This is a genomic window from Novosphingopyxis baekryungensis DSM 16222, from assembly GCF_000420305.1.
GTDB classification, from domain to species: Bacteria; Pseudomonadota; Alphaproteobacteria; order Sphingomonadales; family Sphingomonadaceae; genus Novosphingopyxis; species Novosphingopyxis baekryungensis.
The window spans coordinates 389960-447630 of sequence record NZ_ATUR01000004.1; the positions used below are offsets into that span (position 1 = coordinate 389960).

General features: G+C 63.7%; 49 protein-coding genes and 1 pseudogene (1 of these 50 cut by a window edge). 18 read left to right on the forward strand and 32 right to left on the reverse strand.

Translation table 11 applies throughout. The features are described 5' to 3' along the window. The 6 genes from G410_RS16175 to G410_RS0108845 form a co-directional block, all read right to left on the reverse strand. Positions 1 to 721, reverse strand: the 5' portion of a protein-coding gene (locus tag G410_RS16175; RefSeq protein ID WP_022673291.1) for a hypothetical protein. 17 nt of this gene lie to the left of the window's left edge; 721 of the gene's 738 nt are visible here — the first part of the coding sequence; the start codon lies at positions 719 to 721; the stop codon falls past the left edge of the window. Further along, on the reverse strand, positions 718 to 1611 hold the full coding sequence (gene folD, locus G410_RS0108825) for a bifunctional methylenetetrahydrofolate dehydrogenase/methenyltetrahydrofolate cyclohydrolase FolD (RefSeq protein WP_022673292.1): 894 nt from the start codon (positions 1609 to 1611) through the stop codon (positions 718 to 720). Before folD ends, G410_RS16175 begins: the two co-directional genes overlap by 4 nt. Positions 1612 to 1616: 5 nt before the next feature. Further along, positions 1617 to 1922, reverse strand: coding sequence for a YggT family protein (locus G410_RS0108830; RefSeq protein ID WP_022673293.1), 306 nt, complete (start codon positions 1920 to 1922; stop codon positions 1617 to 1619). Positions 1923 to 2036: 114 nt separating this feature from the next. Beyond that, positions 2037 to 2609, reverse strand: coding sequence for a hypothetical protein (locus G410_RS16180; protein ID WP_156851905.1), 573 nt, complete (start codon positions 2607 to 2609; stop codon positions 2037 to 2039). Between the two features lie 90 nt (positions 2610 to 2699). Next, positions 2700 to 3596: an acetylglutamate kinase gene (gene argB / locus G410_RS0108840; RefSeq protein ID WP_022673295.1), complete on the reverse strand. Its 897-nt coding sequence runs from the start codon at positions 3594 to 3596 to the stop codon at positions 2700 to 2702. Further along, positions 3593 to 4264, reverse strand: a complete 672-nt coding sequence (locus G410_RS0108845) for a queuosine precursor transporter (RefSeq protein WP_022673296.1) — start codon at positions 4262 to 4264, stop codon at positions 3593 to 3595. The genes argB and G410_RS0108845 overlap by 4 nt, the downstream gene beginning before the upstream one ends. A gap of 110 nt (positions 4265 to 4374) precedes the next feature. Between G410_RS0108845 and G410_RS0108850 the strand changes: the two genes are divergently transcribed. Continuing rightward, the gene (locus tag G410_RS0108850; RefSeq protein ID WP_022673297.1) at positions 4375 to 5682 is read left to right on the forward strand and encodes a NupC/NupG family nucleoside CNT transporter; all 1308 of its coding nucleotides are present in this window, start codon (positions 4375 to 4377) and stop codon (positions 5680 to 5682) included. A 23-nt stretch (positions 5683 to 5705) separates the two neighbouring features. Here the strand turns inward: G410_RS0108850 and G410_RS0108855 are convergent, their stop codons facing one another. The 4 genes from G410_RS0108855 to mutS are packed head-to-tail and all read right to left on the reverse strand — an operon-like array spanning position 5706 to position 10455. Further along, positions 5706 to 6323, reverse strand: a complete 618-nt coding sequence (locus tag G410_RS0108855) for a molybdenum ABC transporter ATP-binding protein (RefSeq protein ID WP_022673298.1) — start codon at positions 6321 to 6323, stop codon at positions 5706 to 5708. Further along, positions 6313 to 7011: a molybdate ABC transporter permease subunit gene (gene modB, locus G410_RS0108860; protein ID WP_022673299.1), complete on the reverse strand. Its 699-nt coding sequence runs from the start codon at positions 7009 to 7011 to the stop codon at positions 6313 to 6315. Before modB ends, G410_RS0108855 begins: the two co-directional genes overlap by 11 nt. A gap of 13 nt (positions 7012 to 7024) precedes the next feature. Continuing rightward, the gene (gene modA, locus G410_RS0108865; protein ID WP_022673300.1) at positions 7025 to 7801 is read right to left on the reverse strand and encodes a molybdate ABC transporter substrate-binding protein; all 777 of its coding nucleotides are present in this window, start codon (positions 7799 to 7801) and stop codon (positions 7025 to 7027) included. Beyond that, positions 7798 to 10455, reverse strand: a complete 2658-nt coding sequence (mutS, locus tag G410_RS0108870) for a DNA mismatch repair protein MutS (RefSeq protein WP_245559322.1) — start codon at positions 10453 to 10455, stop codon at positions 7798 to 7800. The genes modA and mutS overlap by 4 nt, the downstream gene beginning before the upstream one ends. 108 nt (positions 10456 to 10563) lie before the next feature. Here mutS and G410_RS0108875 point away from each other — a divergent pair, with 108 nt between their 5' ends. Both G410_RS0108875 and G410_RS0108880 read left to right on the forward strand, forming a co-directional pair. Then, a complete protein-coding gene (locus G410_RS0108875; RefSeq protein ID WP_022673302.1) occupies positions 10564 to 12828 on the forward strand; it encodes an NADP-dependent malic enzyme in 2265 nt (754 codons plus the stop codon). Positions 12829 to 13131: 303 nt separating this feature from the next. Continuing rightward, the gene (locus G410_RS0108880; RefSeq protein ID WP_022673303.1) at positions 13132 to 14145 is read left to right on the forward strand and encodes a hypothetical protein; all 1014 of its coding nucleotides are present in this window, start codon (positions 13132 to 13134) and stop codon (positions 14143 to 14145) included. A gap of 82 nt (positions 14146 to 14227) precedes the next feature. Here G410_RS0108880 and G410_RS0108885 read toward each other — a convergent pair whose 3' ends face one another. Then, positions 14228 to 14725: an outer membrane protein assembly factor BamE gene (locus G410_RS0108885; RefSeq protein ID WP_022673304.1), complete on the reverse strand. Its 498-nt coding sequence runs from the start codon at positions 14723 to 14725 to the stop codon at positions 14228 to 14230. A gap of 156 nt (positions 14726 to 14881) precedes the next feature. Here G410_RS0108885 and G410_RS0108890 point away from each other — a divergent pair, with 156 nt between their 5' ends. Then, a complete protein-coding gene (locus tag G410_RS0108890) occupies positions 14882 to 15403 on the forward strand; it encodes a ubiquinol-cytochrome C chaperone family protein (protein ID WP_022673305.1) in 522 nt (173 codons plus the stop codon). Continuing rightward, positions 15400 to 15981: a YceD family protein gene (locus tag G410_RS0108895; RefSeq protein WP_022673306.1), complete on the forward strand. Its 582-nt coding sequence runs from the start codon at positions 15400 to 15402 to the stop codon at positions 15979 to 15981. Before G410_RS0108890 ends, G410_RS0108895 begins: the two co-directional genes overlap by 4 nt. 10 nt (positions 15982 to 15991) lie before the next feature. Here G410_RS0108895 and G410_RS16185 read toward each other — a convergent pair whose 3' ends face one another. From G410_RS16185 to G410_RS0108925, 6 genes are all read right to left on the reverse strand, one after another. Then, positions 15992 to 17560 carry a dihydrolipoyl dehydrogenase family protein gene (locus tag G410_RS16185; RefSeq protein WP_022673307.1) on the reverse strand — a complete coding sequence of 523 codons (1569 nt, stop codon included), beginning with the start codon at positions 17558 to 17560 and terminating at the stop codon, positions 15992 to 15994. 40 nt (positions 17561 to 17600) lie between these two features. Further along, complete coding sequence (locus G410_RS0108905; protein ID WP_028971271.1) at positions 17601 to 18809, reverse strand: MFS transporter; 1209 nt, start codon at positions 18807 to 18809, stop codon at positions 17601 to 17603. A gap of 219 nt (positions 18810 to 19028) precedes the next feature. Next, positions 19029 to 19583, reverse strand: a complete 555-nt coding sequence (ssb, locus tag G410_RS0108910; protein WP_022673309.1) for a single-stranded DNA-binding protein — start codon at positions 19581 to 19583, stop codon at positions 19029 to 19031. Positions 19584 to 19728: 145 nt separating this feature from the next. Further along, positions 19729 to 21594, reverse strand: coding sequence for a ferrous iron transporter B (gene feoB / locus G410_RS0108915; RefSeq protein ID WP_022673310.1), 1866 nt, complete (start codon positions 21592 to 21594; stop codon positions 19729 to 19731). Beyond that, a complete protein-coding gene (locus G410_RS0108920) occupies positions 21591 to 21947 on the reverse strand; it encodes a FeoA family protein (protein ID WP_342662464.1) in 357 nt (118 codons plus the stop codon). The genes feoB and G410_RS0108920 overlap by 4 nt, the downstream gene beginning before the upstream one ends. Before the next feature lie 94 nt (positions 21948 to 22041). Beyond that, positions 22042 to 23178 (reverse strand): alkene reductase, encoded by a 1137-nt coding sequence (locus G410_RS0108925; RefSeq protein ID WP_022673312.1) that lies wholly within the window; start codon positions 23176 to 23178, stop codon positions 22042 to 22044. 128 nt (positions 23179 to 23306) lie between these two features. Here G410_RS0108925 and G410_RS0108930 point away from each other — a divergent pair, with 128 nt between their 5' ends. The 4 genes from G410_RS0108930 (at position 23307) to G410_RS0108945 (ending at position 27528) form a co-directional block, all read left to right on the forward strand. Beyond that, positions 23307 to 24014, forward strand: a complete 708-nt coding sequence (locus G410_RS0108930; RefSeq protein WP_156851924.1) for a COQ9 family protein — start codon at positions 23307 to 23309, stop codon at positions 24012 to 24014. A 77-nt stretch (positions 24015 to 24091) separates the two neighbouring features. Continuing rightward, positions 24092 to 24760, forward strand: a complete 669-nt coding sequence (locus G410_RS0108935; RefSeq protein ID WP_051137247.1) for a haloacid dehalogenase type II — start codon at positions 24092 to 24094, stop codon at positions 24758 to 24760. 46 nt (positions 24761 to 24806) lie between these two features. Next, a complete protein-coding gene (locus G410_RS0108940) occupies positions 24807 to 25937 on the forward strand; it encodes a CaiB/BaiF CoA transferase family protein (protein ID WP_022673315.1) in 1131 nt (376 codons plus the stop codon). 10 nt (positions 25938 to 25947) lie between these two features. Continuing rightward, on the forward strand, positions 25948 to 27528 hold the full coding sequence (locus G410_RS0108945; RefSeq protein ID WP_022673316.1) for an acyl-CoA synthetase: 1581 nt from the start codon (positions 25948 to 25950) through the stop codon (positions 27526 to 27528). Here G410_RS0108945 and fahA read toward each other — a convergent pair. Beyond that, positions 27513 to 28820 (reverse strand): fumarylacetoacetase, encoded by a 1308-nt coding sequence (gene fahA / locus G410_RS0108950; RefSeq protein WP_022673317.1) that lies wholly within the window; start codon positions 28818 to 28820, stop codon positions 27513 to 27515. The genes G410_RS0108945 and fahA overlap by 16 nt on opposite strands. Then, the gene (gene hmgA, locus G410_RS0108955; RefSeq protein ID WP_022673318.1) at positions 28820 to 30151 is read right to left on the reverse strand and encodes a homogentisate 1,2-dioxygenase; all 1332 of its coding nucleotides are present in this window, start codon (positions 30149 to 30151) and stop codon (positions 28820 to 28822) included. Before hmgA ends, fahA begins: the two co-directional genes overlap by 1 nt. Positions 30152 to 30442: 291 nt before the next feature. On the opposite strand from hmgA, the gene G410_RS0108960 reads away from it, so the two are divergent. Genes G410_RS0108960 through G410_RS0108970 form a run of 3 tightly spaced genes read left to right on the forward strand, consistent with a single transcriptional unit; the run spans position 30443 to position 34607 of the window. After that, on the forward strand, positions 30443 to 32521 hold the full coding sequence (locus G410_RS0108960) for an HAD-IIB family hydrolase (protein ID WP_022673319.1): 2079 nt from the start codon (positions 30443 to 30445) through the stop codon (positions 32519 to 32521). Then, positions 32518 to 33666: a glycosyltransferase gene (locus G410_RS16190; RefSeq protein WP_022673320.1), complete on the forward strand. Its 1149-nt coding sequence runs from the start codon at positions 32518 to 32520 to the stop codon at positions 33664 to 33666. Before G410_RS0108960 ends, G410_RS16190 begins: the two co-directional genes overlap by 4 nt. Continuing rightward, positions 33663 to 34607, forward strand: coding sequence for a glycosyltransferase family 2 protein (locus G410_RS0108970; RefSeq protein ID WP_022673321.1), 945 nt, complete (start codon positions 33663 to 33665; stop codon positions 34605 to 34607). Before G410_RS16190 ends, G410_RS0108970 begins: the two co-directional genes overlap by 4 nt. Here G410_RS0108970 and G410_RS16195 read toward each other — a convergent pair. Beyond that, on the reverse strand, positions 34508 to 35635 hold the full coding sequence (locus G410_RS16195; protein WP_022673322.1) for a glycosyltransferase: 1128 nt from the start codon (positions 35633 to 35635) through the stop codon (positions 34508 to 34510). The genes G410_RS0108970 and G410_RS16195 overlap by 100 nt on opposite strands. Before the next feature lie 203 nt (positions 35636 to 35838). Here G410_RS16195 and G410_RS16200 point away from each other — a divergent pair, with 203 nt between their 5' ends. The 4 genes from G410_RS16200 (at position 35839) to G410_RS0108995 (ending at position 40022) form a co-directional block, all read left to right on the forward strand. Next, positions 35839 to 36624, forward strand: coding sequence for a Crp/Fnr family transcriptional regulator (locus G410_RS16200; protein ID WP_022673323.1), 786 nt, complete (start codon positions 35839 to 35841; stop codon positions 36622 to 36624). Further along, on the forward strand, positions 36621 to 37397 hold the full coding sequence (locus G410_RS0108985; RefSeq protein ID WP_022673324.1) for a sulfotransferase family protein: 777 nt from the start codon (positions 36621 to 36623) through the stop codon (positions 37395 to 37397). The genes G410_RS16200 and G410_RS0108985 overlap by 4 nt, the downstream gene beginning before the upstream one ends. A gap of 352 nt (positions 37398 to 37749) precedes the next feature. Further along, complete coding sequence (locus tag G410_RS0108990; RefSeq protein WP_162604084.1) at positions 37750 to 38445, forward strand: hypothetical protein; 696 nt, start codon at positions 37750 to 37752, stop codon at positions 38443 to 38445. Next, positions 38445 to 40022, forward strand: a complete 1578-nt coding sequence (locus G410_RS0108995; protein ID WP_022673326.1) for a YadA-like family protein — start codon at positions 38445 to 38447, stop codon at positions 40020 to 40022. The genes G410_RS0108990 and G410_RS0108995 overlap by 1 nt, the downstream gene beginning before the upstream one ends. Before the next feature lie 555 nt (positions 40023 to 40577). On the opposite strand, the gene G410_RS18460 is transcribed toward G410_RS0108995, so the two are convergent. Continuing rightward, a complete protein-coding gene (locus G410_RS18460) occupies positions 40578 to 40808 on the reverse strand; it encodes a helix-turn-helix transcriptional regulator (protein WP_425411247.1) in 231 nt (76 codons plus the stop codon). Between the two features lie 24 nt (positions 40809 to 40832). Then, positions 40833 to 42254 (reverse strand): PAS domain S-box protein, encoded by a 1422-nt coding sequence (locus G410_RS18425; RefSeq protein ID WP_156851908.1) that lies wholly within the window; start codon positions 42252 to 42254, stop codon positions 40833 to 40835. Between the two features lie 490 nt (positions 42255 to 42744). Between G410_RS18425 and G410_RS17705 the strand changes: the two are divergent. After that, a pseudogene (locus tag G410_RS17705) lies at positions 42745 to 43495 on the forward strand (IS5 family transposase). Between the two features lie 46 nt (positions 43496 to 43541). On the opposite strand, the gene G410_RS16215 reads toward G410_RS17705, so the two are convergent. The 10 genes from G410_RS16215 to G410_RS0109060 form a co-directional block, all read right to left on the reverse strand. Further along, entirely contained in the window at positions 43542 to 44768 is a 1227-nt protein-coding gene (locus G410_RS16215; protein ID WP_022673328.1) for an alginate lyase family protein, read from the reverse strand. After that, positions 44755 to 45774 carry a sugar kinase gene (locus G410_RS0109020; protein WP_022673329.1) on the reverse strand — a complete coding sequence of 340 codons (1020 nt, stop codon included), beginning with the start codon at positions 45772 to 45774 and terminating at the stop codon, positions 44755 to 44757. Before G410_RS0109020 ends, G410_RS16215 begins: the two co-directional genes overlap by 14 nt. Further along, on the reverse strand, positions 45774 to 46547 hold the full coding sequence (gene kduD / locus G410_RS0109025; protein ID WP_022673330.1) for a 2-dehydro-3-deoxy-D-gluconate 5-dehydrogenase KduD: 774 nt from the start codon (positions 46545 to 46547) through the stop codon (positions 45774 to 45776). Before kduD ends, G410_RS0109020 begins: the two co-directional genes overlap by 1 nt. Positions 46548 to 46568: 21 nt before the next feature. After that, on the reverse strand, positions 46569 to 47201 hold the full coding sequence (locus tag G410_RS0109030) for an RpiB/LacA/LacB family sugar-phosphate isomerase (RefSeq protein ID WP_022673331.1): 633 nt from the start codon (positions 47199 to 47201) through the stop codon (positions 46569 to 46571). Positions 47202 to 47326: 125 nt separating this feature from the next. Beyond that, positions 47327 to 48346, reverse strand: coding sequence for a LacI family DNA-binding transcriptional regulator (locus G410_RS0109035; RefSeq protein WP_022673332.1), 1020 nt, complete (start codon positions 48344 to 48346; stop codon positions 47327 to 47329). Between the two features lie 50 nt (positions 48347 to 48396). Beyond that, the gene (locus G410_RS0109040) at positions 48397 to 49674 is read right to left on the reverse strand and encodes a TRAP transporter large permease (RefSeq protein WP_022673333.1); all 1278 of its coding nucleotides are present in this window, start codon (positions 49672 to 49674) and stop codon (positions 48397 to 48399) included. After that, positions 49674 to 50177: a TRAP transporter small permease gene (locus G410_RS0109045; protein ID WP_022673334.1), complete on the reverse strand. Its 504-nt coding sequence runs from the start codon at positions 50175 to 50177 to the stop codon at positions 49674 to 49676. The genes G410_RS0109040 and G410_RS0109045 overlap by 1 nt, the downstream gene beginning before the upstream one ends. A gap of 2 nt (positions 50178 to 50179) precedes the next feature. Further along, positions 50180 to 51082, reverse strand: coding sequence for a TRAP transporter substrate-binding protein (locus tag G410_RS0109050; RefSeq protein ID WP_084489107.1), 903 nt, complete (start codon positions 51080 to 51082; stop codon positions 50180 to 50182). A 104-nt stretch (positions 51083 to 51186) separates the two neighbouring features. Then, positions 51187 to 51975 (reverse strand): 2-keto-4-pentenoate hydratase, encoded by a 789-nt coding sequence (locus G410_RS16220; RefSeq protein WP_022673336.1) that lies wholly within the window; start codon positions 51973 to 51975, stop codon positions 51187 to 51189. Positions 51976 to 51977: 2 nt separating this feature from the next. Continuing rightward, positions 51978 to 54824, reverse strand: a complete 2847-nt coding sequence (locus tag G410_RS0109060; protein WP_162604085.1) for a TonB-dependent receptor — start codon at positions 54822 to 54824, stop codon at positions 51978 to 51980. A 179-nt stretch (positions 54825 to 55003) separates the two neighbouring features. Between G410_RS0109060 and G410_RS0109065 the strand changes: the two genes are divergently transcribed. Further along, a complete protein-coding gene (locus G410_RS0109065; protein ID WP_028971279.1) occupies positions 55004 to 56650 on the forward strand; it encodes a right-handed parallel beta-helix repeat-containing protein in 1647 nt (548 codons plus the stop codon). Positions 56651 to 57671 lie beyond the last annotated feature (1021 nt).

A 57671-nucleotide genomic window follows, 5' to 3' on the forward strand; every position in this document is an offset into this window, starting at 1 on the left:
CGGCTTGCGGAGGGGAAAGGCGATCGTCGAGCACGCGGTCATAGTCCTGCCCGTTCCAAAGGTCGACCGTCAGGGACCGGGTGCCGTCAGCCTTTGTCTGCGCTTCCCAGATCAGGGTGCGATCGTCCGCAAGGCCCTGCGCATAGCCCTGCCGGCGGGCGTTGGCTCCGGTGACGGTGGGCACGCCCTGGCGACATTCGGCAACCTTGGTGCGCACGAAAGCCGGCTCAGCCAGCGGGGTGGCCAGCGGGGCGCTTTCGAACGCGGTCCATTCCCATTGGCCATTGCGCGTGTAGGGGCGATACCAGATCCGGGTGTAGCGGCCAAAGCTGCCGTCCGTTTGTTGCCAGGCGCCCGTCACGCTTCCGCTGCGACCGTCGCAGGACATCAGCACCGCATGGGGCTGCCAGCGCATGCCGGGCGCCATTTGGGGTCTTGCAGCCAGCCAGGGCTTGGCATCGACCAGAGCCGGCACGAACATCACGGCATCATCGGCGCCATAGCGTTCCAGGGCGGTCCAGAGGCCGTTTTTCTGTGCGGACTGGCCGAGCGCAATTTCTTCGGCCACCAGCGCGCTGGGGCTGGCGGTGCGCTCCAATGTTTCGCCGTCGAAGCCGCGCAGCACGCGCTGGCCATCGGGCGCGCGTTCTCGGCGTGGGCCAGGCCCCTGCGCGCATGCCGAGAGCATCAGCATGCCAAGCAGGACCGCGGCGCGGATCACAGCCCTTCGGGGTCCGGCATGCCGGCGCGGCGATGGGCGGCCACCAGGGTATTGCGCAGCAGGCATGCAATCGTCATGGGCCCGACGCCGCCCGGCACCGGCGTGATGGCACCAACATGGGCCAGCGCTTCGGCCGTGGCGACATCGCCGACCAGACGCGTCTTGCCCTCTTGCGCGCCCGCAACGCGGTTGATGCCGACATCGATCACCGTCGCCCCCGGCTTCAGCCAGTCCCCGCGCACCATCTCCGCCCGGCCGACACCGGCGACGACGATATCGGCGCGGCGCACGACCGCTTCCAGATCCCGGGTCCGGCTATGCGCCATGGTAACGGTGCAGCTTTCCTGCAGCAGTAGCTGCGCCATCGGCTTGCCGACGATATTGGACCGGCCGATCACCACGGCGTCCAGCCCGGCAAGATCGCCCAGATGGTCTTTCAGCAACATCAGGCAGCCAAGCGGGGTGCAGGGGACCAGGGCCTCTTCACCCACCGCCAGCCGTCCGGCATTGACGACGTGGAAGCCATCCACATCCTTGGCCGGATCGATCGCAGCGATCACCGCCTTGTCATCGATATGGTCTGGCAAAGGCAGCTGCACCAGAATGCCGTCGACAGCGTCATCGGCGTTCAGTTGCGCGACGATGGCCATCAGGTCGCCCTGCGACACGTCGTCCTGCAGGCGATGCTCGAAGCTCTCCATGCCCGCCTCACGCGTCGCCTTGCCCTTGGAGCGGACATAGACCGCGCTCGCCGGATCCTCGCCCACAAGCACGACCGCCAGACCAGGCGCGCGTCCCTGCGCCTGATGGAACGCGGGAACATACGTGCCGACCCGCTCCCGCAGCTGCGCGGCGAAGGCCTTGCCGTCGATCAGTTTGCCGGTTGTCAAAGCGGTCAGGCCCCGGCCAGGCCGTTGGCAATGCCCGCCAATATGATCATCAGCACACGCAGGCCGAAGATCAGCACGATGGGGGAAAAGTCGATCATCCCCGTATCCGGCATGATCTTGCGGATCGGCCGCAGCACCGGATCGAGGATCGCGTTCAACGACTGGTAGATGGCGGATACGAACTGGTTCGACATGCTGACCACGTTGAACGAAATCAGCAGGCTGAGCACGAACTGCACGATGACGACGGTGATCAGGACACTCGACAGCAGCTCGAGGATCTGAATCAGGATTCCCAGAAAAGCTTGCATGACAACTCCGATGGATTTGGCCCGCCTCTAGTCGCTGCAAGCGTGGGCATCAACTGCTTTATACGAATAATACAGCGGGCGGGCTGTCCTGTCGATATGGCCCCTGCCCGTGCGCTATTCCAGATCGGCGGAATAGATATGCCAGCGCAGCTGCTCGGCGCTCGCTCCGGGCACGTCGTTCACACGCTTCAGCACAACATCGCCGCGCAACATATCCGTGCCGCCGTCTTCCCTTGTGCCGGTGATGGTCGTGGGCGCGGTGTAATAAAGCGATCCGGCGGCGCCCTCCATCGTTCCGCCAGGCACGGCCACGGAAATACGCGTATAGCGATCGGACCGATCGGAAAGCTGCCGCGCCGTCACGCTCTGCCGTGCCTGATCGCCATATTGCGCATAGGCCTTATCGAACTGTTTGCGTTCCAGCGCATGCGCCCAGGCGATCAGAACCTGTCGCGCGCCTTTTTCTCCCTTTTGCGCGTCCGGCGCCAACGGCGCGGCTTGCAGATCGCCCATATCGGCGGTTGGGCTGGCCTGCGGGGTCTGTTGTGCCACTGGCGTGGTCGGCATGCTGGCCGTCGCTTCGGCCGCGCTCAGCGTCTGGCCGTCAGCCTGGTTCGCGGCAGAGTGGCCGGGACTGGTCCCGCAGGCCGCCAGAAACAGTGGGATGGTCAAAAGCCATGCGCGCATGATCCGGTTCATCCATATCGACAGGGAAAACCGTAAACCCGCCACCGCGCGCAGCGTTCCTCACGGGGATGCTTCGGCTTGCCGATGCAGCTAATCGTTCCGGCGCACCAGTGTGCCGGCGCCGCGCCGCGTGAACATTTCGATCAGCATGGCATGGGGTACGCGCCCATCCAGAATGACGGCGGCATCGACACCGCCCTCCACCGCTTTCACGCAGGTTTCCAGCTTGGGGATCATGCCGCCGGAGATCACGCCCTGATCCGTCAGCGCGGCGATGCGCGTGGGATCCAGATCGGTCAGCAGCTGCTTGTCGGCATCCAGCACGCCGGCGACATCGGTGAGCAGAAACAACCGCGCCGCGCCCAGCGCGCCCGCAATGGCCCCGGCCATGGTATCGGCATTGATGTTGTAACTATGGCCGTCTTCGCCAGCGCCGATCGGAGCGATCACCGGGATCATGCCCGATCCCGTCAGCGTATCGACAATCGTTCGGTCGATGCGGCTCGGTTCTCCGACGAAACCCAGATCGATCACCCGTTCGATATTGCTGTCCGGATCACGGGTGGTGCGTTCCAGCTTGCGCGCCGTGACGAGATGCGCGTCCTTGCCGGACAGGCCCACGGCGCTGCCGCCCGCGGCGTTGATCCAGCCGACCAGCTGCTTGTTGATCGCACCGGAGAGCACCATTTCCGCGATTTCCGCCGTGGCGGCGTCGGTTACGCGCAGGCCATCGACAAACTCGCTCTCCACGCCGGTTCGCTTCAGCATGGCGCCAATCTGCGGCCCGCCGCCATGCACCACCACCGGATTGATGCCGACGGCTTTCAGCAGCACGACGTCCTCGGCAAAGGCGCGCGCCAGATCGGCATCGCCCATCGCATGGCCGCCATATTTCACCACGAAGGTACGGCCGGCATATTGCTGCAGATAGGGCAGCGCCTCGGCCAGGGTCTCGGCCTTTTGCAGCATGGCAGGGTCCAGCGTCATGCCCCGGTCGCCCCGTCGAGCCGCCGCCCGAGCTTGACCGCGCCCACGATCAGGAACGGCACGACCACCAGCGACAGCACCACCTTGGCCAGCATCTGCCCGACCAGCAGCTGCCAGATCGGGAACACGCCGATAAAGGCGATGCTGATGAACAGCAGCGTGTCGATCACCTGGCTGAGCGCGCTGGCCACTGCGCCACGAAAGGCCAGAAGGCGTCCACCCCTCGCGCCGCGCAGACGGCTGAAGATGGTCACGTTGAGAAATTGCGAGACGCCATAGGCGATGATGCCCGCCACCATCAGCCGCGGGCTCTGGCCCAGGATCAGCTGAAAGCCCGCCAGCCGCGCCGGGTCCATATCGTCGGCCGCGGGCAGGCCCAGCACCAGCAGGATCAGCAGCATCGACCCCACGAGCGGCGCAAATCCGATCAACACCAGACGATTGGCCATGGCGCGCCCATGAAGCTCGGCCACCGCGCTGGACAGGACGACCAACAGCAGAAAACCGAAGATCCCGGCTTCCACGGCAAGCGGCCCGAGCGCGACCTGCTTGTTGCCCAGCACCCCGCTCAGCACGGTCATGCCGCCGTAAAACAGGGCGAAGACGAACAGCGACAGCGGCATTGTGCGCGGCTGGCCGGAGACGGAGGCGGGACCGGGTGTTTCCATCTGCGCACTGCTAGCGGCAGAAGGCCAGCGCCTGCAAGCCGGTCCTTGCGTTTCGCGCCTCGAACGGCAAAGACCGGTTCCACGCGACGGGCGTGAAAAGGGGCAAACGCATGCGCATTCTATACAGCCTGCTGGGCATCGGGCTGATCCTGCTGATCGCGTTCTTGCTTTCCACCAACCGCCGCGCCATCCGCCTTCGTGTGGTGGGGGCCGCCTTTGCGCTGCAGGCTGGCTTTGCCGCGCTGGTGCTTTATGTGCCGTGGGGCAATAATGTGCTGCAATTTCTGGCGCGCGGCGTGTCCAACCTGCTGGGCTATGCCGAGGCGGGCACCGCTTTCCTGTTCGGGCCGCTGGCCGGGCCGGACTATGCCAGCTTCGCCATCTCCGCACTGCCCGTGATCATCTTCTTCGCCTCGCTGATCTCGGTGCTCTATTATCTGAAGGTGATGCAGTTCCTGATCCGCTGGATCGGCGGCGCGCTGGAACGGGTGACCGGCATCAGCAAGGTGGAGAGCCTGTGCGCTGCGGCCAACATCTTTGTCGGCCAATCCGAATCGCCGCTGGTGATCCGCCCCTATCTCGCCAATCTCAGCCCCCAGCAGCTGTTCACCGTGATGACGGTGGGCATGGCCGGCGTGGCGGGCACGATCCTGGCCGCCTATGCCGCCATGGGCATCCGGATCGACTTTCTGCTGGCCGCCGCCTTCATGAGCGCGCCGGGCGGCATTCTGATGGCCAAGATGATGATGCCGGATGAGGCCAAGCCCAGCCATCGGCCCATGGACCTGGACGATCCCCATCGCGACGCCAACCCGATGTCCGACGCAACCGACCTTCCGCGCGCTTCCGCTGTAACGGCGCCGCAGGAAGTGGAAGCGGCGGAGATCGAGGAGGAACGCGCCGAGAATATCATCATGGCCGCCAGCCAGGGCGCGCAGACGGGCGTGAAACTGGCGGTGGCGGTTGGCGCCATGGTGCTGGCGTTCGTGGCGCTGGTGGCGCTGGCCAATGGCATATTGGGCGGCATCGGTGGCTGGTTCGGCCTCGACGATCTTACCTTTCAGCGGGTTGTGGGCTATGCCTTTGCCCCCATCATGTTCCTGATCGGCGTGCCATGGGACGAGGCCCTTCGCGCGGGCGGTCTGTTCGGCGAGAAGATCGTGCTCAATGAATTTGTGGCGTTTATCAGCCTGGGCCGTGCCAATGGTCTGTCGGAGGCCACCGTGGCCATCGTCACCTTTGCGCTGTGCGGCTTTGCCAATTTCAGCTCGATCGCCATTCAAATGGCGGTGACCGGAAGTCTTGCCCCCAATCAGCGCCCGATGATCGCGCGGCTTGGCGTGAAGGCGCTGGTGGCCGGATCACTCAGCAATCTGATGAGCGCGGCGCTGGCAGGCCTGTTCCTTACCATCGCCTGACACCGCCCCTGGCACACCGCCGGTCAGCCGATCGGCACCACATGATCGGCCAGCCGCTCCACCTCATCGCGGTCGTGGCTGACATAGAGAATAGGCAGTTTGAGATCATCCCGCACCCGCGCGATCACGGTCAGGATTTCTTCCCTGCGCGGCCTGTCCAGCGATGCCAGCGGTTCGTCCATCAGCAGGAAGCGCGGTGCGGATAACAGTGCACGGCCGATCGCCACGCGCTGCGCTTCACCGCCGGACAGGCTGCGCGGCCAGCGGTCCAGCAGATGACCGATGCCGAGAAATTCCACCGTTCGGTCAAAACTGATCCAGCGCCGGTCCTCTTCGGTCAGCCGCTCGCCATAGCGCAGATTCTGCGCGACGCGGCGATGGGGAAACAACCGTGCATCCTGAAAGACATAGCCGGCATGCCGCTGCTCCGGCGGGAGAGCGATAGTGCCATCGAACAGAATCTGGCCGGCCACGACGACATGCCCGCGCTCGGGCCGCAGCAGACCGGCCACCATGTTGAGCACGCTGCTCTTGCCCGCGCCGGAAGGGCCGAACAGCGCGGTCAGACCTGGCCCGGTGGCGAAGCGCGCGGAGACGCGTTGCGCCCCCAGCTGCCGCGTCAGGTCTATGTCAAAGGACATGCGCCGTGCCTTCCGCGCCGCTGTGGCGCCGGGCGAGCCATTCCGAGGCGACCAGCGCACCGATGGACAGGATGATAGCGATGATCGCCAACCGCGTCACCGCCGTCTCGCTGCCGGGCACCTGCAGTTCGGAATAAATGGCGAGCGGCAGGGTGCGGGTCTCCCCGGGAATGTTCGATACAAAGGTGATCGTTGCGCCAAATTCACCGATCGATCGGGCGAAACCCAGGATCGTGGCCGCCAGAATACCGGGCAGGCACAGCGGCAGGCTGATCGTGCGAAAGGCGTGCCAGGGCGATGCACCCAGCGTGCGCGCCGCGCCCTCCAACCGGCGGTCGATCGCCTCGATCGACAGGCGGATCGCCCGCACCATGAGCGGCAGGGCCATCACGGCAGCCGCGATCGCCGCGCCCGTCCAGCGGAAAATCACACTCACCCCGAACCAGCTTTGCAGCCACTGACCGATCGGCCCGCTCTGCCCGAAGGCGATCAGCAGCAGCCAGCCGATCACCACCGGCGGCAGCACCAGCGGCAGATGCACCAGCGCGTCGAGCAGCATCCGCCCGGGGAAGCGCCCGCGCGCCAGGACCCAGGCCAGGGCGAACGCCACCGGCAGGGTCAGGAGGATCGCCACCAGACTGATCTTGAGCGACAGCCCGATGATCGCCCATTCGGCTGCACTCAGCATGGACGGGGGACTATCAAGGCGCGGTGAACCCGTAGCGGCGGAAAATGACCTGACCTTGCGGGCCGCGCAGGAACTCTTCGAACGCGCGGGCTTCCGGCTTGGTCGAGGCAGCAAGCCGGGCGACGGGATAGACAATCGCGGGGTGGCTGGCCGCAGGGAAGGTTGCGACCACACGCACCTTGGCCGATGCGGCGGCATCGGTGGCATAAACCAGTCCCGCCACCGCCTCGCCGCGCTCCACGAAGGCCAGCGCGGCCCGCACATTTTCCGCACGCACCGCCTTTTGCTGGACGGCTTCCCACTGGTTCAGGCTGCCAAGCGCGGCCTTCGCATATTTGCCCGCCGGCACCGAATCCGGATCGGCCATGGCAATCCGCCCTTCGCCGATCACTGGCGACAGGTCCTCACCCGGGCTCCACCGCAACGTGCTGTCCCGTGGCGCAATCAGCACCAGCGTATTGCCGAGCAGGTTGGTGCGGGTATCGGCATCGATCAGCCCGCGCTGGGCGACATGGTCCATCCAGTCCCCGTCCGCCGAAATAAACAGATCCGCCGGCGCGCCGCTGTCGATCTGCCGGGCCAATGCGGAACTGGCAGCAAAGGACAGGACGGGCCGCGCATGGCCGGTGGCGGCAAAGGCATCCGCCGCCGCCTCCAGCGACTCCTGCAGACTGGACGCAGCGAGCACGATGGGTGCCCCCGCTGCTGTGTCCGGAGATGGCGTGCAGCCGCCAAGGGATGCGAGCAGAAGCACGAGGAGGCCCAGCATGACGGTCGCGCTGCGGATCATTCACCGGCCTCCCGCTTCAGTTCATAAAGACGTTCCAGCGCCTCGCGCGGGCTGAGCGCGTCGACATCCAGGTCGCGCAGGCTCTCGCGCAACATATCGCATTGCTCTTCCTCCGCTTCGACCGCGGCAGCGAATAACGGCAGCTCCCCAAGCCCAGCGGCGAGGCCACCGGTTTCGGCGCGGCCCTTTTCCAGCTTGCCGAGCACCGCCTTGGCCCGCGCCAGCACCGGCGGCGGCAGGCCGGCCAGTTTGGCGACGGCCAGACCATAGCTGCGATCGGCCGGCCCCTGCCCCAGCTCGTGCAGCAGCACCAGTTCGCCCTTCCATTCGCGCGCGCGGACATGACGCAGGCTGAGCGCATCCAGCGTATCGGCCAGCCGGGTCAGTTCATGATAATGGGTCGCGAACAGGCAGCGGCAACGGTTGGTCTCGTGGATCGCCTCGACCACCGACCATGCCAGCGCCAGCCCGTCATAGGTGGAGGTGCCGCGCCCGACCTCGTCCAGAATGACGAAGCTCCGCTCGGTCGCCTGGCTCAGGATCGCGGCGGTCTCAACCATCTCGACCATGAAGGTGGACCGCCCGCGCGCCAGATTGTCCGACGCGCCGACCCGGCTGAATAGTCGATCCACAATGCCAAGCCGCGCGGACGATGCCGGCACGAAACTTCCCGCCTGCGCCAGCAGGACGATGAGGGCGTTCTGCCGCAGAAAGGTGGACTTGCCGCCCATATTGGGGCCGGAAACGAGCCACAGGCGTTCGTCCGGATGAAGCGCGCAGTCATTGGAGACAAAGGGATCGCCGCTCGCTTTGAGGGCACTTTCCACAACCGGATGCCGGCCCCCGATAACGTCGAAACAGGGCGCATCGGCAAAGGCCGGGCGGCACCAGCCACTTTCCGCCGCACGCTCGGCCAGCGCTGCCGCTACGTCCAGCCGGGCCAGCGCATCGGCCGCCATGGCAATCCGCTCCCGCCGGGCCACGGTTTCCTCGATCAGCGTTTCCAGATGCGCGGCCTCGGCCACCTGCGCGCGGGCACCGGCTTCCACGATCCGCCCGGCCTGTTCATGCAATGCGGTGGAATTGAACCGGACGGCCCCGGCCAGAGTCTGCCGATGGGTGAAACCGCTATCCTCGGCCATCAGCCGGTCGCCATGTTTGGCCGGCACCTCGACAAAATATCCGAGCACATTGTTGTGCTTTATCTTCAGCGCCGCAATCCCCGTCTGCTCGCGATAGCCCGCTTCCAGCGCGGCGATCGCACGGCGGCCACCGCTGGCGGTTTCACGCAGATCATCCAGCCCCGCATCGAAGCCCTGCGCAATATAGCCGCCCTGCGCGGTTTCCGTTGGCGGGGACGGCACCAGCGCACGGGCCAGCAGATCGGCCAGATCGCCATGGCCGCCCAGCGCCGGGATCAGCGTATCGAGCAGCGCGGGGCGGTCCCCGGTCTGCTCCAGCCGGGCTTTGAGCAGATGCGCGCCGTTCAGCCCGTCGCGGATCTGACCAAGGTCACGCGGGCTGCCCCGCCCGGCCGTCACCCGGCCAAGCGCCCGGGCAATATCGGGCAGGGCGCGCAAGGCGTCCCGAAGCGCCTGGCGGATGGACGGCGTCTCATGTGCCCAGGCGACCAGCCCGAGCCGTGCCTCGATATCCGTGCGGCTGGTCAGCGGCGCCGAGAGGTCACGCGCCAGCAGCCTAGCGCCCGCGCCGGTCACCGTCCGGTCGACATCGGCGAGAAGGCTGCCCTTGCGGCCACCGCCCTGCGCCGCCGTGATCTCCAGACTTTCGCGTGTGGCCTGATCCAGACCCAGATGGTCGCCATCCGCGCGGCCTTGCGGCGGCGAAAGATAGGGGAGGGCCTGCCCTTGGGCGCTGTGCGTGAGATAGGCCATCAGGCCCCCGGCCGCGGCCAGTTCCGCGCGGCCGAAATCGCCCAGACCATCCAGCGTTGCCACACCGTATAGCGCCTGCAGGCGCTTGGCCCCGGCCTCGCTGTCGAACGCCCGTGCCTCCTGCGCGGCCGCGCCATGCGGAGCGGCCTCGAACCTGTCGGACACGACGATCTCGCTCGGGCGCAGCCGTGCCAGCTGCGTGTCCAGCGCGGCACGCTCGCAGGCCATCAGCTCGAACCGTCCGCTGGAGATATCCGCCGCCGCAATCCCGATCCGGCCGCCGACATCGGCCAGGGCCACCAGCATATTGTCCGCCCGCGCATCCAGCAGGCTGTCCTCGGTCAATGTGCCTGCAGTGACGAACCGCACGATCTCCCGCGCCACCAGCGCCTTGGACCCGCGGCCTTCCGCCTTGGCGCGTTTCTTGGCCTGCTCGGGTGTCTCGGTTTGCTCGGCAATGGCCACACGGTGCCCGGCCTTGATCAACCGCGCCAGATAGGCATCCGCGCTGTGCACCGGCACGCCGCACATGGGGATAGGCTCACCCTCGCTCGCGCCGCGCGTGGTGAGCGCAATATCCAGTGTCTCGGCGGCGGCTTTGGCATCGTCGAAGAACAGTTCGAAAAAGTCGCCCATGCGGTAGAACAGCAGGCAGTCCACCGCCTGCGCCTTGAGCGCATGATATTGTTCCATCATCGGGGTCGGTCCGGCCATGGCACGCGCGATAGCCGAGCCGAGGCGTGATCGCCAGTGAGCCATTGCGCGGTCTTGCACATGCATGTCTGACGGCGGTTTATCGTCCGTGACCCGTTGTGCCGCTTCGCCCTAGCGTCTAGGCCTCACCCTATCACCCGGCGGAGGTATAGAATGAGCGACAGCGTAATCCAGTTTTCCGATCGCGAGGCGCTGAACTTCCATAGCCAGGGGCGGCCGGGCAAGATCGAGATCATTGCGTCCAAGCCGGTCGGCACGCAGCGCGACCTCAGCTTGGCTTATTCCCCCGGCGTTGCCGTACCGGTGCGCGCCATCGCGGAGGATCCGGGCAGAGCCTATGAACTAACGGCCAAGGGCAATCTGGTCGCGGTCATCTCCAACGGCACCGCCATTCTGGGCCTGGGCAATCTGGGGGCGCTGGCCGCCAAGCCGGTGATGGAAGGCAAGGCGGTCCTGTTCAAACGGTTCGCCGATGTCGACTCGATCGATATCGAGCTGAAGACCGAAAATGCGGAGCGGTTCATCGAGGCCGTGGAGCTAATGGAGCCGAGCTTCGGCGGCATCAATCTGGAGGATATCGCCGCGCCGGAATGCTTCATCATCGAGCAGACCCTTCGGGAGCGGATGAACATCCCCGTCTTCCATGACGATCAGCATGGCACCGCCATCATCGCCGCCGCCGGGCTGATCAACGCATGCGAACTGACAGGCAAGAAGCTGGCCGAGATCAAGATGGTGGTCAACGGCGCGGGCGCCGCCGCCATCGCCTGCACCGAGCTGATCAAGGCGATGGGCGTGCCGCATGAGAATGTGATCATGTGCGATCGGCAGGGGCCGATCTATCAGGGCCGCACCGAGAGCATGGACCAGTGGAAATCCGCCCATGCCGTACGCACCGAGGCGCGCAGCCTGGCCGAGGCGCTGGTCGGCGCGGACGTCTTTCTGGGCCTTTCCGCCGCCGGAGCGCTGAAGCCCGAAATGATGGAAGGCATGTCGAACGAGCCGATCATCTTCGCCATGGCCAATCCCGATCCCGAGATTCTGCCCGAACTGGCGCGGCAGGTGCGCCCCAATGCGATCATCGCCACCGGTCGTTCGGACTATCCCAATCAGGTCAACAATGTCCTGGGCTTCCCGTTCATCTTCCGCGGCGCGCTGGACGTGCGCGCGACCACGATCAATGAAGAGATGAAGATCGCCGCGGCCCATGCCATTGCCGCACTGGCGCGCGAGCGCGTGCCGGAAGAGGTGGCCGATGCCTATGGCGGCACCGCGCACAAGTTCGGCCGCGAATATATCATTCCCGCCCCATTCGATCCGCGCCTGATGGAAGTGGTCGCCTCTGCCGTGGCGCAGGCCGCCATAGACAGCGGCGTCGCGCAAAAACCCATCGACGACATGGACGCCTATCGGCGTTCGCTCCGGGCGCGCCTCAACCCCACCATCTCGGTGCTGACGCAGGTCTATGAGCGCGCCAAGGAACAGCCCAAGCGCGTGATCTTTGCCGAGGCCGAGGAAGAGGTGGTGCTGCGCGCCGCCATCCAGTTCCGCGATGGCGGCTATGGCGTGCCGGTGCTCGTCGGGCGCGACAAGGCGGTGGTCGACATGCTGCACAAGATGGGCGTGGACAATCCCGGCAGCTTCGAGATCCACAACAGCGTCTCCAGCCCGCATGTCGGCGCGATGGTCGAGATGCTGTACGACCGTCTGCAGCGGCGCGGCTATCTGCGTCGGGACGTGCAGCGCATGGTCAATCGTGATCGCAACATCTTCGGTTCGGCCCTGCTCAAGCTGGGCCAGGCCGATGCCATGATCACCGGCATCACCCGCACCTTCAGCCAGTCGATGCGCGAGATCCGCCGCGTCCTCGATCCCGCGCCCGATCATCACCCCTTCGGCATCCATGTGATGGTGGGCAAGAGCCACACCGTGTTCATTGCCGATACCACCGTGAACGAGCGGCCCGGCCCCGAAGTGCTGGCGCATATCGCGGACCGCACCGCCACCGTGGCGCGGCGCATGGGGCAAGAGCCCCGCGTGGCCTTTCTCAGCTATTCCACCTTCGGCAATCCGGAGGGCCGCTGGCTCGACAATATCCGTGCGGCCATCGCCATGCTGGACGAGCGCGGCGCCGAATATGAATATGAAGGCGAGATGCCGCCGGACGTTGCCCTGAACGAGGAGCTGATGAAGAATTATCCCTTCATGCGCCTGTCCGCGCCGGCCAATGTGCTCGTCATGCCCGGCCTGCAATCGGCAAACCTCAGCGCCAAGATCCTGCGCGAATTGGGCGGGGACCGGACCATCGGCCCGATGCTGCTGGGTATCGAAAAGCCGGTGCAGATCGCCCCGATGAGCTCCACGGCATCCGAACTGGTGACCTTCGCCGTCCTCGCAGCCGCCGGCACGGTGGAATAGCGCCGCCCGAAACGCCCCCGTCCACAGCAGCCCCGCGCACGATCTTGCTGCAAGGGATGTAAAATGGACGAGGGGCGGATGGCGGAGAACGCAGGCTGGCGCCTGCTGCCTCAAGGCGGCGGTGCTGTCCTGCGAAGCCGGCAAGCGCAGGCCAGCTCCACAATCGCGGTCAAGCGCGACCATGGTCCGCATGCCAGCATGTCTGCCCGTTCATCTGATGGACGAGCCGGGCGCATTGACTTATAGAATGATGCGACGCTTTTTGGAGTCTCGCACCGGAGGCGTTCCAACTGGAGGTGTTGCATGTCTTCGCACGCTATTGGTCTTCCGTCCAAATCCGTGCTCGCTACGGTTATCTCGCTTATTACCGTCCTTCTGGCCGGTCTTGCGGTGCGTACACCGCTCGCCGCTGCGTTCCCTCTTGCCGCATCGCTCCTTTTTCTGTGGGTCGTGGCCGACAGCATGATGCTCGGCATGATGGCCCGCACCGAAGGCCTGCCTTCGCGGCGCGCGGTTGTCGCGGTGCTGGCTGCGGCCAGTATCACCGTCTCGCTCGGCGCACCCACGGCAATTCGCGAGACCCTGTGGTCCATGCCCCTCCTCGCGCTGGCCATGACCGCATTGGTATCCGCACATATTGGCTGCGGTGCGCTGCGCATGCGCCGCGCCCTGAAGACGCCGGAAAAGACGACGAAAGAGCGCTGGTTTGCCGCCCTGTCCTCAGTGCTCCCGCCCATGTTGATCCGGCTGGCCATCGCCGAGCTGACGATCCTGCATATGGCGCTGCTGCGCTGGGGCGGCCCGGCGGATGTACCGGCCCATGCCCGCGCCTTTTCCTATCACAAGCATCTGACGCCGATGTGCAGCGCCTTACTGGTGCTGTCGGGCATCGAAATCATGGTCTATCACCTGCTGATCGGCCATTGGAGCCGCGTCGGCGCGATCGTCCTATTCGTGCTGAGCGATGTCGGCTTCATCTATATGATCGGTATCATCAAATCCTTCCGCTACCGGCCCGTGCTGTTCACGCCGGATGGGGTGCAGCTGCGCACAGGACTGCTGATAGATCGCTTCATCCCGTTCGACAGCATCGCGGCGGTGGAAACCGGTTTTTCAGGCGAGCGGGTACGCGATCCCGGGACGCTCAACGCGGCGCTGATGGCCTGGCCGAACATCATCCTGCGGCTGAACGTGCCGCTGGAGCACCGCTCCATCCTGCGCAAGCGCGCGCCCACCACCTCGGTCGCCTTTCGGCTGGACGAGCCGGGGCCGTTCCTGCGCCTGTTGCACTGGCGGCTGGGGCATCCGCTTCGCTGACAACGCGAGAGCGGCGCGGCGGAACGCGGCCACAAGGTAAAGCAAGCGCGCCAGGATGCCGGCGCGCCTGCCGGGCGTAGCGTCAGCCGCCCGGGTTGGTCGGATCGTTGCTGGGCCCCGCGCCGCCTGGCACGCCCGGCGCACCGACCGTGCCGATATTGCCAAACAGCTCCTCGAAGAAGCTGCGCTCACGCCCGCGGGTCGGCGTCTTGTCGCTGACCGGATTGATATCCGCCACCTGCTCCAGCCCCATGCGATCGACCTCGGACACATTTCCGGCCTGATCGAAGGTTATGTGCAGGATGGTCTGCTCGGTCGGCGTCGGCTCGGCAAAGGCCAGCTGGCGCGTGTTGCGCGAGACATAATACCATTGCTCGTCACCGAACTGGCTCTTGAACGTGGGATCGCCCAGGGTGCCCAGCACGCTGGCCTTGTTGTCCACGCCGGCGGAGACCGAGCTGGCCAGCACCGGATCCATGATATAGCCGCGATGGGCCTGCAGCTGCCCGCAGGCCGTTGTGGCCAGAGCAAGCGCGCAAAGCGCCGAGAGCTTCAGCGGGGTAGCAAGAGTGGCGGGCATAAAGACTCCGAATAGGATCCGGCCCGGCCTGTCGGGCGCGTGGCGGGAATGGCATGCAAGGATCGCCATTGCATCTACGGCGGGCGATATCAATATTGCTGGCGAATGAGCGCGCGATGAACCACGCGCCGAAACGCGGCTAAGCTAGGGACGATAATGGGACTGATCGGGCGGATATTCAGGCGCAAGGCAGACGATGCCGCGCCGTTGCTGCCGCTCTATGAGCAGGTGGTGGCCCGCGCACGCCAGCCCCACTGGTACGAAGAGGGCGCGGTCCCCGACACGATGGATGGCCGGTTCGACATGATCGCCACGCTGCTGTCGGTCGTGCTGCTGCGACTCGAGCGGGACGATGAGGCGCGGCAGGAAAGCGTGTGGCTGACCGAATTGTTCGTGACCGATATGGACGGCCAACTGCGCCAGATGGGTATCGGCGATGTCAGCGTGGGCAAGCATATGGGCAAGATGATGAGCGCGCTGGGCGGGCGTCTGGGTGCCTATCGCGGCAAGCTGGAAGACGATTTCGCGCTGAATGCCGCCATCCGCCGCAATGTCTATCGCGAGGCTCCGGCCAGCGATGCCGAGGTGGCCCATGTGGCACGCGGCCTGCGTGATCATGCTGCCAGTCTGGATCGGCTGGCCACGGCGCCGATCCTCAGCGGGGAGACAAGCTGGTGAGCGGCGGTTCGGCTCGTAATGCAGCTGCGCCCGCTGGCCCGGAACCTGTCCGCCCCGAATTCTCACATAGCGTGAAGATCGGCGATCTGGGTTCGCGCCCCCATGAGCTTTCGCTGCAGGCCAGTGACAGCGAGCGCGCAGGCCTGGCGAAGCGGTTCGACTGTCTGAAGCTGGACCGGCTGGAGGCGCAGATATCGGCCACTGCCGATGCTGGGCGGGTCGCCCTGACAGGCCGGATGCAGGCTGCCGGAACACAGCCTTGCGTGGCGACGGGCGATCCGGTGCCCTTCACGCTGGACGAGCCCATCGATCTCATCTTCCTGCCGATACCCAAAGGCGGCAATCCGGACGAGGAAATCGAGCTGGAAGACGACGAACTGGACACGCTGTTCCACGATGGCCGCACCGCCGATTTCGGCGAGGCGGTGGCCCAGAGCCTGGCGCTGTCACTCGATCCCTATCCGCGTGGGGCCAAGGCAGCCGAGGTGCTGGCCAAGGCAGGTGTGATCGGCGAGGATGAGGTGGAGCCGACCGGCGCGCTATCCGGCCTGAAGGCCATGCTGGAAGGCAAGACCTAACGCAAAGCCGTCAGCCGCCCCGCTGCCATTTCAGATAACGTCTGGCCACGCTGATCAGCCGGTCGCTGACATGGTTCAGCGCATGTTCCTGCGCCGCCAGCTTGGCCGCCTCGGCCCAGCTGGGATAGGGGAAGATCACCTCCATCAGCTTGGCCAGCCCCATGTTCTGGTTCATCGCGATGGTGAAACTGGTCAGGATCTCGGCTGCATGCGCGCCGACCACCACCGCGCCGAGGATCGTGTCGCCGCCCGGCTTGGTCAGTACCTTGATGAAGCCGTCCGTCTCGCTCTCGGCCACCGCACGCTCCAGTTCGTGCATATCGAACAGCGTCAGCTCGAAGGCCACACCCTGCTCGCTGGCGCTGGCTTCGTTCAGCCCCACGCTGGCCACTTCCGGCTCGGTATAGGTGGCGCGCGGCATGATCGGATCGGCGGCTTTGGGGCTGTAGATCGGGGCGAACAGCGCGCTGTAGCCCGCCTTCATGCCCTGAAATCCGGCGGCATGGGTGAACTGGAACGGCCCGGCCACGTCGCCCGCGGCATAAATATGCGGCAGCGACGTCTGCAGCCTGCCGTCATGCGCGATCGTGCGATCACTATCGACGCCGATATCCTCCAGCCCATATCCCGTGAGCCGCGCCTTGCGCCCGATGCCGATGAGCAGCGCGTCATAGACGATCCGCTCCTCACCATCCGGCCCCTTGGCGATCAACGTGCGGCCTGCGTCATCCTGCACGAAGCGCGCCGCCTCATGCCCGGTGAGCACGCGCACGCCGTCCGCCTCCAGCTGCGCCTGCACCAGCGCCGCGGCATCGCCATCTTCCTTGCCGAGCAGCCGATCGGACTGTTCCACCAGCGTCACTTGCGATCCGAGCCTTTGAAAGCTCTGCGCCAGCTCGCAGCCGATCGGTCCGCCGCCGACGATGGCGAAACGTGCCGGCGCGGCGGCGTGTGTGGCCATGGCGTCCCACAGCGTCTCGCTGGTCAGATAATCGCTCTGCTCGACGCCTTCGACCGGCGGGATGATCGGCTCGGAGCCGGTAGCGACCACGAAATGGCGTGCGGTAAGGCGCTGCGTGCCGCCTTCGTTGAGATCGATCTCGACCGTCCACGGATCGACGAAGCGGGCATAGCCGCGGATCACATCGACGCCATATCCCGTAAACGTCTCCACGCTGTCATGCGGCGCGATATCGGCGACCACGCCTTTGACGCGCGCCATCACGCGCGCGAAATCGACGCCCGGTGCGGCATCCGTCAGGCCGAAACGCTCGGCATCGCGCATCATCGCGGCGGTGCGGGCGCTCTTGATCAACGCCTTGCTGGGCACGCAGCCGGTGTTGAGGCAATCGCCGCCCATTTCGCGCGCTTCGATCAGCGACACCTTGGCGCCCGCCTTGGCCGCTAGATAGGCAGCGGTGAGGCCGGCCGAACCAGCGCCGATCACGATGGTATTGCGGTCGAATCGCTTGGGCGCTTTCACCCCGCCATCACTGGGCCGCCTGATGGCCGATCCGCCGATAAGTAGAATGCCGACGAGCAGCAGCAGGATGGCGGCGAAGATGGTGATGGTGGTCATCCGCGCCTCATGCACCAACGCGCCGCAAAGGTCCAAGCGATCAGGTGGAGCAAGGCTCCGCCACCTGCCAACCGCCGCGCCTGCGCCGCTCGACCCAGAAGGACGTCAGCAGCACGGCCAGGCCGCCGAGCGCCAGCAGGCTGCCGACCCATCCGGGCGCGGTCCAGCCATAGCCCGCAGCAATGGCCGAACCCGCCAGAAACGGCCCCAGCGCATTGGCAGCGTTGAACGCGGCATGGTGCAGCGCGGCGGCTAGCGTCTGCGCCTCGCCCGCCACGTCCATCAGGCGCGTCTGCAGCACCGGGCCAAGTCCGCCGCCCAGCGCAATGGCGAACGCGCCGATGCCGAGCAGCAGCAGATTGCCGGTCATCAGCGGCAGCGCGGCCAGAACCACGGCGCTCCAGATCAACAGCCCGATGCCGGTACGCTTCAGTGCCTTGTCCGCCAGCCAGCCCGCGCCGAGATTGCCCACGGTCATGCCGATGCCGAAGATGACGAGAATGACCGGCACCGTTTCCGGCGATGCGCCCATTTCCTCGGTGATCAGCGGTGAGAGGAAGCTATAGACCGCGAACAGCCCGCCAAAGCCGATCGCACCTGCGCCCAGCGTCAGCCAGACCTGCAGGTTGGCGAGCGCGGACAGCTCGCCCAGTTTGCTGCGCTTGCCCTCGGGCCGCTGCAACGGCGCGCACAGCTGCACCGAAAGCGCGGTGAGCAGCGCGAGGACGACGACGATGGCAAAGCCCCAGCGCCAGCCGATGGTCAACCCGATGAAATTGGCGGCGGGCGATCCGATGATGGTGGCCAGTGTCAGCCCCAGCATCACCAGCGCCACCGACTGCGCGCGCCGCTGCGGCATGACCGATGCCGCCATCAGCGCGGCGACGCCGAAATAGGCGCCGTGCGGCAGGCCGCTGACGAACCGTGCGGCGAGCAGCCAATGATAGGTCGGGGCCCAGACCGTCATCGCATTGCCGGCCGCGATCGCGATCATCAGCCATACGAGCAGGCGGCGGCGCGGCAGGCCTGCCCCGGCGAATGCGAGGATCGGTGCGCCCGCCACCACGCCCAGCGCATAGGCGCTGATGGCATGCGCGGCGACCGGCTCGGTCAGGCCAAGTTCGCGCGCGTAAAAAGGCAAAAGGCTCATCGCCGAAAATTCGGTCGAGCCGATGGCGAAACCGCCGAGCGCAAGCGCGCAGATCACCAATATCCGGCGGCCGGTGCTGACGTCCGATGCGTCGATCATGGGCTGAAATCTTTCGTCGAATGGAGAGGAGCCGCCCGTGCAGGCGGCCTGTCGATCGGCGTGGCGGCTCTCCCGTCCGGCCATGCCTGGCTCGATCCAATAGCGCGCTATCGGCCGGAAGGCTCCCACCGCACGCGCCATGAATAGCTATACAATGCAAAAGCCCCGCTTGGCACGGGGCCGAGCGGGGCTTTGCAGTTGAGCGAATAAGCGCGGCGATCAGAACGGCACTTCATCGTCCAGATCGTCGGCAAAGTCGCCGCCGCCGCCCTGGTTCCAGCCACCGCCCGAACCGCCGCCGCCGGAGCTGCCGCCCCCGCCCTGGTTCCAGCCGCCGCCACCGCCGCCGCCGCCGGAGGACGAACCGCCCCCGCCGCCATAGCCGCCGCCCGATCCACCGCCGCCGCCGGCACCGCCACCGGGCGCACCGTCGAGCATGGTCATCACCGCGCCGGGGCCGCTCAGCACGACCTCGGTCGAATAGCGGTCATTGCCGGACTGGTCCTGCCATTTGCGGGTCTGCAGCTGGCCTTCGACGTAGATCTTCGAACCCTTGCGCAGATATTTCTCGGCCACACCAACCAGCCCGTCAGACTTGATCGTTACCGTGTGCCATTCGGTGCGCTCCTTGCGCTCCCCGGTCTGGCGGTCCTTCCAGTTTTCGGACGTCGCCATGCGCAGATTGCAGATGCGGCCCCCGTTCTGGAACGTTTTGACTTCCGGATCCGCGCCCAGATTGCCGAGCAGAATGACCTTGTTGACTGAGCCTGCCATGATGTTCTCCGAATTCGGTGCATGACCCGCACCATCTACCTTTGGCCCTCTATTTGAAGGGCCGTTCTGCAGCACCGCTTAGTTAAAGGATGCCTTTCCGACAAGCGCAGCCGAAACGGTGGACGCTGTTTGCACGGAAGCCGCGCTACAGACCCGCGGCGCGGGCCAGCCAGAAGGTGATGCCCGCCATTACATAGGCCAGCGCAAAAAGGTACACGACCATGAAGATCGGCCATTTCCACCCGTTCGTCTCCCGCTTCGTCACGGCAATGGTGGAGACGCATTGTGGGGCGAACACGAACCACATCAGGAAGGCCAGCGCGGTCGGCAGCGTCCAGTCGGCGGCCAGCTGATCGCCCAGCAGGGTTGCGCCGTCGCCTTCCTCGGCATCGATAGAATACACCGTGCCCAGCGCCGAAACCGCCACTTCCCGCGCGGCCATGGCGGGGATCAGCGCCAGCGCGATGTCGCGATTGAAACCGATCGGCTCGACCACGGGCGTGATGGCGTTGGCGATGCGTCCGGCCACCGAATAATCGACCTGGCTGATGCCGCTGTCGACCGGCGTCTTGGGGAAACTCAGCAGCGCCCAGAGCAGAATGGTGGCGAAGAAGATGATCGTGCCCGCGCGGCGCATGAAGATCCAGGCGCGCTGGAACAGGCCGATGGCCACGTCGCGGATGCGCGGCATCTGATATTTGGGCATTTCGATCAGGAAGCCCGAGCCTTCGCCTTTGGTCACGCTGCGCCGCAGCACCAGCGAGACGATCATCGCACCGACAATGCCGAACAGATAGAGACCGAGCAGCACCAGCCCCTGCAGCCCGATGCCCGGGCCAACCGAACGCGCCGGTATGAACGCGCCGATGATGATGGTGTAGACCGGCAGGCGCGCCGAGCAGGTCATCAGCGGCGCCACGAGGATGGTGGTCAGCCGGTCCTTTTCATCGCGGATCGACCGGGTGGCCATGATACCGGGAATGGCGCAGGCGAAGCTGGAGAGCAGCGGAATGAAGCTGTGCCCCGACAGGCCCACGCTGGCCATCATCCGGTCCATCACGAAGGCGGCGCGGGTCATATAGCCCGTCGCCTCCAGAATGAGGATGAACAGGAACAGAATCAGAATTTGCGGGAGGAATACGATGACCGAGCCGACACCGGCGATCACGCCGTCCACCAGAAAGGACTGGATCAGCCCATCCGGCAGCGCCGCCGCCGCCGCGCTGCCGAGCGCTTCCATACCGCCCTCGATCCAGCCGATCGGCGCCTCGGACCAGGCGAACACCGCCTGGAACATCAGAAACAGCAAACCGACGAGCACCAGGAATCCGGCCACCGGGTTAAGCAGCACCGAATCGATAATACGCGTCCACTGCCGCGTCGCCGTTTCGCTCTTCACCGCGGACCGGGCGATCTTGTGCGCGCGTACCGATAGCAAAGCGAGGCGGTCTTCATTGTCGAGATCGGCCGGCAGCGGCGCGTCACTCTTGGTGCCGGACAGCGCATTTTCGATCGCGGCGTTCAGCTCGCTGATGCCACGGCGGCGCACGGCCACCGTCTCGATCACCGGCACGCTGAGCTGCGCGGAGAGATTTTCCGGGTCCAGCTCCAGCCCGTCGCGCTTGGCCAGATCGACCATGTTCAGCGCGACGACCACGGGTAGCCCCAGTTCAATCAGCTCCAGCGTAAAGCGCAGATGGTTGTTCAGATTGGAGGCGTCGACCACCACCACAATCACATCGGGCCGGCGCTGGCCATCCAGCTGCCCGGTGACGACGTCGCGCGTCACTTTTTCGTCCAGGCTGTGCGGTTTCAGGCTGTAACTGCCGGGCAGATCGACGATCTCCACTGGGCGGCCATCGGACAGGAACAGGCGGCCGGATTTGCGCTCTACCGTCACGCCGGGATAATTGGCGATCTTCTGGCGCGCGCCGGTCAGCGCATTGAACAAAGCGCTTTTGCCCGCATTCGGATTGCCGGCGAGCGCGACCAGGGGCTGATGCACGCTCATCGCCGTTCCTCGCATTCGATGGCCTGGGCATGCACGGTGCGCAGCGCCACCGTCATGCGGCCGATGCGCACCGCGATCGGATCACGCCAGAACAGCATGCCCTTGTGCAGCGTCTCGATGAAGGCACCCTGCTCAAAACCAAGCGCGCGCAGACGGCTCCCGTCTGCGGGCGGCAGGGAATCCCAGTCTATCGCGGCTATTCGGGCCGGGACTCTGCGTGGCAGGTTGGATAGCTTCATGAAACTGCGACCAGTTATCAATAAAGCAAGGCCGTGGCCAGCGGGAATCACTGCGGCCCGACCGGGGCCGGCATCCAAAAATGCCATAATATGCAGCGCTGCGGGAAAAACCACGCGATCCAGTCCTGCGGCATAGCTGCGCAGGCGCTGGATCGCGTGGTCGCTTCAGACTGATCGCCGTACGATCAGCGATGCGATGATCGCGTCCTCAGGCGTCGGCCTTTTCCTTGGCCGCCTTTTCCTCAGCCAAGGTGGGATAGTCGATATAGCCTTCCGGCCCCTGGCTGTACCATGTGCGTATCTCGCTATCGTTCAGCGCCGCGCCCAGACGGAAGCGCTCGACCAAGTCGGGATTGGCGAGGAAGGTGCGGCCATAGGCGATGGCATCGGCGCGGCCGGAGGCGAGATCGGCCTGACCGTCCTCAAACCCGTAATCGCTGTTCAGCACCAGCGGGCCATGGAACGCCTTGCGGATCGCCGCGTCCTGCTTGGGCACCTCGGTGCGGCCGAACGTGCCGTCCGGGCCGGGCTGGCGAAGCTCCAGAAAGGCGATGCCGCGATCGTTCAGCAGACCTGCGGCATGGCTGAACAACGCTTCTGGGTCGCTGTCATCCACCCCCTGCGAATTGCCGTTGGGCGAGAGGCGCACCGAGACATGGCCCGCGCCCAGCACATCGATCAACCGATCGGTCACTTCGCCCAGAAGCCGCGTGCGGTTCTCGATGCTGCCGCCATAGGCATCCTCGCGCAAATTGCTGTTATCGCGCAGAAACTGGTCGATCATATAGCCATTGGCCGCATGCAGCTGCACCCCGTCGAACCCGGCCTTGCGGGCATTTTCGGCGGCGCGCGCATAGTCGTCCAGCAGGCGCGGAATTTCGCTGAGTTCCAGCGGGCGGGCTTCCTCGAAATCCTGCTTGCCGTCATAGGTATGCGCCTGGCCGGGCGCGGTGGTGGCGCTGCTGCTGACCGGCTGCTTGCCCTCGTTCAGGCTGCTGTGATGGATACGGCCCATATGCCAGAGCTGCGCGATGATCTTGCCGCCCTTCTCATGCACCGCATCGGTCACGGGCTTCCACGCCTCGGTCTGCTCGTCGTTCCACAAGCCGGGCGCATAGGGCCAGCCAAGGCCTTCGGCACTCATGCCCGTCGCCTCGCTGATGATCAGGCCCGCACCTGCGCGCTGGGCGTAATATTCGATCATCATCTCGGTCGGCACATGCTCCCTGGTGGCGCGGCCACGGGTGAGCGGGGCCATCAGGATGCGGTTCTTCGCCTCGATCGCGCCCAGCGTGATGGGATCGAAAAGACTGGGGGATTGGCCGGGCGTGGTTTCGTTCGACATGGGGACGGCTCCTGGGATTGTTACGGGATCGTTTTCATTTCATATTGCAACCCAGCTAAGCAGCCGATGTTCCGGGCGCAATCGAAGGAGTTCTTTGCATGCGCGCAGCGAAGCTTTATCTTATGTCCATGGACCAGACCGACAGCACCCCGCCGCAAGCCCATCAGCCCGCTCCAGACGATCTGACGCTGGACGAAGCGCGCAGCGCGCTTGCCCCTCATCTGCCGATGAACGCGGCGTTCGACGGCTGGACGCCCGAAGCGGTGGAGATGGCCGCAGGCAGCGCCGGGATCGATCCCGAAATCGCGAAACTCGCCTTCAAGGGCGGTGCCATGGACATGATCGATGCCTGGATCGAATGGACCGACGCCGAAATGGCCCGCCGTCTGCCGCCGGAAGAGCTCGACGCGATGAAAATCCGCGACAAGATCCGCAGCATGATCGAAACGCGTCTGGACATCGCCGCGCCCGACAAGGAGGCGCTGCGCCGCGCCATGGCGGTGCAGGCGATGCCGCAAAACCTGCCGCGCACTGCCAGGATCGCCTGGCGCAGCGCGGACCGGATGTGGCGCATGGCGGGCGATACCGCGACCGATTACAATCATTATACCAGGCGGATGACGCTGACCGCGGTCTATGGCTCCACGCTGACGGTGTTCCTGAACGACGACAGCGAGGATTTTGCAGACACCAGGGCATTCCTCAGCCGCCGCATCGACAATGTGATGCAGTTCGAAAAGGCCAAGGCCCAGTGGACGGGCAAGGGTGCTGGCGGTTCGCGTGAACGCCTCAGCCTGTCGCGCTTCATCGGGCGGCTGCGTTATCCGGCGCGCTGAACCTCAGCACAAGGCGGCCGAATGCGAATCTCATGCGTTGGCCGCGCATGCATGATTGGAAACAGTGTCGAACGATCTTGTTCGATGTAAACGAGACCCTGCTCGATATCAGGCCGCTGGAGGCGGATTTTGCGCGCTGGTTCAACGATGCTGCGGTGATGCGGCTGTGGTTCGGCCAGCTGGTGATGCATTCGCAAAGCCTGACATTGTCCGGCCAGTATCGAGGGTTCGGCGTGCTGGCCAAAGCGATGTTGGCCATGGTGGCCGAGACGAAAGGCGTGCGCTTGCCCGATGATGCCGGAAACGTGCTGGTGGACCGCATTGTAAGCCTTGCGCCGCACCCCGATGTGATCCCCGCGCTCACGCGGCTTCGCGATGCCAGCTATCGTCTGGGCGCGCTGACCAACAGCTCGGCCGATGCGCTGGCGACCCAGATGGAGCATGCCGGGCTGAACAAGCTGCTGCCCTTCCAGATGAGTGTAGAAGCCTGCGGACGATACAAACCGGACCCCGCCCCCTATCGCACCGCTGCAACCGCGCTGGGCGTGGCTCCAGAGGAAATCTTGCTCGTCGCCTGTCACGCCTGGGACACGCTGGGCGCATCGGCAGCGGGCCTGCATAGCGCCTTCCTGCAGCGCCCCGGTTGTGCACGTATCGATCTTCCCGATGTTCATGTGGCCGATATCGCGTTCGACAGTCTTACCGCGCTGGCGAATGAATTATGCGGGGCTGGCCCACCATCCTGATCCGCGCTACCGCTGCATGACAAATAGGTAGCGGAAGAGGATCGATATGGCAGGCCCACTGGATGGAATTCGCATCATTGAACTGGCCGGGATCGGCCCCGGTCCATTTTGCGCCATGATGCTGGCCGATCATGGCGCCGAGGTGATCCGCGTGGACCGCATCGGCGCCCATCTACAGACCACCGATCCGCTCTCCCGCTCTCGCAAATCCATCGCGGTGAACATGAAATCGCCCGAAGGCGTGGCTCTGGTCCGCGATCTTGCGCGCGGCGCGGACGGGCTGATCGAGGGTTTTCGGCCCGGCGTGACCGAACGGCTGGGTCTGGGGCCGGACGTGCTGCTCGCCGACAATCCGAACCTTGTCTACGGCCGCATGACCGGTTGGGGCCAGACCGGCCCTTATGCCCATGCGGCAGGGCATGACATCAATTATATCGCGCTATCCGGCGCACTGCACACGATTGGCCGGGCGGGCGAAAAGCCTACGCCGCCGGTCAATTATGTCGGCGATTTTGGCGGCGGCGCGATGATGCTGGCTTTCGGCATGGTGTCCGCCCTGCTGGCGGTGAAGAATGGCAGCCCGGGCCAGGTCATCGATTGCTCGATGACCGATGGGTCGGCCGCGCTCACCGGCATGACCTGGGGCTTCAAGGCGGCAGGCCTGTGGAAGGACGAGCCCGGCGTCAACATGCTCGATACCGGCGCGCATTTCTATGACAGCTTCACCTGCGCGGACGGCAAGTTCATTTCCATCGGCTCGATCGAACCCCAATTCTACGCGCTGCTGCGCGAGACCTTGGGGCTGACCGACGACAGCGATTTCGATGCGCAGATGAACCCCGCAGCATGGCCGGTGCTGAAGGAAAAGCTGGCGGCCATCTTCAAATCCAAACCGCGAGATCACTGGTGCAGCCTGATGGAGGCGACCGACATCTGTTTCGCGCCCATATTGTCGCTGGAAGAGGCGCCCGAGCATCCGCACAACAAGGCGCGCGGCACCTTTATCGAGGTGGCCGGCGCAACCCAGCCGGCGCCCGCCCCGCGCTATAGCGTCACAAAAACCGACGTACCGCGGCCCGCCCCGGCCGTAGGTGCGGATAGCGATAGCCTGCTGGACGAACTTGGTTATGATGCGGAAAAAATAGCTGCACTCCGCAAAGCGGGGGCCGTCAACTAGGAGAGAGACCATGAGCGAGGTGCCCACGCCGCAAGCCCCCATGCAGCATCCCATGGCCCACGCCCGCAGCCACCCTGAAAAACCCGCTTATATCATGGCTGCCACCGGTGAAACGGTCACCTATGGCGAGCTGGACGATCGCGCCAATCGCGGCGCGCGGCTCATTCGTTCGCTCGGCCTGACCCGTGGACAGGGCATGGCGGTGATGATGGACAATTCCGCGCGCTATCTGGAAATCATGTGGGCGGCGGAGCGCACCGGCGTCTATTGCACCTGCATCTCCAACAAGCTGAATGCGGACGAAGCCGAATATATCATTCGCGACGCCGACTGCCGACTGCTCATCGCCAGCAAGGGTGTCGCGCCGGTCGCCGACGCATTGCGTGCGCGCCTGGACGATGTGGATCTAATGATGTGCGACGGGGTGATCGACGGCTATCGCTCCTACGAAAACGCGCGTGACGCCCAGCCTGCCGACCCGCTGGACGATCCGCAATCCGGCGGCATCATGCTCTATTCCTCCGGCACCACCGGGCGGCCAAAGGGCGTGAAACATCCGCTGAGCGATGAACCCTTCGGCGCCAACGTTTCGCCGCTCGTGATGCTGGGGCAGGGCCTGTACGGTTTCACGCCGGACATGGTCTATCTTTCACCCGCGCCGCTTTATCATGCCGCGCCGCTGCGCTGGTGCATGGCGGTGCAGCAGATCGGCGGCACGGTGGTGGTGATGGACCGCTTCGAGCCCGAAGACGCGCTGCGCCAGATCGAAAAGTACAAGGTGACCCATGCGCAATGGGTGCCGACGCACTTCATCCGCATGCTGAAACTGCCCGAAGATGTGCGCACGCGCTACGATCTGTCCAGCCTGAATGCCGCATGGCATGCCGCCGCGCCTTGCCCCATTCCAGTCAAGCAGGCGATGATCGACTGGTGGGGGCCGATTGTCGGCGAATATTATGCCGGCACCGAAGGCAATGGCTTCTGCGCCATTTCCAGCGCGGAATGGCTGGAGCACAAGGGATCGGTCGGTCGCAATCTGATTTCGCAGACCAAGATCGTGGCGGACGATGGCAGCGTGCTGCCGCCGGGTGAAGAAGGACAGATCTTCTTCGCCGAGGGCCCGCCATTCGAATATCATAATGATGCGGACAAGACCGAAGAAGCCACCAACGATCATGGTTGGACGACCTTGGGCGACGTCGGGTGGATGGACGCGGACGGCTATCTCTATCTGACGGACCGCAAGAGCTTCATGATCATCTCGGGCGGGGTGAACATCTATCCGCAGGAGATCGAGAATCTGCTCATTACCCATCCCGCCGTGGCCGATGTCGCGGTGATCGGCGCGCCGCATGAGGAAATGGGCGAGCAGGTTCTTGCCATTATCCGCCCCGCAGACCTCAGTCGCGATCATGCCGAACTATCCGCCGAGATCGACGCCTATGCGCGCGACCATCTGAGCCATGTGAAGACCCCGCGCCGCTATGATTTTCGCGATGAACTGCCGCGCGCGGAAACCGGCAAGCTCTACAAGCGCCTGCTGCGCAATGAATATTGGGAGAAGGACCAGGCCGATCAGGCGGAGGGCTGACCGGCCATAATCCGCGCTTTGCAGGAGCCAAGGCCGATCGGCACGCAGCCGGATGCGCTGGCATGGCCGAGGATTTCCAACTCGTCTCCGTCCAGCAGGAACGTGCGCGTTTCGCCGCCTGGCAGATCGATCGGCACCGCGCCGCCCCTGGTCATTTCAAGCAGGCTGCCGAGGCCGCCATCGTCTGGCGAGGAAATGGTACCGGTGCCGAACAGATCGCCCGGCTGCAGGTTGCAGCCATTGGAGCTGTGATGCGCGATCATCTGGCCGAGCGTCCAGTACATGTTGGCAAACTGTGTTTCGCTGAGCTTTACCGGCGCCATGGCGCTGGCGCGCATCTGCGCGGTGGAGAGATAGACCTCCATCCGGATCGCAAAGCTGCCCTGCGCCTGATCGTCCGCATCCATCAGATAGGGCAGCGGCTGCGGATCGCCTTCCGGGCGCGGCGTCTGCGCGGTCCGGAACGGGGCCAGGGCTTCGGCGGTCACCACCCAGGGGGAGATGGTGGAATGAAAGCTCTTGGCCAGAAACGGGCCGAGCGGCTGATATTCCCACGCCTGCATGTCGCGCGCCGACCAATCGTTGAGCAGACAGATTCCAGCCAGATGGTCGCCCGCGTCCCCTATCGGAACAGGACTGCCCAAATCGTTGGACCCGGCGATCCAGGCCCCCAGCTCCAGCTCGAAATCCAGCCGTTCGCACGGACCGAAGACAGGCGCGTCCGCATCGGCAGACTTGCGCTGCCCATGGGGCCGCCGCACCGCTGTGCCCGATGGCCGGATGGAGGAAGCCCGGCCATGATAGCCGATCGGGATATGCTTGTAGTTCGGCAGCAGGGGATTGTCCGGACGGAACAGCTTGCCGACATTATTGGCGTGATGAATGCCCGCGTAAAAATCGGTATAATCACCGATGCGCGCGGGCATCAGCATCGCGCAAGCGCTGGCATTATGCAGAAAGGGTTCCAGCTGCGCACGGTTCGCCCCGTCCGATAGCAGGCGCGAGAGCTGCCGGCGCACGTCGGCGCGCTGCTCCACTGCCAGCGCGAAATAGGGGTTGAGCGCGTCGGCACGGAAAACCGCCTGCCATTCGTCCGGCAGCAGATCCGCCTCGGCCAAGGCACGCATATCCAAGATGCTGTCGCCAATGGCCACGCCGATCCGCGCCGAACCACCGGACGGCGCGAACACGCCCAGCGGCAAGTTCTGCACGGGAAATTCGGCATGGCCGTTGGCGCTTTGCACCCAGCTTGTCAGTGCCGGATCATGCGTTTCATTGCGGGCATGGCGCATCAGGCGGGGGTCCCTTTCTCGAAGCCGCTCCAGGCGCGGTCGTAATCATCCTGCAGCAAGCCTGTTTCCAGCGCCCATCGCGTGGGCCGGATGATGCTGCGCGTTTCGAACATGAAAGCCATCGTATCCGTAATCTTGACCGGCGCCAGATCGGCCGCCACCGCCTTTTTATAGCTGGCGACATCGGGCCCATGTGCATTCATGCAGCTGTGCAGCGATGCCCCGCCCGGCGAAAAGCCACCTTCTTTCGCGTCATAGGCGCCGTGGATCAGGCCCATGAACTCGCTCATCAGATTGCGGTGGAACCAGGGCGGGCGGAACGTATGTTCGGCCACCATCCAGCGCGGCGGGAAGATCACGAAATCGCAATTGGCGGTGCCGGGCGTGTCGGACGGGCTCGTCAATACGGTGAAGATGCTGGGGTCGGGATGATCGAAGCTGACCGTATTGATGGTGTTGAAGCGCGTCAGGTCATAACGATAGGGGGCCAGATTACCGTGCCAGGCCACCACGTCCAACGGGCTATGGCCAATGGTTGTTTCCCATAGTCTGCCGCCGAATTTCTGGATCACCTGCGTCTCGATGTCGCGGTCTTCATAGGCCGCAACCGGCGTCTCGAAATCGCGCGGATTGGCCAGACCGTTGGCGCCGATCGGCCCCAGATCGGGCAGACGCAGCAAGGCCCCGTAATTCTCGCAGACATAACCACGCGCATGATCGTCCAGAAGTTCGACGCGAAAGCGCAAGCCGCGCGGTATGACCGCGATCTGCAGCGGCGCCACGTCCAGCCTGCCCATTTCCGTGTGCAGGATTAGCGCGCCCGATTGCGGCACAATCAGCAATTCCCCGTCGGCGGAGAAAAACAGCCGGTCCTGCATCGATCGATTGGCGGCATAGAGATGGATGCCCACGCCCGCCGTCTCACCATCACCATTGCCGCCATAGGTCACCAGCCCGTCGACGAAATCGCTGGCTTCTTCCGGCATGACGAGCGGGTCCCAGCGCAGCCGGTTGGGCGTTGGCGGCACGTCATCGAACGGCGCGGATTTCAGCCGGGGGGCGCCGTCATAAGGCGTGAACGGCGCATGTTCGGCCGATGGGCGCAGCCGGTACAACCAGGAACGGCGATTCTCGGACCGGGGCGCGGTAAAGGCGGTGCCGGAGAATTGCTCCGCATACAGCCCGAACGGCACCCACTGCGGGCTGTTCTGCCCGATCGGCAGCGCGCCTGCCACAGCCTCCGTGGAGACATGATTGCCAAAGCCGGGCAGATAATCGTGCCGATCGTCCTGCGCTGTTGCGGTTTGCCCGGTCGGTTGCGCCTCGTTCATGCCTTGCCTCTTCCTGTCAGTCCCGATCCGTTGCTCCTATAGGACAGAATAGGGGCGGCGTCACATGCTCTGACGCTGCGGACTGGCCGTTTCCGGAACCGGATCGCCGCGTAACGCGCGCCAGCCGTCCATCCATTGACCAACCCATGCCGTCATGGGTCCGTGCAGGATGTCGCGCTGCCAGGATGGTCTAAACGTCTGAAATCAGGGTTCATAACAAATGACAATCGCGGAACGATTGATCGGCATCCGCCTTTCCCTTTTGCACGACATTCGAAACGGGGAAGCAATATGGATATCATGGCGATCGCTCTGGGCGGTTGCCTTTCCGGTGACCCATGCTTTGGCCTGACGGAAGACACCGGCGGCCATATCACCTATGTACTGGGGGCGATGCGCGCGCTTTCGGAACGCGCGGATGTCGGATCGGCTGAAATTGTGACCCGCCGGTTCGAGAACCGCCAGCTGGGTTTAGTTTACGCACAACCTCATGAAATCCTGTCCGCCAAACTGCGGATCACGCGCATCGACAGCGGCAATCCTGCCTATCTTGCCAAGGAAGCGCTGGCGCGCGATCGCGCCGCCTTCACCCGCGCGCTGATCGCCGACTTGCGCAGTCGCCCGCGTCTGCCGGATATCATCCACGCCCATTTCGCCGATGCCGCACAGGTTGCGCTGGCCGTACGCGATGCGCTGGGCATTCCGTTCATCTACACTGCCCATTCGCTGGGCATCGACAAGGCTCGCACCCTCGACAGGGGCGACGAGGGCCTTGCGCTGCGCATCGAGGAGGAACGCCAGGCCATGGCGGCGGCGGATGCGGTGATCGGATCGTCCCGGGACGAGTGCGAGCGGCAAGTGCCGGCTTATGGCGCAGATATCGAAGGCAAGGTGCATCGCGTGGTACCGGGCATCGATCAGCGCCAGGCGAGCGCGCAGGATATCGCAGCGGCGTCGGCGCTCATCGCGCCGTTTCTGCGCGATAGCGGCAAGCCATTGGTGCTCGCCATCGCCCGGCCCGTCGCCAAGAAAAATCTCGGCGCGCTGGTGGAAGCCGTTGCCATCGGCGCATTGCGCCACCACGCCAATCTGGTGATCCTGCCGGGTCTGCGCCGCTCGATAGAGGAGGGCGAACCCGAACAGGTGCAGGTGATGCGCGCGCTGATCGATGCCGTCGATACGCATGATCTGCACGGATCGGTCGCCTATCCGCGGCGCCATGACGCAGCAGCGGTGCGGGGGCTGTATGCTTTGGCCGCGCGGTCAGGCGGCGTGTTCGTCAACCCGGCCCTGATCGAGCCGTTCGGCCTCACTATATTGGAGGCGGCGGTGCACGGCTTGCCGGTGGTTGCCACCTGCCGGGGCGGTCCGGTCGATATTGTCGGCGATCTGGACCACGGATTGCTGGTCGACCCTGTATCGCCCAGCGCCATTGCCGGTGCGATCGAGCGTCTGCTTCAGGACCGGCCCTTGTGGCGGCGGTGTTCCGCGAACGGTCGAAACAATGTCGAAAACGTGCGCTGGTCGGCCTATGCGGCGGGTTTTCACGCCGTTGCTTCGCGCTTGCTGTCTCCGGCACGATCAACGGTGGCGCAGGGATCCGCCGAACGCTTGCTGCTTTGCGATATCGACAACACATTGACGGGCTGCGCCGCCTCTGCGCGCCGTTTTGCGCAATTTATCGAAAGCCGCCCGGACATCTGTTTCGGCGTCGCGACCGGTCGTTCGCTGGTCGAGGCGCGGCGAATCATGCGCGCCTGGCATTTGCCCGAACCGGTGATGTGGGTGACGTCCGTCGGATCGGAAATCTACTGGCAGCACGCCATGGGCGGTTCGCGCGATGCCGATTATGCCGAGGCGATCGGTATCGACTGGGCGCCCGAAAAGCTGCGCGCTATCGCGTCGGGCATTGCCGGACTGACGCTGCAACCCTCGATCGAGCAGCGCGCGTTCAAATTGAGCTACTTTGCCGATCGTGCAGCCGCGGACCGCTTACGCACGGCAATCGCCGACGCCGCGCTGCCCGCTCGCGTGATCTTCAGCCACGGCCGATTGCTGGACATCCTGCCTGCCAAAGCCGGCAAGGCGGCGGCCATGCGCCATGTCGCACGCACGCTCGGCATCGCGTCCGGCCGCGTGATGGCGGCTGGCGACAGCGGCAATGATCTGGATATGATTGCCGAATGTCGCAACGCCGTGATCGTCGCGAATGCGGAAGCGGATCTGCTGGCCTTGGCCGGGCGCGATCATGTCTATCTTTCCCGCCAGGCCCATGCCGCCGGTGTGCTGGAAGGCCTGCGCCACATGTTGCGCGGCAGCGACGAGCCGCCCCGTCGCATGCCGTCCGCCCGTCTGGACCGCGCGGCGTGAACCGCGCCGAAGGCCCGATCGGCTATTTCGTGCATCACCAGGGGCGCGGCCATGCCGAGCGGGCGGCGGCCTTTGCCCATGCCCTGCCACCAGCCCGCCGCATCAACTTTTTCTGCGCGCGCGACGATATCTTTCCGCCCCTGCCCGCCCATGCCGAGGTGATCGCGATCCCCTCCCTGTTCGAGCAGGGCGACCAGCCTGATCATGCGATGGGCTCCGCCCATACGCCCGAGACGCTGCACTGCGCCCCGCTCGGCTGGCCGTCGATCACCTTGGCGATTGCGACCATCACCCAATGGTTTGCCGAGCATCATCCGGCCCTGTTCATTACCGATGTGTCGGCGGAGCTTGCGCAGCTGGCCCGGATCGCATCGGTGCCGCATCTGTGCGTGCTGCAACATGGGGACCGCAGCGATGCCGGGCACATGGCCGCTTATGCCGGGGCAATAGGCCTTTTGGCGCCCTATGCCGACGCCTTGGAGCAGAGCGACCGCCCTGCGTGGATGATCGCCAAGACCATCTATGCAGGCGGCATCGGCGTGGACACGGCCCGGCTTGGCGACCGCGACGGCGCGCGGGCGAGACTGGGCCTGGACCCCGCCACCGAGCTGGTCGTGGTGCTGGGCGGGGGCGGCGGCCATGGCCTGCCATCGGTGCCCTTGACCCTTGGCGCGCGGGCAGAGCCGGGCACACAATGGGTCACGCTGGGCAAGGTGCAGAGCGAATGGCACGAGACGCCGCCGCCCAATCTGCGGCATCTGGGCTGGGTCGATAATCCGGAAGACTGGATTTCGGCCGCAGACCGGATCGTCTCCAGCGCCGGGAACACCACGGTCCATATGGTGGCGGCAGCCGCCAAACCATGGGTGGTGGTGCCGGAATGGCGCTACTTTTCCGAACAATTGCGCAAGGCCGAAGCGCTGGAACGCGCCGGAGCGGCAGCGGTATCGGCAAGCTGGCCCGCCCGTGCCGAGGATTGGCGGACCTTGTGGGCCAAGGCGGCTGCGATCGACCCCGATGTGCAACGCGGTCTCTCACAGGCAAATGCGGCCCGGCACGCCGCCGCTGCGGTGGAAGCGCTGATCACCCGGATCTGGCAACCCGTTGCCGAAACCCACCATGCCAATAAAGGCTGCGCCGCATGACCATTTCCATCTGCACCCTGGCTTTCGGACGCGCGGCGCATCTCGCCAATCTGGTGCGCGGGCTGGATCGATCCACGCGCGTGCCGGACGAGCTGGTCATTGCGTTGATGCAGCCCACGCCGTTCGATCTGCCGGAGGTCCGTTTTCCCGTGCGCCAGCTGATGATGGACGGCGATGGCATTCCGCTGGCCGCCGCGCGCAACGCCGCGGCGCGGGGTGCATCGGGCGACCGGCTGATCTTTCTGGACGTCGATTGCATTCCCGGCCCCGATCTGGTGGCCGATTATGCCGACGCCATGGCGTCGCGATCGGGCGTATTCATGGGCGAAGTGGCCTATTTGCCGGCCGATGCAGATGCGCAAAGCCTGAATTTCGAGGCGTTCGACCGGCGCGGTGTCAAACATAGCGAGCGGGCTGGCCCGCCATTAGAGGACGTCGGCCCCTGCTGCGATTATCGCTGCTTCTGGTCGCTCAACTTCGCGCTATCGGCGCGCGATTTCACTGCGGTCGGCGGATTTGACGAGCGCTATAGCGGCTATGGCGGCGAGGATACCGATTTCGGCCGGATGGTGGCCGCGGCGAACATGCCGATCTGGTGGGTGCGCGGCGCCAAGGCTTATCACCAATATCATCCGCACCACATGCCGCCGGTGCATCATCTCGACAGTGTGCTTGCCAATGCGCGCACCTTCGAGGCCAAATGGGGGGAGCCGACGATGCAGCACTGGCTGCGCGCCTTCCGCCTGATGGGTCTGATAGACCGCACCGCCGATGGCTGGATAAAATTGCGCGATCCGTCCGACGCCGATCTGGCGCTGACCCAGCAGCAACAGCACCAGCCCTATGCCAGCAGCGCCGCCGTGCTGGCGCAGCTGGAAGCCGAGGCTTCGGCAGGTTCCGGCGCCGGAAAGTCCGCAGCAGCGGAGATGGCACGCCTGTAGCAGCGCTCATATCCGTCGATCATCCGGTCGACCGAAAACAGCGCCTCTATCCGCGTTCGGCATCGATGCGCGACCGTGCCATAATCCGCCAACATCGCGGCCGCCAGCGCCGCGACATCACCAGCCGGAACGATCGCCCCGCAATCGCCCACCACTTCGCGCATCGCGCCGCGATCGAACGCAATAACCGGAACGCCGCAGGCCAGTGCCTCGGCGGCAACCAGGCCAAAGGGCTCATCCCACATCGGCGTAACCACGACGGCGCGGGCGGCGGCCACATGATTGCGCAGCGCCGCGCCGGACAGATGCCCGAGATAGCGGATCGCACTGCCCAGTGCAGGCACCACGAACTCGGCATGATACTCCGCATCCTCGATAGCGCCGATGATATCGAGCGGTACATCGGCCTGTGCAGCGGCGGCCACCGCCTCACGCAAACCCTTGTTCGGCGTGATCCGCCCGAACCAGAGCAGGCGGTTTCCACGCCGCGCGCTGTCGGGCCAGACCGCAAGATCGATGCCGTTATGAACCACATGCAGATTGCTGGCCGCGCCTTGCGTCCAGAGCGCGCGCTGCTGGTGCGAGGTGACGGTAAACTGCTGGCGATCATCCCCAAAAGCCGCACTCACGGCCTGCTTCATGCGGGCAAAGGGTGGCACATGCTGGGAACTCACCATAGCCTGGCCGTCGCGGCTGGCCCACGCGATCAGCTCCGGGAACAGCGAATTGTTGTGCACCACATCGAACCTGCCCGTGCGCACGCCCTGCCATGCCGAGGCGAAGGCGGCGCGTTGATAGGCGTCCAGCGCAGGCGTGCCACGCCAGACCGTCCAGGGGTATATGGCTTCATAAGGTGCCGGGCAGATTGCTTCCAGACGGGGCGCATCGGACCCTTTGGCGGCAAACAGGGTGACCGCATGGCCGCGCTGTTCGAGCGCGCGGACCAGCGCATGGCCATGGCTCTCCATGCCGCCCATGAATGGCTCGGCAATGGCGTGACGAATATGCGCGATGATCGCAATTTTCATAATCGGTGGGTGGCCCCTGCGATGCGCCAGCGCTCCCTTGGGCCGCGTTCTGCGCCTCTGTAAACTTGCTTGGACGTTGCGCGTTCCGGAGCCTATCAAAGGCTAAGTTGATCGACATGGGTAAAAATTCATAGGGCGAGCCGCATTCGGGCAAGAGCGGCGCCGCTTTCCTGATCGACACGGCAAACAGGCGGGCACAGCATATGGCAGACGATCTCTATCCGCTTACCGGTCGCTTCTTACAGGGCCGGCTGCGCCATGGCATGGACCAGCGCGAGCTGAACATTCTGGAAGGTCTGATCGATCGGACCGAGTTGTTGCAGGGCGAAAGCACGATCCTGCACCGCGGCGATTTTTGCGAATACAGCACCATGCTGATCGAAGGCATGGCCATCCGATCGATTGCCGATCATGAGGGAAAATCGCACATCGTGGGCTTCCAGGTGCCGGGAGACTTTGTCGATCTCCACGGATTTGCGCTCAAACGCCTGGATCATGATCTGACCGTGCTTGGCCGGGCGCGCGTGGGCTATGTGCCGCATGAACGGCTGCGCGCCGTGATGACGCAGGAGCCGCACCTGGCGCGCATCTTCTGGTTCAGCACGCTGCTAGATGCATCCATCCACCGTGAATGGATCATGAAGACCACGCAGCTGCGCGCCGTCGGTCGCATGGCGCATTTCTTTGCCGAGCTCTGGTATCGTCTGCGCATGGTGGCGCTGGGCGATGCCAGCGGTTTCCAGACGCCGCTCACCCAGACTCATCTCGCCTCCATCTGCGGAATATCCACCATCCATGTCAGCCGAACGCTGCGCGATTTGCGCGAAGGCGGCGTCCTCGATTTCCAGCGGGGCCGGATCACGATCCTGGATAGCGACAAGCTGAAGACCATAGCCCGGTTCGATCCGGCCTATCTCTATGGCGAGGGCGGCCTGGCGGTCGGCAATGCGCTGGACAAGGGAACGCCTGAAACACTGGTAGATGGATGAGCGATTTTACCGGCCGCTATGTTTTCGTCGGCGGCCTGCATCGCACCGGTACCAGCCTGGTGGCGCGGCTGATCGGCCATCATCCGGACGTGCGTGAGATCACAGGCTCCCCCGCCCCGGAAAATGAGGGATGCTATCTGCAAGGCGCCATAGCGCACACGGCGCGGCACGGGCGCCCGGCGCATTTCGCCACCGATCCGCAGCAACATCATATCGAGGGGTCACGGTTCGACCGGCTGGACGTGCGGATCCGCATGGAAAGCGACTGGGGCCGATGGTTCGAAGCGGGCGGTGCCTGGCGCGTGGAGAAATCCCCGGTCAATCTGACACGCATGCGGCTGTACCAGCAGCTGTTTCCGCTATCGCAATTCGTCATCGTTCTGCGCCATCCGGAAGCCATGGCCGCAGCGATGGCCAAATGGACCGATCGGGCGCCGGTAGACCTGATCGACCATGCGCTCGATGCCTATGCCCGGATGGAGGCCGATCTGCCTTATCTGCACGCGGCTTTCGTGCTGCGCTATGAAGATCTGGTGGCCGATTCGGATGGCATGACGGCACGCCTCCACCACTTCCTCGATCTGCCTCCAGCCGCCCCCGCGGAGCCGGTTATCGACGGCAACCTAGCGTATCGGGCGACGGCGCGGCTTTCCCCTGGACAGGCCCTGAAAGCCACCCATTGGGGCTATGCGCCCGGTCTGGGTGTCCAGCCGTTTGACCCGTGGCTTGCCCATCCCCTGCGCGCCATACGCGATCGGGCGCAGCAGATTTGAACGATGCTCTGCCAGGAGCTTACAGCTACCGTATGACCAAGTCCTTCCAGCGTATTTCACAATACGCCCGGCGTAATCATTTTGTCAAAACCCGTCCTTTGTCGGTCCAACTATAGATCAGACAATGGCAGCCATAGTCCTCCGCCAAAGACTGATATGGGGATTGGATATGTTGCTGCGTACTGACAGAAAGACTGTGCACATTCGGCCATTGAGGGCCGGTTTTATGACCACCTGCTCTGTGGCATGCCTTTTGGGAATGGGCCTGTTGTCGCAGCCAGCCTCGGCGCAGATCGGGGCTTCCGAGTCCGTCGTGGGCGTCTGTTCAGGGGTCAGTCTGCCACGGTCTGTCGTGACCGATATCATGGGCCCAGTGAACAGGGGGATCGTCGCGCCCATCGAGAATAGGGTGAACGCGTTGATCGGGGCCACGCTCGGCCTCGTGCTAACGCCGCTGTCCATTGATGTGGAAGGATTGCTGGAAGATGCCGCCGATGGCGAGCCGATTACCCTTCGCGCCATAGCCGCCGATGGCACCATTGTGGGGCCGACCGACTTATGCCGCGCGCAGGCCGATAGCTACGGCCTGACCGATCCGAAGGGCATTGCGATCGGCGGCAACCAGATCACCGGCTTGGGCCAGAACGGCGCGCAAGCCTCGGCAGCCGATGTCGATGCCATCGCCTTTGGCAATGGCGCCGTCGCCCAGGCCGGAGCGAGCGGGAGCGTGGCGCTGGGCCATGACGCCACCGTCAGCGCGGCAAGCAGCGTGGCTCTTGGTCAGGGCTCTGCCGCCAGCCGCGGTGCGCAAATCGGCTATACCGCTTTTGGACTAACGAATGCGCAAAGCTCGGCCGGCGAAGTATCGGTCGGCTCGGTCGGCGCATTGCGCCAGATCACCAATGTCGCGGCCGGCAGCGCGGCGACGGACGCCGCTACGGTTGGCCAGGTGCAGGGCGCGATCAATCAGGTCAACGCGCTGGCTGCCAATGCGGTGAGCTATGACAGCGGGGCGCAGCAGCAAATCACACTTGGGGGGACCGCGTAATGGGCAATGAAACCGCCCTAGCGGCCCTGGACGGACGCGTGACCACGGCCGAAAGCGATATTCAGACGAACCGCCGGAACATTGCCGCCAATGGCACCGATATCGCCGCGCTCGACGGTCGGCTTGGCGGAGCAGAAACCACCATTTCAGCCAACACGGTCGCTATTAGCGAGCTGGACACGCGCGTCGGGACGAGTGAACAGCGTATTACAGACAATAGCAGCAATATCGCTGCAAACGGTACGGCAATCGCTGCGAACCGGGCCGATATTCAGTCGAACCAGACAGCCATCAACGGTAATCGGGATGCCATTGCCGCCAATGGCGCGGCCATCGCCTCCAACAGCGCTAATATCGGCCTGAACAGCGACGCGATCCGCGCAAATGAGGGAAAGATTGCGGACAACGGCACCGCGATCGCCCGCAATGACAGCCGCATCACGGAGAACAGCAGCGATATTGCCGGGCTGCAGGCTGCATCGGCCAGCGCCGTCCGCTATAACGTGGATGCGCAAGGCAACCGCTTGAACTCGATCACGCTGTCCGGCGGCGATGCATCCTCGGCGGTATCCATCGCCAATGTCGCCGATGGAGAATTGGACGCCGATTCGCGGCAGGCGGTCAACGGCGCGCAGCTCTTCGCCACCAATCAGACCGTTCGTCAAAACAGCAATTCCATTGCATCGCTCGGCAGCCGCGTGACCGTGAACGAAGATACTATCGTCAATCTCGATCAGCGGACCGTGAATATCGACGAGCGCGTGACTCAGGTGGATGGCAGAGTGACGAACATCGATGCACGCGTGGTCGACAACAGGACCAGGATCGATGTGGTCGAGCAAAAAGTCGCGAACATGCCGACGCAATATGTCTCCGCCGCCGGCGTGCCGAGTGCGACAGCGACCGATCAGGTAGCGCTCCTGTCTGCATCGGGCGGGGCGGCAACGCTGGGCAATGTGGCCGCCGGCAGCCTTGTAGAAGGGTCCACCGAGGCCGTGAACGGCAGCCAGCTGGCCGCCACCAATAGCCGCGTGGCGCAAAATGGCTCGAATATCGCCAATCTGGCCAATACCGTGCGCGGCAGCACGGTGACAGCGGTGCAATACAGCTCCGCCGATGCGCCGGAGGAGCCTAACGGCGGGATCCGCACCAATCGGGTCACCTTTATTGGCATGGATCAGGCTGAGCCGGTGCAGGTTCACAATGTTGCCGCCGGCATTAGCGCGACCGACGCCGTGAATGTTGGCCAGCTTTCCTCCGGTCTCAATCAGACCCTGGACTTGGCCAATGACTATACCGATCAGCGCGTCGCCGCATTCGGCCAGGACCTCGGCAATTTCAAGCGGGAGAGCGCAGCGGGCATTGCCGGGTCGCTGGCGGTGGCCGGCCTGCCGCAGGCGATCGATCCGGGCAAGGCGATGGTCGCCGGCGGGGTCGGCTATCATCGCGGAGAAGCCGCCTTCGCGCTCGGCGCGTCGAGCCGCTTCAACGATGGTCAGGCCGTGGTCAATATCGGCGCCAGCGTGAACAGCCGCGGTTACGGTTCCGCCAATGCAGGAGTCGGTTTCCAGTTCTGAAGCACCGATGATCCTTAGCGGCCGGGCAGTGTCGTCCGGCCGGCCAACAGAATCCCTGCAGCACAATGTGACGCCGCCGCTCCGATTCACTGCACGCCGCCGCAACATGCGCCAAGGTTACCGATCGGGATGATGATAAAAATGGCGGACACGGAGGGATTCGAACCGAAGCCTTAACTTGCACCAAAAGAACCGTTGGCAAACCGAAATCAAATATTATTACCCCATAATATACCCCCAAAAACTTTCCCGCTGCCACCGAACGTTTGTACCCCAACTGTATTTGCAGACTGCTCGCGAGATGTCGGGCGGGCGGCTTTGAGCAAAGACCGCCTCGTGCGCGAGCAATCGGGCGCGGCAGGTACCGATAGTTTAGACGACTGTGCGCGGCCCGCTACGGGTGGAAGCGGACAGCTCGCTTAAGGGTGCCAATTGCAATAGCTGCCTTTCCGGAAGATGATCCAGTTAAAGGAAATTGCCGCGCTCGGTGAACACAGAACGGTGGCGACATAACGAACTTTGCTATTTCGGTTCTGCTTTAGCTGAAACAGTGCTTTAACGGGTCTGCCCAGCGCCGCCGCAAGCTTGAGTGCCAGAACTGTCGAAGGAATAAACCCGCCGATTTTCGACTGTGTTGATTGTTTTGCGGCTAACGCCCACCTGCTCGGCCAGCGCGGCTTGGGTGAGGCCAAGTCGGTCACGCTCCTTCCGGAGCGCATTCGCCAATCGATAAGTCCTCGCGCTGAGCACTGTGCGAATAGCAATTTGCCGTGTAGCCCGGGACACCAGTAGGCGGAGTGGTCCCAACCGCTAGTGCCGCGACGCCTGCTGCATCATCTGTGTCGCGCGATCCGTAGCAATGCGGGTTTCGCCGGCAAGCATCTTGACCTCGTTTGCTACCACCGTGAAGCCGCGGCCAGCGTCACCCGCCCGCGCTGCCTCGATAGTGGCGTTGAGTGCGAGCATATTTGTCTGCTGCGCGATGCGGGCGACGCTTGCAACAATATCGGCCAGTTCGTTCATGACCGACTTGAGCCGGGCATTGCCGTCTTCGAGATCAGCCTGAAGTTCCCAACTCTCTTCTAATCGTTGCTGCACCTCATGCTCAAGCAAAACCTGGCGCGTGATGTCAGTGGCGATCTTGACGATTTTCCGCGGGCGGTCCTCCGCATCGAAAATCGGATTATAAGTCGCCTGTATCCGCACCTTACGCCCATCGCGACCGATACGCTCATAACGCCCCGCATCGAACTCGCCTCGGCCAAGCCGCTTCCAGAACTCCCGGTATTCGGGCGACATCGCCTGCGCCTGGTCGCACAGCATGCTGTGATGGCGGCCGACAAGATCGGCGCGAGCGTAGCCCATCATCATGAGAAAATTGTCGTTAACCTCGATTATGTTACCCTCAAGGTTAAACTCCACCACAGCCTGCGACACGTCGACCGCATTTTTGCGACTTTCATTCTCTGCGGCGCGCTCCTTAGCGCCGGTCACATTCATCGCGAACTTGACTATCTTAATTGGGCGTCCATCGAGATCGAAGACCGGGTTGTATGTCGCCTGCAACCACACGTCGCGGCCGTCGGCAGCGATGCGGCGATAGGTACCGGTGTCGAACGCGCCGGTGCCCAGCTTTTGCCAGAATGCGGCATAGGGAGGCGTGGCTACATGGGCAGGATCACAAAACATGCGGTGGTGACGCCCCATCACTTCGTCCAGATTGTAACCGAACGCGGCCAAAAAGTTCTCGTTTGCGCTCAAAACAGTGCCGTCGAGTGCGAATTCAATCACCGCTTGCGACCGGTTCATCGCCGTGCTGATTGCCTGCAAGGCGGCGCTCTGACGCCGGTTTTCGGTCACATCGGTAGCGATCTTGAGAATGCGTTCCGGTAGGCCGTTCGCGTCTAACACTGGATTGTAAGTAGCTTGGAGGTAGACAGTTTCGCCGCTCTTAGTGCGCCTGGCATATTCACCGGAATGGTACTCACCACCCGCCAACCGCTGCCAGAAGTCGGCATAGGCGGACGACTCCGCCAGCGCTGCTGCACAAAAAATGCGGTGATGCCGACCCACGACCTCATCCAGCCGGTAGCCCATTGTGGTCAGGAAGAAATCATTTGCCCATTGCACGATGCCGAAAGTGTCGAACTCGATCACCGCCTGCGATCGGCACAGGGCTTCCCATGCCGCCCCTCGGCGCCCGAAGCCCGCGTCCATCTCATATTCCATCATACCGCAGACATCGTGAGCGAGGATGGTTAACAATCAGAAAATAGAGGGGAATTGGTTTATTTGCTTGGCTACATGACTCTTTACCCTTCAGAAAGGAGCGCCGGCCAAATTGGCAGCGGCGTTCCCATGACGATGAGAGCCGGGAAAGCGTTTGAGTTTTTGAAACCCGTCGCTTGCCGGTTTTTCGATTACCTGCCGAAGCGTAAATTGAGCGGAACAGCCCTCGCTGCAACAACTCCTCATCCCATCACGTCGCCTGTCGCGCGTAATATTTAACCCTGCCGGGCCCATGGTTTCGCGTCAGCAAAGTGCCCATACTGGCATCGCTTCGGCGCTCGGCGTCATCCGGCTGTAGCGGTAAATTTAGGGCGTATTTGAGCAAATGGTTCAGACGCCCAAGCGACCTCGACCTTCCAGCACGCATCCTCTTTTGACCTTTCCTGCATGATGACGGCTTCCATTTCGGTTTAAATGCTGACTCAGCATCAAGATGAGCCGATCTGATCTGACCGACTTCGAATGGCGCGTGATTGAGCCGCTGCTGCCCAATAAGCCACGAGGTGTTCCGCGCGTCGATGACCGCCGCGTGCTGAACAGCATCTTCTGAATGCTGCGCTCAGGTGCGCCGTGGCGCGACCTGCCCGAGCGTTATGGCCCGCGCACCACCTGCTACAACCGCTTCACCCGGTATCGCAAAGCGGGCGTATGGGACCGGCTGATGGACGCCATTTTTGCGGCGTATGACGGCGATATCCAGATGATCGACGCACTTTCATCCGGGCGCACCAACAGGCTGCGACGGCAAAAAGGGGGGTCGAGATCATTGTCTCGGTCGCTCCCGCGGTGGTCTCACGACCAAGATCCACGCCGTCGTCGATGCCTAAGGCCTCCCGGTCAGGCTCAGCCTTACAGCGGGGCAGGCCCACGAAGGACCCGCCGCGCTGGGCCTGCTCGATCGTCTCGATTCGCGCATCATCGTTCATGCGGACAAGGCTTATGGGGCCAATGGCATCCGCACCCTGATCGAAGCGCGAGGCGCGGTGCCCAAAATTTCGGCCAAATCCAATCGCAAATGGAAACCCTGCTTCAACCAGACGCTCTATCGCGAACGTAATCTGGTCGAGCGCTTCTTCAGCAAGCTCAAGCACTTCCGTCGCATCGCTACACGTTACGACAAGCTCGCCGAGAACTTCCTCGCAATGGTCAAGCTCGCCTCAATGCGCCTCTGGCTCCGCGTTTAAGAGTATACGGCCTAGTTTTAGTAGATCGTTACCTGGAGTAGCTTACCTACGGCATTTCGCCGATGGCAGTCGGCACACCGTCTGGCTCAAAATAAAGAGCCACCATCCGTGCTTCCCCGGACATGCTTTTCACGTTTCCTTTCGCAAGGTCGATATCCGGGAAGGGCCAGGTTTCTGGGGTTTGGGAGTAACGTTGCAAAAAACGGTGCGCGGTCGTCAGGCTGCGGCCGTCCGCGAGTTGCGCGTCCCACAGATCGAGCCCAACGCATTCGCCAATCGTCGCCAGCCTGGCCGCGCCGTCGACCACAAAGTGGCTATAATGCCAGCTTTTCGTGCGCTTTAGTTCGGCCAAGAAACGCCCCTGTTTGTCCATCTGCGGCGCGAGCCGATAGGCGGGAAACGCCTGAATCACGTTGCGCGCGGCATCCGGTGCGCCCGCGAAAAGCGCGAAATGAGCGAGGTAAAAGTCATAAAATATGCCGTGATTGTTGGTCTTGCGCATCTCCTCTTCGCCGATCTTGCTGGTTGCCATCCAAACCGTGAAGGCACCGTACCATTCGCGCAGGGCCTTGCGTTCGGCCGTATCGAGCGCGCCCGACGGCCGCAGCAGACCCAGCGCCTCTACAATGGTGGAAAGATGCGAAGCTTCGATGATCCCCTCACCGCGCCCCTTGACCTTGCCAGGAATGCCTTGCGCGAAATCGAACTGCGGGTTCATCCGGGTGGCCGGGTTCAGGAACCAGGCGCGCACCAGCGTGGCCGCATGTTCGGCATAGCGCTGATCGCTCGACACTTCATAGCCGAGCGCGAGCGCCCGCATGTCCTCGGACAGCGCTCGCAGGCGGGCCTTGTCGAACTCCTTCCCGTCGCGTTCGGGGTTCACCCGCCCGTCGCGGCGCAAATAGGGCAGGCCGTCACGCTTGTCCGGATCAGGCCACCAATAGGGGCCAATCGAAGCATAATCGTGCGGGCCCGCGCCCGGCACGGGATGCGGCTTGTCGGTGACGGCGTAGGGCCCGCGCTTCAACGCCGCGTCGGCCGCCGCCAGCGCCTTTGCCGCCATGGCCGGATCGGCCGCGATCCCCTTCAACCATCGCGGCCGCCAGAGGAAGGTGCGCCGCCCACCGAAATCGGCGGCATAACCCTGCTCTGCCCGGCAGACCGGCGCCGTGGAGACCGGCTCGAAAGGGGGAACCGCCGGCGTGTCCTTCGCTGCTGCGGCCCCGGCCATCGACGCCAAAACGATCGCCACCAGAATCTCAACGCGCCACATCGCCGCCCCCCGCCATCGCCGCTGCCAGTTCGTCCCGGTTTGCCCGGCAGAAGTCTCCGGGCATGAAATGCTTGAGCGCGGACAGCGCCATGCCGCTCTCCACCATGCGCGTCATATCCGGCGGAGCGCCCAGCCAAGCGGCCAGCACGCCGGCGCTGAACGCGTCGCCAGTTCCGATCCGGTCAACGATGCCGGTCAGCACGAGCTCGGCACTCTCGGCGCTGGCGTCCGCGCTGTCGACGCGTGCAATAATGCGATGCGAACCGTCGCGCTCGACATGCCGGGCGGTGGAGGCGATCGCGGATAGGTTCGGAAAGGCCTCCAGCGCGGCGAGAGCGGCCTCGCGCCGCCGTTGACCGCCATCGCCGGAGAAATCTCGGCCGAGCAGCAGCGAAATATCCTTGTGATTGCCGAAGAACAGGTCCGCCATGGCGACCAGTTCGGCGACTTCGGCGCGCGGATCACGATCGGTGCGCGCCCAGAGCGAGGGCCGGAAATTGCCGTCGAAAGAAACGGTCATCCCGCGCTGCTTCGCGGCCGATGCAAAACCGTGGGTGGCGCGCGCCGCGCCCGCGCTCACCGCCAGCGAGATGCCCGAAAGATGGAGGTGCCGCGCCCCGTCCAGCAGCGTTGAATCGGGTTCCGCGCAGGCGGCGAAGGCGGTGCCCATCCGATCGTACAGCACCTTGCCGCTTGCCGTCCCGGTCGCGGACGTTAGAAAATAGACGCCCATCCGCCCAGTACCGATCGCGATCCCGGAGCAATCTACGCCCTCGCGGCGCAGCGCTTTGATCGCATTCCGGCCGAGATCGTCGTCCGGCAGCGCACTGACCATGCGCGTCTCGATGCCGAGATTGGCGAGCGCCACGGCAACATTTGCTTCCGCCCCGCCGACATGCAGATCCAGCCGCGCGGCATCGCGCAGCGATCCACCGCCCGAGGGTGAAAGACGCAGTAGCACCTCGCCGAAACAGACAACCGCGCGCTGCGCGCCTGCCGGCGCCATTAGCGGGCGAGCCATCCGCCGTCGACGGCGAGGATGTGTCCTTGCACATAGTCCGCCGCGCAGCTGGTCAGGAATACCGCGGCACCGCCGATATCCGCCGGATCGCCCCACCGACCTTCGGGAATGCGCTCCACGATCTGGCGGTTGCGAGTTTCGTCCGCCTGCAGGGCTGCCGTATTGTTGGTTGCGATATAGCCGGGGGCGATGGCGTTCACGTTCACGCCCTTTGCCGCCCACTCATTCGCCATCAGCTTGGTGAGCCCACCCACCCCGCTCTTGCTTGCGGTATAGCTCGGTACTCGAATGCCACCTTGAAAGGTAAGCATCGAGGCGATGTTGACGATCTTGGCTCGCGCACCATGCTGCGATGCCCAGCTGGTCATATGCCGCGCGACCGCCTGGCTGAGGAAGAAGAGCACCTTCAAGTTTACGTCCATCACCGCGTCCCAGTCCTCTTCCGAGAAATCGAGCGCATCCTCCCGGCGGATAATGCCAGCATTGTTCACGAGGATGTCGATCCGCGCGAACGCATCCAGCGCTTGGGATACCACGCCCTCCACCGGTGCGATGCTCGAAAGATCCGCGCGGATCTGCATTGCCTTGCGGCCCGCCTGCTCCACTAGCGCCTGCGTCTCGTCACAGGAACTGCGGCCCACAAGTACGAGGTCCGCGCCGGCCGCGGCTAGCGCGACGGCGATGCCTTGGCCGATACCGGTATTGGCGCCGGTCACCATCGCGGTACGATCGGTGAGATCGAATGCAGCGTTCGTCATGGCTCCCTCCCTCTCTAACGCTCAGAGCGCGCGCAGATAATCGCTGATCGACTGGTCCTTCGAATGCGCATAGAAGTGGTCAGCGAACTTCTCCCCCGCGATCGCCGCCTTCAGCAGATCTTGGTCGACCGTCTTCAGAACGGTCAACATGTCGTGGCAGGTCTTGGACTTAAGCTCGGCCAGCACGCCGCGGTTCTTAGCCATGATCTCGGCGCGTTCCTTGGGATAGCCGATGCCGCTTTCGCCTTCGAATAGCTTGCGATAGCAATCCTGGAGGTTGAGTTCGGCCGCCCAGCCGAAGCCCTTGGCGTAAGGCATGGCGATGGCGTTGCCGTCGTTGATCTGCGCGAACAGGAAGGCATCTGTGGGATCGATCACCAGGCCGCAGAACACGCCGGGCATCGCATTGGCGGCAAGCATCGATCCGGTGCCGGTGCCGCAACCGGTCACCACGAAATCGGCGGCCCCCGAATTCAGGAGGATGCCGGTCAGCAGCCCGACCATGGGATAGGTAACCTGCGCGGCGTCATCTACGGTATACATGCCGTAATTGTGGACCTCGTGCCCTAACGGTTCGACCACCGACGTCAACGCATCGTGGATGTCGCCGTTCTTGGCGGCCTGGCTGTTCTCGTTGATCAGGGCGATTTTCATCGGTCGGGGGTCCTCTCTTGCTGGATGGCGCGGCCTGCAACCGCTGCCCGTTCGCAAACTAGGTAACCGGTGTCATATCCGAATGCAAGGGATCGTCTTGCATTTCGCGAAGACCGCGATTGGACCTATTCGGAGGGCGGGACGACCGAGCTTCGCTCGATCAGCGACGAGGGCAGCAGCCAAGGCTCCCCGTTTGCTTCCTGCTCCGGTACGATCAGTTTTCGCGCGGCGGCATATGCCATCTCCACGATCGGCCAGCGCACCGTGGTGAGCGAGGGCCAGACGTGGCTGGACAGCGGCGTATCGTCGAACCCAACGATCGACAGGTCTTCCGGGATCATAAGACCGCTGCGGCGTGCCGCGATCATAGCGCCGATCGCCATCTCGTCATTGCAGGCGAAGATCGCGGTCGGCCTTGGATCCAGGGTTACGAGCCTCTCCGCCGCGTCGACGCCCGATTCGAACGTATAGAGACCCGGCTGCACCAGCGCCCCGTCCACTTCCAGCCCCGCCTCGGCCATCGCCTGCTCGAAGCCTGCGCGGCGCTCACGCGGAGAGGTGAAGCCTTCTGGCCCCTCTATCAATGCAATGCGGCGGTGACCCTTTGCGATGAGGTAGCGCACCGCCTCACACACCGCCTCGCGGTCGTTCGACGTCACGGTATATTCCGGCGCGTCGAGTTTGACCGATCCCATGCGTACGTAGCGGCAGCCGAATTCCCGGCATAGTTCGGCAATTGCGTCGCGTTCCGAGACGGGCGGCAGCAGCACGACCCCATAGGGACGCTGGCGCTCGAAGAACCCGCGCAGATCGTCCTCGATGGTCGGCGACATGCGATCGATCGGCTGAACCATAAGGCCGAATTCGCTGTCCGCCAGTGCATCGAGGATGCCCTTTTGCACGCTTACCAGGAACTGCGCGTTGGGGTTATCGTGGATGACGGCGATGATGAAGTTGCGCCGCAGGGCCAGCGCACGCGCCTGCGGATTGGGCACATAACCAAGCTCGCCAATCACCTTTTCGACATGCGTGCGTGTCTTCTCGCTCAACAGCGGCGACTTGTTGATCACGCGGCTGACCGTCTTCTTGGAGACGCCCGCAACGCGCGCGACATCGTTGATTGTAGGTTTGCTGCCTCCGCCCATCGGACCTTTATATGGAAAGCTTCGCACCGCGCCAAGTGCTTGTCGTATGGTCAGAATAGGCTGGGCAACCAAAGCGAAAGCGGGGGGACGTAGGTAACGAGCGCCAGCGAGACCAGGAGCGTGAGATAGAAGGGCCAGATCGTTGCCACCATCTTTGAAAGCGGAACCTTGCCCACCGCCGAACCGACGAACAGCACCGAACCGACCGGCGGGGTGACGAGGCCGATGCCGAGGTTCAGCATCAAGATGATGCCGAAATGCACCGGATCGACGCCGGTCGCCATCACGACCGGTAGAAAGATCGGCGTGGTGATGACAATCAGCGGCGCCATGTCCATGAAGGTGCCAAGCGCCAGCAGCATCAGGTTCACGATGAGCAGCGTAACGATCGGGTTGTCGGTAAGGAAGCCGATCAAACTTGCGAGACCGGCCGGCACTTCGAGCAGCGCCAGCGCGAAGCCGAAGGCGGTGGCGGCGGCAATGATGAACAGGACCATCGCGGCGGTGCGGACCGACTTCTGCGCCGCTTCCCATGTGCCGTTCCAGCCAAGATTGCGGTAGACGAAGGTGCCGACGAGGATTGTGTAGATCACCGCCACCGCGCTGCTTTCCGTCGGCGTGAAGATACCCGACAGGATACCGCCCATGATGAGCACGCCGGTGAATAAGCCGGGAATGGCGTAGATCGACGCGCGCACGAAGGCGCGCCAGCCGGGAAAGGAACCGCGCGGCAGATTGCGTTTGCGCGCGACCAGCCAGGTGGTGATCATCAGGAGCCCGCCGGTGATGATCCCCGGTACGATACCGGCCAGGAACAGATCGCCGATCGACACGCCGATGCCCGAGGCGGCGGCGTAGATGATCATGTTGTGCGAGGGCGGGATCAGCAAGCCCACGATCGCGGCGGTGACGGTCACGTTGACCGAGAAATCGCGATCGTAGCCCTTCTCGTCCATCAGGGGGACCATCGTCGATCCGATCGCAGACGCGCTCGCGATGGCCGAGCCCGAGACCGCGCCGAACATCATCGATGCGCCGACGTCGACCAGACCGAGCCCACCGCGCACCCGGCCGAAGGCAGCATCGGCGACGCGCACCAGCCGCTCGGCAATGCCGGCGCGGTACATGAGATCGCCGGCAAAGATGAAGAATGGGATCGCCATGAGCGTGAACACGCTGATTCCCGCCGCCATCCGCTGCACCGCGACGATCAGCGGAATGTCGGCAACGGCAAAGGTCGCAAGCGCCGCGCCGAACAGCGCGAAGGCCACCGGCACGCCGATCGCGAGCAGGACTAGGAGGACCACGAACAGGACGAGGATTTCCATCAGGCAGGCTCCTCGGTGCGCCTTTGGGGTTCGCGTTCCTGTTCCAAGAGGCGCACGCGGATGCGTCCGATGGAAAAGATCGTCATCAACAGGCCGGCGAACGGGATCGGGATGTAGGCAAAGGCGCGGCTGATCCCGAGCGAGGGAATCACATTGCCGCGCACCTCCCAGGCGAGCTGCGCGCCGTAGACTGCGAAGACAAGGCCGAACAACGCGATCAGTACGTGAATGCCGATGCGCAGCCGCGTCATGCCGGGAGGCGACAGGCGCTGTTCCAGTATTTCGATGCGGATGTGGAAGCGTTCCCACACGCCTGCCGCAGCGGCTAGAAAGACGTACCAGATCATCAGGATCAGCGCGGTCTGCTCTGACCAGGAGGGGCTGTGTTGCAGCACGAACCGGCCGAATACCTGCCAGCCGATCACCGCTGTCATCACTAGAAGCCCGGCCGCGCCCAGCTTGGCGAGTAGGCTTGCCGCTTTGTCGTTGACGCCACCGTTCACCGTTAGCCTCCCCGCTGGGCAAGTATCATCTGCACCAGTTCGCGCTGCCGCGGCGTTGTCAGCGCGGCGTCCCACATCGCCGTCATCCGCTCGGCAAACGGCGCGGGATCGACCTCGTTCACCTTCACGCCGGAAGCCATTACGATCGCGCGGCTCTTCTCCACCTGCGCGTCCCAGAGCCTACGCATAAAAGGCACCGACTGCTTGGCGGAACGGCGCACCGCCTCCCGGTCGCGATCCGATAGCGCATCATATTTCACCTTCGACATCACGAAGACCTCAGGCGCCAGCAGGTGCCGCGTCAGGCTGTAGTAGCGCGCGACTTCGTAATGGCGGCCATTCTCGAAGCTCGGCCAATTGTTCTCCGCGCCGTCGATGACGCCCTGTGCAAGGCTCTGATAGACCTCGTCGAGCGGCATCGGAACCGCGTCTGCGCCGAGCGAGCGGACCATCGCGATATAGAGGTCCGAGCTGGGCACGCGCAGCTTCAAACCGCGCATGTCGTCCGGCCTGTGGATCGGCCGGCGCGTGTTGTAGAAACTGCGCGCGCCGGAATCGTAGAAGCACAGGCCGATAAGGCCGTGCGGTTCCAGCGAGGCAAGGATCTCGTTGCCGATCGGCCCGTCGAGTACGCGGCGCAAATGCCCAATGCTTTCGAACAAAAAGGGCAATGCCGCGACGATGGTTAGCGGCTCGATCGAATTGAGCGGGGCAAGATTCACGCGGTTGAAGTCGATCCCGCCGAAGCTGGTGATCTCGAGCGTGTCGCGCTCGTTGCCCAGTTGCCCGCCCGCATAGATGCGCAGGTCCAGTCGACCGTCGGTGGCCGCGGCTAGCAGTTCGCCGAAGCGGCGTACGCCTTCCACGGTGGGGTAGCCGATGGGATGCGTATCGGACGCGGTCATAACGTCGGGTCCCAGAATGCGCGTACAGCCCGCCAGCGCCCCCGCGGCGAGACCGCCCAGGATCGCGCGACGGCCGACGGGCCATCCGAGACCGCGTGGTTCCGTCACGAAACGAGCGCGCCGACGAGTGTCAGGTGCAGGCGCCCGAGATCGCCGAAATCGACATGCGCTTCAGCGCCCGGCGCGGCTTCGTGCACGCCGGTGATCGCCCCGGTGGAGACGTAGGTGCCCGGTGGCAGCGCGAAGCCGCGCTCGTCCGCAAGGCGGCGCAAGAAGGCGAGCGCTTCGAGCGCGGCATGCGGAAAGTCGCTTACCAATTTTTCCCCCACCCTGTTCCCATCGATTGTCGCGACGACCTCTACTGCTTGGGCACGTTCCCTCCAGCCCGCGATTTCCGGTCCGATCAGCAAGCCGTTATTGTTGCCGAAATCGCTGATCACCGCCATGGGCCCGTGATCGTTGATCGCCGGAATCGGGCTGCTGGCGATCTCGGCGCCGATGAACATGCGGTCGTTCTCGCCTTCCCCGCCGAGCCGCAGTACGAATTCGGGCTCGATCGCCGCGAAGCCGCCGTCGAACACCTCCATGGCGACCGGACCGATGCCCTCTGCCGCGCGCACCGAGTTGGCAAAGATCGGGCCCGCTAGAAAGCGCTCATCGAACCGGTCCAGATAAGCGGCCGGAACGCCCCCGACTTTCCAGCCGACGACGCTGTCACCCCAAGCGGCGATCGAATGCGATTGTAGGCGGTAGGCGTCGGTAAGGGTCTCCGGCATTCCCGGCGGCGGCCCATCCAGCGCGCTTCCCTCTGCCCGGGCCTGTACCAATCGAGACGAAATCGCACGATGCGCCTCCGGCAGACCATCAGAGCCCGCCTCGTCATTCAAGCGCATGATCAGAACTTGCCGCGCAGGCCGAGGAAGTAGCGGCGTCCGGAGAAATCGCTCTCTGCAAGGCTGTCGCGCACCGGCCGGTAGAGCAAGTTCGGCTCGTCCAGGATATTGAGCACCTGGAAGCGCGCCTCGACATTCTTAAGGAGATCATAGCTTAATGAAAGATCGAGAAAGCCCTGATCGCCCGCAAAGCGATTCGATGTGGTGCGGAACGGCTTGAAATAGTCCGAGCGCCATTTGTACGCAACGCGCGCGCTGAACGGGCCCTTTTCGTAAAACACTGTGGCATTAGCGGTATGCTTGGAATAGCCGGGGATGTTCGCGGGGTCGATGAAGACCGACAGCGTCTCGCCGTTCCGGCCGATTGTCGGATCGGGGAATTCGAAATTGGAATCGGCGTAGTTGTAGCTGAGCTGGAAACCCAAGCCGAACTCGAACTGATGCTGGGCCGTCACCTCGAAACCGAAGATACGGCTCTTGTCGTCCGAATTGACGGTACGCGCGATCTGTACCGGAGTCGGCGCGCCGTCCACCACAACGCCGATCGTGCTGACATCGGTCGCGAACCCGGTCTGCAGGCTCTTGTAATAGCCTGCCACGGCAAGGGAACTGGTCGGCGATGCGTACCATTCCACCGAAACATCACCGTTCCAGCTTTTCAGCGGCTCGAGAAACGGGTTGCCCGCGGCCGAGATCGCCTCGCCCACGCTCATCGCATCGGATTCACGGTCGATCGCGAGCGCCGCGGTCATCGCCTCGGGATCGGGCCGGGCGATTGCGCGATAGGCGGCGAAGCGCAGCAGCAGATCGGGCTCGAGCTCCAGCGAAAGGTTGGCGCTCGGCAAGATATTCCAGAAGCTGTTGGTTTCGGTATTCACGATCGGATCGCCGACCGGTTCGATCGTGATCGTATCGGGATCGGCACCGGGAGAAGTCTGCAGCGCGCTACTGACGCCGAGTGAGGTGATCTCGGTCCGCACGGCCCGCACGCCGACGTCGCCGCGTGCCGGCAGGCCGAACATCGTCGTTTCGAGATTGGCCTGCGCGTAGCCCGCCCAGGTCCTCTCGCGCACGTCGGTGTCCTCCACCGACAGAGTCGATCCGATCGGCAGTCCGGCGTCGGCATCGCCGGTAAGGGCAAGAAACAAAGCGCGTGGATCCCAGCTTGCAAAGGTCAGGCCGCGCATCGGCGTTTCGGCACCGGCATAGAGATCGGTGACCGGAAAGACGGTGCGCGCGGCCACCGCATCGGGGCTGAAGATATTACCCACCAGCGCGATAGGATTGACCGAGTCATCGGAGCTGCGGTCGATCCCGTCGTCGCGTACGCGGTGACGGTCGGCATAGCGCGCCCCAAGCTGGATCGAGGACAGGGGTCCATCGAGATCGTAGCGTCCGTCGAGACGGAAGGAGAGGATATCGTCATCGACATTCTCCTGCCTTCGGCGCACGCGCAGCGCATCCGTATACTGCGCATAATTGTTCAAATCGAACGGCGCCTTGATGCGATTTTCGACCGCGCTCGTATCGAGAAAGGTGAGGGCCGGGACTTCATATCCACGAAAGTCGAGTTCGAAATCGACGCGGTCCTGCGTACGGATGCGCATATCGAGTTCGTCGCGGCGACGCTTGGTCTGCGAATAACCGGCGTCCGCGGCGATCGTCAGGCGGCCAGCGGTCCATTCGACGTTCGCGCCGAAGCCCAAATATTCTTCCGTCTGCACCTGACGAAACGGATTAAGCTCGATCCGGCTGTTGCCCGTGTAATCGAGCAGAGCGCCGCGGTCACTCACCTCCAGGGGCGTGATACGGCGGCGGCCGTCGGCGACGATCAGGTTTTGACGGTCCTCGCTGTCGCTGCGGTAGGAATATTGGCCGTCCAGATTGATATCGAGATCGGGGGTCGGCTGCCACTGAATGCCGCCCATCACGGCGTCACGGTCCGACTGGGTGCGCAGCGCGCGGTAGATATACTGGTTCGACACGAAATATTGCGGTGCGGAGCCGCCGGCGGTGAAATCGCAATTGGAACCGCCATCGAGGGAATAATCGGCGTTGCAAACGCTGTACGTCGAACTGGTGGTGAAGATGTCCTCCGGCGCGGTATCGCGGCGGATCTGCCCTCCGATCGCGATACCGATGTCGCCGATGCCGGTGGCGAACTGGTCGATATAGGAGGTTGTCAGGCGCTGGCTGTACGGATCGCCGCCAACCACGCGGTCTTCGTAATCGCTATAGCCGAGCTGCCCCTGCACCTGCAGCCGTCCCTTGCCGTAATCGAGCGCACGCAGCGTCTGCAGCTCGATAATGCCGGAAACGCCGCCCTCGATGAAGTTTGCCTGCTGCGACTTGTAGACGATCGCGCCGTTGATCAGCTCGGACGGGAACTGGCCGTAATTGACGTCGCGCCCGTCGCTGCCGGACGTGACCTCGCGTCCGTTCAGTATAGATGAGCCCAGGAATGCGCCAAGGCCCCGCACTGAAAGCTCGGAAGCGCCGCCCTTGAACCGGTCGGAGGTGACCCCGACGATCCGCTCCAGCGTCTCGGCAACCGACAGGTCGGGAAGGTCGCCCACATCCTCGCCGACGATCGCGTCGCCGATGACGCTTAGCTCACGCTTGGTTTCGAGCGAATTCTCGATCGTACGGGCGATCTCACCAGTTACAACGATGACGTTCTCGTCCTGCACCGCCTCTTCGACTACATCGGCGTCCTCGTCCGGCGGAACGGCCTGCGCGTGGGCGATGGTCGCCTGTGTCAGCAGGACGGCGGAGGCCAGCAGTCCTGCCCTCAAACCGCGGCGGCCAGGGTGGCTGGGCATAGCGAGAAGTGCACTTTCGTGACGCATGAATCCTCCCATAATTTCGTTTTCCGCCGGAAAAAGTCCGAAGGGGGCGCCTTTTGACACCGGTTACCTATAACGTTGACACCGGTGCCATTTCCCGTCAATCTATTTTCGGAAAAAATATTGGAGAGGCTTGAATGGCTCGTAAGAAGCTGAAAACATTTGCTTTGCTATCGCTCTCGGTGCCGCTGGCCGCGCCGACTGTGGCATCCGCGCAACAGACGCTGTCCACCGTGCCCGCGATCCTGCAGTCGGACAGCGGCGGCGAACAGCCCTATCTCCCCGACTTCTCCTACGCTGGTTACGGTTATGGCGAAAAGGCGATTCCCGAAGTCGGCCAGCACATCGATGTCGCCGATTACGGTGCGATACCGAACGACGGTATCGACGACAGCAAGGCTTTGAAGGCCGCGCTGGGCGCTGCCCATAAGATGACAGGCCCTGTGCGCGTTCAGTTCGCGTCAGGACGCTACATCCTGACCGAAATCCTCTGGATCGAGCGCAGCGGTATTGTGATCGCGGGGATGGGCAGCGCGAAGGGCGGGACCGAGTTCTTCATGCCCCGTCCGTTGAATCAGGCTGACGACGGCGGCGCACTCGACGAACTGCGCGAATATCTGAAGGAAAACGACAAGCGCCAGCACGACGAGGACATCAATCTGGACGTGCTCTTTTCTGAATGGAGCTGGAGCGGCGGGTTCATCTGGACGCGCTTCCCCGGCGGGCGGCATGCGACCTATCTGGAAAAATACGATCGTCCGATCGAACACGTCTCCAATATCCGTTCGGGCGCGCGCGGATCGCGCGAGCTGACCGTGGCCGATCCGGGCGCGCTGCGCGTGGGCGACGTGTTGCAAATTCATTGGCACAACCGAGCTGGCAAGGACGGGCCGCTGATCCGCGAGCTCTACGGTGATGCCAATCTCGAAATCGGCGATCGCCACTGGACCCTGCCCGATCGTCCCCTGGTACGCCAAGCCACCCGGATCGAGGCGATCCGCGGTGATCGGGTGACCATTGCTGACCCGCTGATGCACCCGATCGACACCGAACTTCCCGCCTATTTCGCGAGATGGGACCATCTGAGCGAGGTCGGGATCGAGAATTTGGCATTGGTCTTCCCGGAAAACCCCTATTTCGGCCATCATAACGAGGCCGGCTATAACGGCATCTACTTTACCGGTGTCCACAATGGCTGGATCCGCAACCTGCGGATCGTGAACAGCGATAGCGGCGTGCTGACCGATGATCTGGCAAACGTCACCATCGCCGATGTGGTGACCACAGGTGATCACAAAGCGCATTACGGTGTCCACATTGGTAATGTGCACAACGTGTTGGTGACGGGGAACGAGGTCTTCAACCCAACCGAGCATACCTTCAGCTTCAACACGCAGGCGACGCATTCAGTGTACCAGCGCAGCACCGGTTGGGAGCAGCCGACGCTGGACCAGCACGCTGGCGCTAATCACCAGAATCTTTACGACGCGCTCACCGTCCACATTCGCCCCGATCCTGCCGAGGATAGGCAGCCAGCCACCTATGATCTCTTCAAGGCGGGCGGTGCCGGTTACTGGAAGCCTGGCCATGGCCGCTACAACACGGTCTGGAACCTCGCTATCGAAGTCGATGCCAATGCCTCGCCCGGCCTTCCGGTGGTGCTGACCGAGAAAAGCGGCGGCCCGGAAGCGCGCATCGTCGGCCTCCACGGCGACCACCCGCTGGAGCTTCGCTACTCGCCGCCGCCATATACCGAGGCGGAGGGAAAACGCCTCCTCGCCGTCCCATCGCTCTATGACTACCAACTGGCACGGCGCTCAAGCCGCTAACCTGTGGGGCGGCTGAAACCGACGCGACTGGCGGAGTCGCCGGATCGACTTGAGCCGTTAATGTTTTGATCCTGACGAAGTTAAATAGTTCGCGTTCCGAGCCTTTCCCCTTTGCCGCACACAGGCAGATTATGAGTTAAATTCAGCGGTCGATATCGATCATAACTGACCTTTTCTTAAATCCGATGGTCTTGTGTACACGAACTCGTCGAGGACGGCAGAGCACACCCACACTGTGTATTGATGGAGCCGGCTCGGAAATTATAATTTGGTCGTTGTACTGGCATCGGCCGTGATCGCCCGGCTTTGGCATGTCGCATCGCCTGGAGAGCCAATGCCTGCGGCCCCGTCATAGGTATTGGCGAAGAGCGTGTTCCCGCCTTCGCTCGTAATTCCCGATGATCAAAGCCTTCTTATCGGCATAGAGATATCAAACCGCGGCGATTTTGGTTCAGACCCCCTCACGTCGCACCAGCGGATTGTCCGCTTCCTGTCGCGCTTGTTGAAGAGCCGTACACACAGCGCCTCAGAATGTTCTTCGGCGCATCACGTTCGGCCATCAATGCAATGCCATATAGAGCAGCCGTGTACGCCGTCGCCGCCACTTTTAAAGCCAGGATAACTGCGATCGGCTCTCGCCCGCGATAATGCTAATATTTGAATGCGGCGCAGTGAGCGGCACCTTTTGGCGCCAGTGGACGTACACAGTTATTGATCCGAATGACAGGCTTTGGTCGATACGTTAGCGCTCACACTGCGCTGTGCGGCGCTACCCCACTTTTACTCAAAGATTCGATCTTGTAAGAAATGCCTTGACTAATCATAATAATTTCGTATTCAGCCCGATACGGGAAACCGTTGCGTCGAGACGCTGTCGACACCTGAGTGCAGGGATTGGCCGATTCGACAAGAAACGCGAGCATTCCTAACTCGCTTTACGCCAGCTGTTGTCGACGCAACTGGCATGCCGATCCCGACTGGGAGGCAGTTGATCCGGTAACGGGTCAGACCGGGCTGTTAG

Bases quoted from the DNA above. Each gene is read 5' to 3' on its own strand.
- G410_RS0108830 (WP_022673293.1), bottom strand. From the start codon at position 1,922: ATGCAAGCTTTTCTGGGAATCCTGATTCAGATCCTCGAGCTGCTGTCG.
- G410_RS16180 (WP_156851905.1), bottom strand. From the start codon at position 2,609: ATGCGCGCATGGCTTTTGACCATCCCACTGTTTCTGGCGGCCTGCGGG.
- argB (WP_022673295.1), bottom strand. From the start codon at position 3,596: ATGACGCTGGACCCTGCCATGCTGCAAAAGGCCGAGACCCTGGCCGAG.
- G410_RS0108845 (WP_022673296.1), bottom strand. From the start codon at position 4,264: ATGGAAACACCCGGTCCCGCCTCCGTCTCCGGCCAGCCGCGCACAATG.
- G410_RS0108850 (WP_022673297.1), top strand. From the start codon at position 4,375: ATGCGCATTCTATACAGCCTGCTGGGCATCGGGCTGATCCTGCTGATC.
- G410_RS0108855 (WP_022673298.1), bottom strand. From the start codon at position 6,323: ATGTCCTTTGACATAGACCTGACGCGGCAGCTGGGGGCGCAACGCGTC.
- modB (WP_022673299.1), bottom strand. From the start codon at position 7,011: ATGCTGAGTGCAGCCGAATGGGCGATCATCGGGCTGTCGCTCAAGATC.
- modA (WP_022673300.1), bottom strand. From the start codon at position 7,801: ATGATCCGCAGCGCGACCGTCATGCTGGGCCTCCTCGTGCTTCTGCTC.
- mutS (WP_245559322.1), bottom strand. From the start codon at position 10,455: ATGGCTCACTGGCGATCACGCCTCGGCTCGGCTATCGCGCGTGCCATG.
- G410_RS0108875 (WP_022673302.1), top strand. From the start codon at position 10,564: ATGAGCGACAGCGTAATCCAGTTTTCCGATCGCGAGGCGCTGAACTTC.
- G410_RS0108880 (WP_022673303.1), top strand. From the start codon at position 13,132: ATGTCTTCGCACGCTATTGGTCTTCCGTCCAAATCCGTGCTCGCTACG.
- G410_RS0108885 (WP_022673304.1), bottom strand. From the start codon at position 14,725: ATGCCCGCCACTCTTGCTACCCCGCTGAAGCTCTCGGCGCTTTGCGCG.
- G410_RS0108890 (WP_022673305.1), top strand. From the start codon at position 14,882: ATGGGACTGATCGGGCGGATATTCAGGCGCAAGGCAGACGATGCCGCG.
- G410_RS16185 (WP_022673307.1), bottom strand. From the start codon at position 17,560: ATGACCACCATCACCATCTTCGCCGCCATCCTGCTGCTGCTCGTCGGC.
- G410_RS0108905 (WP_028971271.1), bottom strand. From the start codon at position 18,809: ATGATCGACGCATCGGACGTCAGCACCGGCCGCCGGATATTGGTGATC.
- ssb (WP_022673309.1), bottom strand. From the start codon at position 19,583: ATGGCAGGCTCAGTCAACAAGGTCATTCTGCTCGGCAATCTGGGCGCG.
- feoB (WP_022673310.1), bottom strand. From the start codon at position 21,594: ATGAGCGTGCATCAGCCCCTGGTCGCGCTCGCCGGCAATCCGAATGCG.
- G410_RS0108925 (WP_022673312.1), bottom strand. From the start codon at position 23,178: ATGTCGAACGAAACCACGCCCGGCCAATCCCCCAGTCTTTTCGATCCC.
- G410_RS0108930 (WP_156851924.1), top strand. From the start codon at position 23,307: ATGGACCAGACCGACAGCACCCCGCCGCAAGCCCATCAGCCCGCTCCA.
- G410_RS0108940 (WP_022673315.1), top strand. From the start codon at position 24,807: ATGGCAGGCCCACTGGATGGAATTCGCATCATTGAACTGGCCGGGATC.
- G410_RS0108945 (WP_022673316.1), top strand. From the start codon at position 25,948: ATGAGCGAGGTGCCCACGCCGCAAGCCCCCATGCAGCATCCCATGGCC.
- fahA (WP_022673317.1), bottom strand. From the start codon at position 28,820: ATGCGCCATGCCCGCAATGAAACGCATGATCCGGCACTGACAAGCTGG.
- hmgA (WP_022673318.1), bottom strand. From the start codon at position 30,151: ATGAACGAGGCGCAACCGACCGGGCAAACCGCAACAGCGCAGGACGAT.
- G410_RS0108960 (WP_022673319.1), top strand. From the start codon at position 30,443: ATGGATATCATGGCGATCGCTCTGGGCGGTTGCCTTTCCGGTGACCCA.
- G410_RS0108970 (WP_022673321.1), top strand. From the start codon at position 33,663: ATGACCATTTCCATCTGCACCCTGGCTTTCGGACGCGCGGCGCATCTC.
- G410_RS16195 (WP_022673322.1), bottom strand. From the start codon at position 35,635: ATGAAAATTGCGATCATCGCGCATATTCGTCACGCCATTGCCGAGCCA.
- G410_RS16200 (WP_022673323.1), top strand. From the start codon at position 35,839: ATGGCAGACGATCTCTATCCGCTTACCGGTCGCTTCTTACAGGGCCGG.
- G410_RS0108985 (WP_022673324.1), top strand. From the start codon at position 36,621: ATGAGCGATTTTACCGGCCGCTATGTTTTCGTCGGCGGCCTGCATCGC.
- G410_RS0108995 (WP_022673326.1), top strand. From the start codon at position 38,445: ATGGGCAATGAAACCGCCCTAGCGGCCCTGGACGGACGCGTGACCACG.
- G410_RS18425 (WP_156851908.1), bottom strand. From the start codon at position 42,254: ATGATGGAATATGAGATGGACGCGGGCTTCGGGCGCCGAGGGGCGGCA.
- G410_RS16215 (WP_022673328.1), bottom strand. From the start codon at position 44,768: ATGTGGCGCGTTGAGATTCTGGTGGCGATCGTTTTGGCGTCGATGGCC.
- G410_RS0109020 (WP_022673329.1), bottom strand. From the start codon at position 45,774: ATGGCGCCGGCAGGCGCGCAGCGCGCGGTTGTCTGTTTCGGCGAGGTG.
- kduD (WP_022673330.1), bottom strand. From the start codon at position 46,547: ATGACGAACGCTGCATTCGATCTCACCGATCGTACCGCGATGGTGACC.
- G410_RS0109030 (WP_022673331.1), bottom strand. From the start codon at position 47,201: ATGAAAATCGCCCTGATCAACGAGAACAGCCAGGCCGCCAAGAACGGC.
- G410_RS0109035 (WP_022673332.1), bottom strand. From the start codon at position 48,346: ATGGGCGGAGGCAGCAAACCTACAATCAACGATGTCGCGCGCGTTGCG.
- G410_RS0109040 (WP_022673333.1), bottom strand. From the start codon at position 49,674: ATGGAAATCCTCGTCCTGTTCGTGGTCCTCCTAGTCCTGCTCGCGATC.
- G410_RS0109050 (WP_084489107.1), bottom strand. From the start codon at position 51,082: ATGACCGCGTCCGATACGCATCCCATCGGCTACCCCACCGTGGAAGGC.
- G410_RS16220 (WP_022673336.1), bottom strand. From the start codon at position 51,975: ATGCGCTTGAATGACGAGGCGGGCTCTGATGGTCTGCCGGAGGCGCAT.
- G410_RS0109060 (WP_162604085.1), bottom strand. From the start codon at position 54,824: ATGCGTCACGAAAGTGCACTTCTCGCTATGCCCAGCCACCCTGGCCGC.